The organism is Streptomyces sp. x-19 (assembly GCF_046549115.1).
Lineage (GTDB): Bacteria > Actinomycetota > Actinomycetes > Streptomycetales > Streptomycetaceae > Streptomyces > Streptomyces albulus_C.
This window is the reverse complement of record NZ_JAJPWK010000001.1, coordinates 844126-901796: the sequence shown is the minus strand read 5'-3', so window position 1 is coordinate 901796 and position 57671 is coordinate 844126. Positions and strand designations below refer to the sequence as shown.

General features: G+C 73.3%; 44 protein-coding genes and 1 tRNA gene (2 of these 45 only partly in view). 20 read left to right on the top strand and 25 right to left on the bottom strand.

What is annotated here, in order from left to right; genetic code table 11:
* From ACLJT4_RS04140 to ACLJT4_RS04130, 3 genes are all read left to right on the top strand, one after another.
* Positions 1–1259: the 3' portion of an FAD-dependent oxidoreductase gene (locus ACLJT4_RS04140; RefSeq protein ID WP_411121011.1), read on the top strand. Its footprint begins 295 nt before the window's first position; only the last 1259 of its 1554 coding nucleotides appear in the window; its start codon lies off the left edge, out of view; its stop codon occupies positions 1257–1259.
* Between the two features lie 157 nt (positions 1260–1416).
* A complete protein-coding gene (locus ACLJT4_RS04135; protein WP_411121010.1) occupies positions 1417–2157 on the top strand; it encodes a maleylpyruvate isomerase family mycothiol-dependent enzyme in 741 nt (246 codons plus the stop codon).
* Positions 2158–2167: 10 nt separating this feature from the next.
* Complete coding sequence (locus ACLJT4_RS04130; protein WP_411121009.1) at positions 2168–2824, top strand: MBL fold metallo-hydrolase; 657 nt, start codon at positions 2168–2170, stop codon at positions 2822–2824.
* A gap of 72 nt (positions 2825–2896) precedes the next feature.
* On the opposite strand, the gene ACLJT4_RS04125 is transcribed toward ACLJT4_RS04130, so the two are convergent.
* From ACLJT4_RS04125 to uvrB, 4 genes are all read right to left on the bottom strand, one after another.
* Positions 2897–3898: a TerC family protein gene (locus tag ACLJT4_RS04125; RefSeq protein ID WP_411121008.1), complete on the bottom strand. Its 1002-nt coding sequence runs from the start codon at positions 3896–3898 to the stop codon at positions 2897–2899.
* 162 nt (positions 3899–4060) lie between these two features.
* Positions 4061–6052, bottom strand: coding sequence for a TerD family protein (locus ACLJT4_RS04120; protein ID WP_411121007.1), 1992 nt, complete (start codon positions 6050–6052; stop codon positions 4061–4063).
* Between the two features lie 87 nt (positions 6053–6139).
* Complete coding sequence (locus tag ACLJT4_RS04115) at positions 6140–6466, bottom strand: hypothetical protein (protein ID WP_411121006.1); 327 nt, start codon at positions 6464–6466, stop codon at positions 6140–6142.
* Positions 6467–6661: 195 nt separating this feature from the next.
* Positions 6662–8809, bottom strand: a complete 2148-nt coding sequence (gene uvrB / locus ACLJT4_RS04110; protein ID WP_411121005.1) for an excinuclease ABC subunit UvrB — start codon at positions 8807–8809, stop codon at positions 6662–6664.
* A gap of 485 nt (positions 8810–9294) precedes the next feature.
* Between uvrB and ACLJT4_RS04105 the strand changes: the two genes are divergently transcribed.
* From ACLJT4_RS04105 to ACLJT4_RS04095, 3 genes are all read left to right on the top strand, one after another.
* Positions 9295–10176 (top strand): glycerophosphodiester phosphodiesterase, encoded by an 882-nt coding sequence (locus ACLJT4_RS04105; protein WP_411121004.1) that lies wholly within the window; start codon positions 9295–9297, stop codon positions 10174–10176.
* Between the two features lie 89 nt (positions 10177–10265).
* A complete protein-coding gene (locus ACLJT4_RS04100; RefSeq protein ID WP_411121003.1) occupies positions 10266–10865 on the top strand; it encodes a methylated-DNA--[protein]-cysteine S-methyltransferase in 600 nt (199 codons plus the stop codon).
* 83 nt (positions 10866–10948) lie between these two features.
* A complete protein-coding gene (locus ACLJT4_RS04095) occupies positions 10949–11491 on the top strand; it encodes a DUF1697 domain-containing protein (RefSeq protein WP_411121002.1) in 543 nt (180 codons plus the stop codon).
* Positions 11492–11545: 54 nt separating this feature from the next.
* Here the strand turns inward: ACLJT4_RS04095 and ACLJT4_RS04090 are convergent, their stop codons facing one another.
* The 5 genes from ACLJT4_RS04090 to ACLJT4_RS04070 form a co-directional block, all read right to left on the bottom strand.
* The gene (locus ACLJT4_RS04090) at positions 11546–12007 is read right to left on the bottom strand and encodes a type II toxin-antitoxin system PemK/MazF family toxin (RefSeq protein ID WP_016577353.1); all 462 of its coding nucleotides are present in this window, start codon (positions 12005–12007) and stop codon (positions 11546–11548) included.
* A gap of 281 nt (positions 12008–12288) precedes the next feature.
* Positions 12289–12930, bottom strand: coding sequence for a uridine kinase (locus ACLJT4_RS04085; RefSeq protein WP_411121001.1), 642 nt, complete (start codon positions 12928–12930; stop codon positions 12289–12291).
* Between the two features lie 41 nt (positions 12931–12971).
* Positions 12972–13421, bottom strand: coding sequence for a hypothetical protein (locus ACLJT4_RS04080; RefSeq protein WP_407616182.1), 450 nt, complete (start codon positions 13419–13421; stop codon positions 12972–12974).
* A gap of 106 nt (positions 13422–13527) precedes the next feature.
* Positions 13528–14409 (bottom strand): IclR family transcriptional regulator C-terminal domain-containing protein, encoded by an 882-nt coding sequence (locus tag ACLJT4_RS04075; RefSeq protein WP_411121000.1) that lies wholly within the window; start codon positions 14407–14409, stop codon positions 13528–13530.
* Positions 14410–14496: 87 nt separating this feature from the next.
* Positions 14497–15438, bottom strand: coding sequence for a quinone oxidoreductase family protein (locus ACLJT4_RS04070; protein ID WP_411120999.1), 942 nt, complete (start codon positions 15436–15438; stop codon positions 14497–14499).
* Between the two features lie 723 nt (positions 15439–16161).
* On the opposite strand from ACLJT4_RS04070, the gene ACLJT4_RS04065 reads away from it, so the two are divergent.
* Both ACLJT4_RS04065 and ACLJT4_RS04060 read left to right on the top strand, forming a co-directional pair.
* Positions 16162–17778, top strand: a complete 1617-nt coding sequence (locus ACLJT4_RS04065; RefSeq protein ID WP_411120998.1) for an FAD-dependent monooxygenase — start codon at positions 16162–16164, stop codon at positions 17776–17778.
* A gap of 386 nt (positions 17779–18164) precedes the next feature.
* Entirely contained in the window at positions 18165–20096 is a 1932-nt protein-coding gene (locus tag ACLJT4_RS04060; RefSeq protein WP_411120997.1) for a CDP-glycerol glycerophosphotransferase family protein, read from the top strand.
* A gap of 69 nt (positions 20097–20165) precedes the next feature.
* Here ACLJT4_RS04060 and ACLJT4_RS04055 read toward each other — a convergent pair whose 3' ends face one another.
* A complete protein-coding gene (locus tag ACLJT4_RS04055; protein WP_411120996.1) occupies positions 20166–22358 on the bottom strand; it encodes a tetratricopeptide repeat protein in 2193 nt (730 codons plus the stop codon).
* Positions 22359–22683: 325 nt separating this feature from the next.
* Here ACLJT4_RS04055 and ACLJT4_RS04050 point away from each other — a divergent pair, with 325 nt between their 5' ends.
* Positions 22684–22989, top strand: a complete 306-nt coding sequence (locus ACLJT4_RS04050; protein ID WP_411121078.1) for a hypothetical protein — start codon at positions 22684–22686, stop codon at positions 22987–22989.
* Between the two features lie 50 nt (positions 22990–23039).
* Here ACLJT4_RS04050 and ACLJT4_RS04045 read toward each other — a convergent pair whose 3' ends face one another.
* From ACLJT4_RS04045 to ACLJT4_RS04035, 3 genes are read right to left on the bottom strand one after another with little or no spacing between them, the layout of a single operon-like run.
* On the bottom strand, positions 23040–24974 hold the full coding sequence (locus ACLJT4_RS04045; protein ID WP_411120995.1) for a helicase-associated domain-containing protein: 1935 nt from the start codon (positions 24972–24974) through the stop codon (positions 23040–23042).
* A gap of 14 nt (positions 24975–24988) precedes the next feature.
* Positions 24989–26491, bottom strand: a complete 1503-nt coding sequence (locus tag ACLJT4_RS04040) for a hypothetical protein (protein ID WP_411120994.1) — start codon at positions 26489–26491, stop codon at positions 24989–24991.
* Positions 26488–29502: a DEAD/DEAH box helicase gene (locus ACLJT4_RS04035; RefSeq protein WP_411120993.1), complete on the bottom strand. Its 3015-nt coding sequence runs from the start codon at positions 29500–29502 to the stop codon at positions 26488–26490. The genes ACLJT4_RS04040 and ACLJT4_RS04035 overlap by 4 nt, the downstream gene beginning before the upstream one ends.
* Before the next feature lie 569 nt (positions 29503–30071).
* Between ACLJT4_RS04035 and ACLJT4_RS04030 the strand changes: the two genes are divergently transcribed.
* Positions 30072–31799 (top strand): UvrD-helicase domain-containing protein, encoded by a 1728-nt coding sequence (locus ACLJT4_RS04030; RefSeq protein ID WP_411120992.1) that lies wholly within the window; start codon positions 30072–30074, stop codon positions 31797–31799.
* A gap of 6 nt (positions 31800–31805) precedes the next feature.
* On the top strand, positions 31806–32111 hold the full coding sequence (locus ACLJT4_RS04025; protein WP_078486985.1) for a DUF6343 family protein: 306 nt from the start codon (positions 31806–31808) through the stop codon (positions 32109–32111).
* A gap of 69 nt (positions 32112–32180) precedes the next feature.
* Here ACLJT4_RS04025 and ACLJT4_RS04020 read toward each other — a convergent pair whose 3' ends face one another.
* The 4 genes from ACLJT4_RS04020 to ACLJT4_RS04005 form a co-directional block, all read right to left on the bottom strand.
* The gene (locus ACLJT4_RS04020) at positions 32181–32591 is read right to left on the bottom strand and encodes a tetratricopeptide repeat protein (protein WP_411120991.1); all 411 of its coding nucleotides are present in this window, start codon (positions 32589–32591) and stop codon (positions 32181–32183) included.
* A gap of 209 nt (positions 32592–32800) precedes the next feature.
* The gene (locus tag ACLJT4_RS04015) at positions 32801–33226 is read right to left on the bottom strand and encodes a cupin domain-containing protein (RefSeq protein ID WP_078486987.1); all 426 of its coding nucleotides are present in this window, start codon (positions 33224–33226) and stop codon (positions 32801–32803) included.
* A gap of 23 nt (positions 33227–33249) precedes the next feature.
* Complete coding sequence (gene coaE / locus ACLJT4_RS04010; protein ID WP_411120990.1) at positions 33250–33840, bottom strand: dephospho-CoA kinase; 591 nt, start codon at positions 33838–33840, stop codon at positions 33250–33252.
* A gap of 223 nt (positions 33841–34063) precedes the next feature.
* Positions 34064–35011: a PAC2 family protein gene (locus ACLJT4_RS04005; protein ID WP_016572060.1), complete on the bottom strand. Its 948-nt coding sequence runs from the start codon at positions 35009–35011 to the stop codon at positions 34064–34066.
* A gap of 324 nt (positions 35012–35335) precedes the next feature.
* On the opposite strand from ACLJT4_RS04005, the gene ACLJT4_RS04000 reads away from it, so the two are divergent.
* Entirely contained in the window at positions 35336–36337 is a 1002-nt protein-coding gene (locus tag ACLJT4_RS04000; protein WP_411120989.1) for a right-handed parallel beta-helix repeat-containing protein, read from the top strand.
* Positions 36338–36453: 116 nt separating this feature from the next.
* Here the strand turns inward: ACLJT4_RS04000 and rpsA are convergent, their stop codons facing one another.
* Positions 36454–37965 (bottom strand): 30S ribosomal protein S1, encoded by a 1512-nt coding sequence (gene rpsA / locus ACLJT4_RS03995; protein ID WP_016575406.1) that lies wholly within the window; start codon positions 37963–37965, stop codon positions 36454–36456.
* A 371-nt stretch (positions 37966–38336) separates the two neighbouring features.
* Here rpsA and ACLJT4_RS03990 point away from each other — a divergent pair, with 371 nt between their 5' ends.
* Both ACLJT4_RS03990 and hrpB read left to right on the top strand, forming a co-directional pair.
* A complete protein-coding gene (locus ACLJT4_RS03990) occupies positions 38337–39173 on the top strand; it encodes a methyltransferase domain-containing protein (protein ID WP_411120988.1) in 837 nt (278 codons plus the stop codon).
* 65 nt (positions 39174–39238) lie between these two features.
* A complete protein-coding gene (gene hrpB, locus ACLJT4_RS03985; protein WP_411120987.1) occupies positions 39239–41830 on the top strand; it encodes an ATP-dependent helicase HrpB in 2592 nt (863 codons plus the stop codon).
* 144 nt (positions 41831–41974) lie between these two features.
* On the opposite strand, the gene ACLJT4_RS03980 is transcribed toward hrpB, so the two are convergent.
* From ACLJT4_RS03980 to ACLJT4_RS03970, 3 genes are all read right to left on the bottom strand, one after another.
* A complete protein-coding gene (locus ACLJT4_RS03980) occupies positions 41975–42970 on the bottom strand; it encodes a DUF3068 domain-containing protein (RefSeq protein ID WP_411120986.1) in 996 nt (331 codons plus the stop codon).
* 72 nt (positions 42971–43042) lie between these two features.
* On the bottom strand, positions 43043–43177 hold the full coding sequence (locus tag ACLJT4_RS03975) for an SPW_0924 family protein (protein WP_103377210.1): 135 nt from the start codon (positions 43175–43177) through the stop codon (positions 43043–43045).
* Between the two features lie 165 nt (positions 43178–43342).
* A complete protein-coding gene (locus ACLJT4_RS03970; protein ID WP_411120985.1) occupies positions 43343–45205 on the bottom strand; it encodes a lytic transglycosylase domain-containing protein in 1863 nt (620 codons plus the stop codon).
* Positions 45206–45382: 177 nt separating this feature from the next.
* Between ACLJT4_RS03970 and ACLJT4_RS03965 the strand changes: the two genes are divergently transcribed.
* On the top strand, positions 45383–46264 hold the full coding sequence (locus tag ACLJT4_RS03965) for a DUF4184 family protein (protein WP_411120984.1): 882 nt from the start codon (positions 45383–45385) through the stop codon (positions 46262–46264).
* 55 nt (positions 46265–46319) lie between these two features.
* Here ACLJT4_RS03965 and polA read toward each other — a convergent pair whose 3' ends face one another.
* Complete coding sequence (gene polA, locus ACLJT4_RS03960) at positions 46320–49034, bottom strand: DNA polymerase I (protein ID WP_411120983.1); 2715 nt, start codon at positions 49032–49034, stop codon at positions 46320–46322.
* A gap of 256 nt (positions 49035–49290) precedes the next feature.
* Here polA and ACLJT4_RS03955 point away from each other — a divergent pair, with 256 nt between their 5' ends.
* A complete protein-coding gene (locus ACLJT4_RS03955) occupies positions 49291–51576 on the top strand; it encodes an FdhF/YdeP family oxidoreductase (protein ID WP_411120982.1) in 2286 nt (761 codons plus the stop codon).
* A gap of 135 nt (positions 51577–51711) precedes the next feature.
* The gene (locus ACLJT4_RS03950; RefSeq protein WP_016571173.1) at positions 51712–52185 is read left to right on the top strand and encodes a PaaI family thioesterase; all 474 of its coding nucleotides are present in this window, start codon (positions 51712–51714) and stop codon (positions 52183–52185) included.
* A 117-nt stretch (positions 52186–52302) separates the two neighbouring features.
* On the opposite strand, the gene ACLJT4_RS03945 is transcribed toward ACLJT4_RS03950, so the two are convergent.
* Positions 52303–52980: an ANTAR domain-containing response regulator gene (locus tag ACLJT4_RS03945; protein WP_411120981.1), complete on the bottom strand. Its 678-nt coding sequence runs from the start codon at positions 52978–52980 to the stop codon at positions 52303–52305.
* 90 nt (positions 52981–53070) lie between these two features.
* Here ACLJT4_RS03945 and ACLJT4_RS03940 point away from each other — a divergent pair.
* Positions 53071–53153 (top strand) — tRNA-Leu (locus ACLJT4_RS03940).
* A gap of 86 nt (positions 53154–53239) precedes the next feature.
* Entirely contained in the window at positions 53240–54028 is a 789-nt protein-coding gene (locus ACLJT4_RS03935; RefSeq protein ID WP_411120980.1) for a helix-turn-helix domain-containing protein, read from the top strand.
* A 78-nt stretch (positions 54029–54106) separates the two neighbouring features.
* On the opposite strand, the gene pyk is transcribed toward ACLJT4_RS03935, so the two are convergent.
* Complete coding sequence (gene pyk, locus ACLJT4_RS03930; protein WP_411120979.1) at positions 54107–55549, bottom strand: pyruvate kinase; 1443 nt, start codon at positions 55547–55549, stop codon at positions 54107–54109.
* Positions 55550–55694: 145 nt separating this feature from the next.
* Positions 55695–56414 carry an SIMPL domain-containing protein gene (locus tag ACLJT4_RS03925; protein WP_411120978.1) on the bottom strand — a complete coding sequence of 240 codons (720 nt, stop codon included), beginning with the start codon at positions 56412–56414 and terminating at the stop codon, positions 55695–55697.
* Positions 56415–56643: 229 nt separating this feature from the next.
* Here ACLJT4_RS03925 and ACLJT4_RS03920 point away from each other — a divergent pair, with 229 nt between their 5' ends.
* On the top strand, positions 56644–57671 hold the 5' portion of the coding sequence (locus tag ACLJT4_RS03920; protein ID WP_411120977.1) for a bifunctional metallophosphatase/5'-nucleotidase. It continues 799 nt past the right edge of the window; 1028 of the gene's 1827 nt are visible here — the first part of the coding sequence; it begins with the start codon at positions 56644–56646; its stop codon lies off the right edge, out of view.

Below are 57671 nucleotides of genomic sequence, written 5' to 3'. Positions count from 1 at the left end.
GGCACTTCGCCGGCATCATGCTCCGCGGCGACCTGCTCGACGCCGCGGACCCGGACTTCGCCGGCAGCGGGCCGGCCGGCGACGTCGGCCTGGTCCCCCAGGCGGCACTGGAGCGGATCCTCGCCGGCCGCGCCGTCGAGCTGGGCGTCACCCTGCGCCGGGGCGTGACCCTCACCGGCTTCGACGCCGACGACGAGGGCGTGCACGTCCACACCTCGCACGGGTCGCTGCGCGCCGGCTGGTTGGTGGGCTGCGACGGCGGGCGCAGCACCGTGCGCCAGCTCGCCGGCTTCCCGTTCCCCGGGACCGCCCCGTCGCTCACCGGCCACCAGGCCCTCGTGGAGATGACCGGGGCCGACGGCTTGGGCGCCGGCTGGAACTGGACCGGGACCGGGACCTACGCCCACGGGCCGATGCCCGGCCGGATCCTCACCGTGGAGTTCGACGGACCGCCCGCGGACCGCGAAGCCCCGGTCACCGCCGAGGAGTTGCAGACCGCGCTGCGGCGCGTCTCCGGCGTCGCGGACGTGACGGTCACCAAGGTGCACGCGGCGACCCGGTTCACCGACAACGCCCGGCAGGCGTCCGACTACCGCCGCGGCCGGGTGCTGCTGGCCGGCGACGCGGCCCACGTGCACTCGCCGTTCGGCGGCCAGGGCCTCAACCTCGGGCTCGGCGACGCGGTGAACCTCGGTTGGAAGCTGGCCGCCACGGTGCACGGCTGGGCCCCGGAGGGGCTGTTGGACACCTACACCGCCGAGCGGCACCCGCTCGGCGCGTGGGTGCTGGACTGGACCCGGGCCCAAGTGGCCCTGATGCGGCCGGAACCGCACGCCGCGGCGCTGCGCCGGGTGGTCGCCGAACTGTCCGCGACGCCCGACGCCACCACCTTCTTCGTCAAGAAGATCTCCGGCGTCTGGCAGCGCTACGACCTGCCCGGTTCGCACCCGTTGACCGGCCGCAGCGCCCCCGACCTGGAACTGTCCGACGGCCGCCGGCTCGCGGAGCATCTGCACGACGGCCGGGGCCTGTTGCTCGACCTCGCCGACGATCCGGCGCTGCGCGGGCGCGCCGCCGGCCACCACGACCGGGTGCGGACCCTGACGGTGCGCTGCCCGGACCGGCCCGACCTGGCCGGTCTGCTGCTGCGCCCGGACGGCTGCACCGCCTGGGCGGCCGACGCCCCCGGCTCCTACGGGGAGTTGGACGCGGCGCTGGGCCGGTGGTTCGGGGCGCCCTCGACGGTCCCGGCGCCCTAGGGGCGCGGAGCGGGCGGACGGCGTAGCAGGGGTGGCGACCCCGACCGCCCCTCTCGCGCCGCCGTGCACCATCCGCGCCACCAGCACCACCCCGTGCTCACCGCCGAATGCCTCCGTACGGCTCCCGGACCGGCCCGCCCGGCGCTAGCGTCGGGCCATGACCATCCCTCCTGATTTCCCGCGCCACGTGTCCGCCGTCCACGAGTCGACCGACCGGCTGCTGGTATCCCTGGGCAAGCTCGACGACGCCGCGATCGGCGAGCCGTCGCTGCTGCCCGGGTGGACCCGGGGTCACGTGCTGGCCCACCTGGCCCGCAACGCCGACGCCCTGGTCAATCTCCTCACGTGGGCGCGGACCGGCGTCCGCACCCCGATGTACGCCAGCACCGCGGTCCGGGACGGCGACATCGAGCGCGACGCCGACCGTCCGCTGGCGACCCACCTGGAGGACCTCCAGGAGAGCGCGGCCCGGTTCGAGGCGGCGGCGCACGCCCTGCCGGAGGACCGCAGGGCGTACGAGGTCGAGATGCGCAACGGCGTCGTCGAGCGGGCCGACCGGCTCGCGCTGCGGCGGCTGGCCGAGGTCGAACTGCACCACGTCGACCTGGGCGTCGGGTACGCCGTCGAACAGCTGCCGCCGGCCTTCGTGGACAGCGAGTTGGACTTCCTCACCCAGATCAAGTTCGCCGGACACCCGGAGCTGCCCGCGCTGGAGCTCCGAGCCGACGACGGCCGCCGGTGGCGCACCGGGCGCCGGGACGCCCCCGGCACCGCGCCGGCCCCTGCGGTCGTGGTCAGCGGGGCGCCGGCGGACCTCGTCGGCTGGCTGACCGGCCGGGCCGACGGCGGCCGGCTGGACACCCCCGGCGCTGCGCTGCCGGTCATCCCGCCGCTCTAGAGTTGGTGCCATGACCTACAGCGGAGCAGTGAAGGTCGGCGGACCGGCCGACGTGCACGAGCTGACCGACCTGATGATCTCGAAGGTCGCGGTCGGTCCGACGGACAACAACGCGTACGTGCTGCGGTGCCGCGCGACCGACGAGCAGTTGCTGATCGACGCGGCCGCCGAGCCGCACACGCTCCTGACCCTGATCGGCGACGGCGGTCTGGCCTCCGTGGTCACCACGCACCAGCACGGCGACCACTGGGGCGCGTTGCGCGAGGTCGTCGACGCCACCGGCGCCCGGACGTACGCGGGGCGCCACGACGCCGAGGGCATCCCCGTGCCCACGGACGTCCCGGTCGAGGACGGCGACACGATCACCGTCGGCCGGGTGCAGTTGACCGCGCGTCATCTGGTCGGGCACACCCCGGGCAGCATCGCGCTGGTCTACGACGACCCGCACGGCCACCCGCACGTCTTCACCGGGGACTGCCTCTTCCCGGGCGGGGTCGGCAACACCTGGGGCAGTGCCGAACGGTTCGCCAGCCTGCTGGAAGACGTGCAGACCAAGCTCTTCGACCGGCTGCCGGACGAGACCTGGGTCTATCCGGGACACGGCGGCGACACCACGCTCGGTGCCGAGCGGCCGCACCTCGCCGAGTGGCGGGAGCGCGGCTGGTAGCGGCCGCTCGCCCGGCACCGGGCCCGGTGGGTGGTTCTCCGCCCACCGGGCCCGTGCCGTTCTCCGCGGCGCCTACGGGCGGGGGTGCGCCCCGGCCTCGTCGGCGGCCGCCGTGGCCTCCTCGGCCGCCGCCTGGCGCCGGGAGGCCCGCAGGCTGGTCACCGTCGTGACGGCCAGCACCGCGCAGATCACGCCCAGCGAGACCGGGATGCTGATCTCCGGGACGGGCACCCCGGACTCGTGCAGGGCGTGCAGCACCAGCTTCACGCCGATGAACCCGAGGATCACCGACAGGCCGTACGAGAGGTGGACCAGCTTCTTGAGCAGTCCGCCGATCAGGAAGTACAGCTGCCGCAGGCCCATCAGGGCGAAGGCGTTGGCGGTGAAGACGATGTACGGGTCCTGGGTCAGGCCGAAGATCGCCGGGATCGAGTCCAGGGCGAAGAGGACGTCGGTGGTGCCGATCGCCAGCATGACGATCAGCATCGGGGTCATCAGCCGCCGGCCGTTCTCGACGACGAACAGCTTGGTCCCGTGGTACTGGTCGGTGGACGGGAAGCGCCGCTCGACCGCCTTCAGGAAGCGGTTCTCCTCGAACTCCTCGTCCTCCTGGCCGCCCCGCGCCTCCTGGATGAGCTTCCAGGCGGTCCAGATGAGGAACGCCCCGAAGAGGTAGAAGACCCAGGAGAAGTTGGCGATGATCGCCGCGCCCGCGCCGATGAAGCCGGCCCGCAGCACCAGGGCGATCAGTACTCCCACCAACAGCACCCGCTGCTGGTAGACGGCCGGCACCGCGAACTTGCTCATGATCAGGACGAAGACGAAGAGGTTGTCGACACTGAGCGACTTCTCGGTGATGAAGCCCGCGAAGAACTCGCCGGCCGGCCCGCCCCCGCCGAAGACCAGCAGGCCGAGCCCGAACAGCACGGCCAGCGCCATCCAGACACCGGTCCAGATGCCGGCTTCCTTGAGGGACACCTCGTGGGGCTTGCGCCCGCCGATGAAGAAGTCAACGGCGATCAGGGCGGCCAGACCGAGGATGGTCAGCACCCACAGGTTCAGGGAAACGTCCACTGCTCCTCCGGCAGAGTCGTACGGCACTCACAGCGTCGTTGCTGCCGGGGATTTCTGCACCCCTTCCAAGAAAGAGTAAAGGAAGTTCATGAAATGGCAAAGGAAAGACTAAAAATGCAGGTGAGAGGCGGTTTACGAAACGGTTGACGGGGCTGGTGGGCGTCAGCCCGGCTCCGGATCCGCGGCCGGTCGAGCCGCCGCGACACGGTCCAGCGCCCGGCGGAGCACCTCGCTGCGCCGGGGCACGAGCGGCGGCGCGTACGTCCAGGCGTGGCCGACCCACGGGTCGGCGAGATGGACGTCGGGCACCGGCGTGAGCCGCAACAGGGCCCGCCAGAGCGGATCCAGGACCGGCCCGTACTCCCGCGCCCGGTCCCGGTCGGCGACCATCAGCAGATGGACGCCCACCGCGGGGCCCTCGTCGGCCAGATAGCGCAGTTGGTTCAGCCCGCGGTCGTCGAAGCCGTGCGGGAAGTCGTGGACGATCAGCAGTTGCTCGGCCGGATCCAGCTCCGGTGGCAGGGCCTCCGTCGCACGGTGCCGCACCGCCATCTGGAGGAGATCGACCCGCCGGGTCAGCGCTTCCAGCACCGCGGCCACGCCCGCGGCGCCGGTGGCCGGGGAGACGGGCAGCAGGCCGCTCTCCCGCAGCGGGGCGAGCGCCGGGCCGGCCGCGCCGGCGGGGTCGATGACCTGGACCGCGAACGCACCCGGCGGATGGGCGGCGAGCAGCCGGGCGGCGACCGCGACGGCGGTCTCCAGGGCCAGCCGCCCCAGCGCGGCCTCGTCGGGCACCGCGTCGGTGAGCGCACCGCCCAGCTCCCGGCGGCCGAACTCCCGCTCCGGGTCGTACCCGCCGCGCGGGTACGGACCCGGGCCGCTGTCGATCCACAGTCCGCGCTCCAGCGGGAGCCGGACGAACATCGGGATGCGCAGACCGGGGGCCTCCGGGAGGTGCAGATCACCCAACCGCACCGCCATCGGATGCTGCTGGGGGACCTCGTAGCCCTGCCACACCGGGTTGTCCCAACGGGCCAGGGCCGGCGGCAGCGCCGGCTCCACCACCTCCGACTCGGCGGTCAACTGGGCGAGGTCACGGTCGAGGACGGCGCGGGCCCGGTCGACCAGGTCGGTGTGCCGGTCCCGGGCGGCGGCCCGGGCCGTCTCGGCCGCACCGCCCAACCGGGTGGCAGGGTCGGCGAGCGCCTCGTCGAGCTCCCGCTCCAGGCGGGAGGCGGCGAAACCGGTGGCGCTGCGGTACGCGGCGACCGACCGGGCCAGGTCCTCGAACATGCCGCGGACCTGGTTGTAGAGCCGCTCCTCCATGCTCCAGCCGTTGGCGTCGCCGGCGACCGGTGCGGTCGGGGCGCCGGGGCCGGCGGACGGCGCGGGCGGGCCGGACGCGGACGGGGCGGACGCCGTCCCGCCCCCGGGCGCCGGGGCGGAGGCGGGCGCGGTGGACCGTCGGGGATGGCGGTAGTCGACCCGATCGCCGGAGGGCGGGGTGTCGGGGCCCGTGGCCGGGGCGCCGGGGCTGCTGCCGACCGTCGACTGCCCGGGGTGGTGCAGCGCCACCGGGTCGGGCGGCGCTGGTGCCGGTGTCCGGCCGGGGCCCGCCGCCGCTTCGATCTCGGCGGCCAGCTCCGCGGCGCGCGGCAGCCCCTGGTCGCGCAGCAGCTCCGGCAGTCCGCCGGCGTACCCCTGGCCGACCGCGCGAATCCGCCAGGCGCCCCGGCGCCGGTACAGCTCCAGGGCGACCAGCGCGGATTCGAGGCCGAGGCCGGTGACGACGTACGCCGCGAGGGGGGTGCCGTCGGCCTGCGCGACGACCAACGACGGCGCGGCCGCGGCGCCGAAGGCGTGCGGCGCACCGGGCCCGCCCGGCAGCGCGAGCAGCACGCTCAGCCGGTGCACCGCGGCGGGCAGCGCGTCGAGGTCGACCGCGATGCGCTGCTCGGCCGCCGCCCCGGAGGGCACCTCGACACCGGGCCGACGGGGTGCGCCCGGATGGACCACCGCCTCGGTGCCCGCCAGCCGGCCCTGGTCGTCGCCGAGCGCGACCCCGACCAGGACGGGCCCGTCGGCCGCGATCCGGACCTCCACACGGGTGCCGTCCAGTGGGTGGTTCTGCCCCCGGACCAGCTCCGCCGTCATCGTCGTCCCCTTGTGTGTCGTAGCAGGTCGGGTGGGATGCCGGGTGCGTGTCGGCCCGGTCGCTCATCGGTGCTGCGGCTGCGGCGCCTACGGGTGCGGACGGCTCGCCGGCCGCGGCTCTCGCTCCGGGTCCGTGCGGGTGCGGTCGACGGCGGGGGCGTCGAGGGCGGGGGCGTCGAGGGCGGTCGGCCGGCGCTCGGCGCCCGCACCGTGCGCCGTGCGGATGACCCGCGCGGTGCGGCCGATGTCCGGTGTGGCGCGGGCGGTGTCCTGCGCGCTCCGGTCGGCACTGCCGTTGCCGGTGGGGCGCGCCGGATCCCGGCGCCGTGCCGGACCCGTCAGGCCCCGGAACGGCCTCGCCCCGTCGGAGAGTCGCCGGCCGATGCCCTGCCGCGTGGACGCGTTGACCGACACCCGCCGTCCCCTCCTCGCCCGTCCGTGTCCGCCGCTTCGGCGAACTCTGCCGACCCTACGCACCCGGGCGGGGCGGGGCACGCCGGATCCCGCCGCCTGTGGCGGATCCGCAACACGACCAGGGCACGGCCCTGGGCCGGTCCACCAGCCGCCGTCGCCCCGGTGGGCACGGCGGGCACCGCCGGGCACAGGCCGCTACTGCAGTCCGGCCTCCTTCATCTGCCGCAGCTCCTTCTTCAGCTCGCCGACCTCGTCCCGGAGCCGGGCGGCGACCTCGAACTGCAGCTCCGCCGCGGCGGCCCGCATCCGCTCGGTCAGCTCCTCGATGGTGTCCGCGAGTTCGGCCGCGGGCCGGTCCGTGAGGACCTCCCCACCCTTGCCGCCCTTGCCCTTGGCGGCCTTGCCCGCCTTGCCGGCCTTCCCACCGAGCGCCGGGACCGGCGCCTTGGCCTTGCCGTCCTTGTCGCCGGACTTGCGGTAGCCGCTGCCCAGCAGCTCCTGGGTGTCGATCTCCTCGCGGGCCAGGGTGGCGACGATGTCGCCGATCTTCTTGCGGAGCGGCTGCGGGTCGATGCCGTTCTCCTTGTTGTACGCGAGTTGCTTCTCCCGGCGGCGGTTGGTCTCGTCGATGGCCTTCTCCATCGCCGGGGTGATCTTGTCGGCGTACATGTGCACCTGGCCGGAGACGTTGCGGGCCGCCCGGCCGATGGTCTGGATCAGCGAGGTGCCGGAGCGCAGGAAGCCCTCCTTGTCGGCGTCGAGGATGGCCACCAGGGAGACCTCCGGCAGGTCCAGGCCCTCCCGGAGCAGGTTGATGCCGACCAGCACGTCGTACTCACCCGCCCGCAGCTCGCGCAGCAGCTCCACGCGCCGCAGGGTGTCGACGTCGCTGTGCAGGTAGCGGACCTGGATGCCGAGCTCGAGGAAGTAGTCGGTGAGGTCCTCGGCCATCTTCTTGGTGAGGGTGGTGACCAGGACGCGCTCGTCCTTCTCGGTGCGCTTGCGGATCTCGTGCACCAGATCGTCGATCTGCCCGTCCGTGGGCTTGACCACCACTTCCGGATCGACCAGGCCGGTCGGCCGGATGATCTGCTCGACGAAGCCGTCGCTGCGGGACAGCTCGAACGGACCGGGCGTCGCGGAGAGGTACACGGTCTGGCCGACCCGCTCCAGGAACTCCTCCCACTTCAGCGGCCGGTTGTCCAGCGCGGACGGGAGCCGGAAGCCGTGGTCGACGAGCGTGCGCTTGCGGGAGGCGTCGCCCTCGTACATGGCGCCGATCTGCGGGACGGTGACGTGCGACTCGTCGATGACCAGCAGGAAGTCCTCGGGGAAGTAGTCGAGGAGGGTGTTGGGCGCCGTGCCCGGCTCGCGGTCGTCCATGTGCATCGAGTAGTTCTCGATGCCCGAGCAGGAGCCGATCTGCCGCATCATCTCGATGTCGTACGTGGTGCGCATCCGCAGCCGCTGGGCCTCCAGCAGCTTGCCCTGCTTCTCCAGGGTGGCGAGCCGGTCCGCCAGCTCTGCCTCGATCCCGGCGACGGCCTTCTCCATGCGCTCGGGGCCGGCGACGTAGTGGCTGGCGGGGAAGACGTAGAGCTGCTGGTCGTCGCTGATCACCTCGCCGGTGAGCGGGTGCAGGGTGGACAGCGCCTCGATCTCGTCGCCGAACATCTCGATCCGGACGGCCAACTCCTCGTAGACCGGGAAGATCTCGATGGTGTCGCCGCGGACCCGGAAGGTGCCCCGGGTGAACGCCAGGTCGTTGCGGGTGTACTGAATCTCGACGAAGCGGCGCAGCAGCTGGTCCCGGTCGAGCTCGTCGCCGACCCTGAGCGGCACCATCCGGTCGACGTACTCCTGGGGCGTACCCAGGCCGTAGATGCAGGACACCGAGGCGACGACGACCACGTCCCGCCGGGTGAGCAGGGAGTTCGTCGCGGAGTGGCGCAGCCGTTCGACCTCCTCGTTGATGGAGGAGTCCTTCTCGATGTACGTATCGGACTGCGGGACGTACGCCTCTGGCTGGTAGTAGTCGTAGTACGAGACGAAGTACTCGACGGCGTTGTTGGGCAGCAGTTCGCGGAATTCGTTGGCGAGCTGGGCCGCGAGGGTCTTGTTGGGCGCCATCACCAGCGTCGGGCGCTGCAGCTTCTCGATCATCCACGCGGTGGTCGCCGACTTGCCGGTACCCGTCGCACCCAGCAGGACGACGTCCTTCTCACCGCCGCGGATGCGCCGGTCGAGCTCGGCGATGGCCGCCGGCTGGTCACCGTTGGGCTGGTAGGAGCTGACGACCTCGAAGGGCGCCACCGTGCGTTCGATCTTTGAAACGGGCCGCATGGGATCCACCGTACGACCCGCCACTGACAATCGGTGCCGAACCGGCGCTGACCTGCGGTTTCCCGAGGGGCGCCGGAGCGATGGGGCGACTGGGCCGGTCGCCACCGCGCCGCCGGCGCTCCGCCGGCTCGCACGCGCCCTCCCGGCCGGGGGCCGGGCGCATCGCGGCCAGCCGGAAAGGTATGCCCGGGGCGCGGGCGGCAAAAACGGTCACATATACGAGGGGTGACTCGCCGTCGGCCGAGATGCGCGGACGCCGCAGCTCCGGCAAGTTGGACGACGTCGGGGCGTACGTCTGCTGCAGGGCCGTTCCGGGCATCCTGCAACTGCGACGCTCCGCACGGAACACGGCCATTTCCCGTTCAGCGCCCGGCCACCGCACGTCCGTCTCCCCCTCCGGCCCGGCTGCGAGCCTCCGTCTGACCGTCCTCCCCGTTCACCTCACCTCACGTCAGTCCACTACCACGACGTCACGAGGAGTCCGTATGCGTATTCGCCCCGTCGCTGCCCTCGCCGGTGCGCTCATGGGTCTGTCCGCGCTCGCCCTCCCCGCCAGCGGCGCCCAGGCCGCGGCCCATGGGCGTCCCCCCGTGGTGGTCGGCCACCGCGGCGCCGCGGCGTACGCGCCCGAGAACACGCTCGCGTCCGTCGATGCGGCGCACCGGCTCGGCATCACCTGGGTGGAGAACGACGTCCAGCGCACCAAGGACGGCGAGCTGGTCGTCCTGCACGACACCTCGTTGGCCCGGACGACCAACGTCAAGAAGGTCTTCCCGGACCGCTCCCCGTGGAACGTCGGCGACTTCACGCTCCGGGAGATCGAGAAGCTGGACGCCGGCAGCTGGTACGACGCGAAGTTCAAGGGCGAGCGGGTGCCGACCCTTGAGGACTACCTCGACGAGGTCGAGCACAACGGCCAGCGGCTGCTGATGGAGCTGAAGAACCCCGAGCTCTACCCGGGGGTCGAGCGGCAGGCCCTCCGGGAGCTGCACCACGACGGCTGGCTGAACGGTGCGCACGTCAAGAGCAGGCTGATCGTGCAGAGCTTCAACGCCGACGCGATCAAGAAGGTCCACCGCCTGGAACCGGCGATCAAGACGGGCTTCCTCGGGAACCCCTCGGTCACCGACCTGCCCAAGTACGCCGCCTACTGCGACCAGATCAACCCGCCCCACACGGCCGTCACCCGTGCGTACGTGGACGCCGTGCACGCGCTGCGCGGCCCGCACCACCGGCGGCTGGAGCTCTACACCTGGACCGTCGACGACGCCAAGGCCGCGGTCGGCTCCGCCGGCCTGGGCGTCGACGGCGTCATCAGCAACAAGCCGGACGTGGTGCGCGAGGCCCTGGCCGCCGGGGGCCACTGACCGTCGGGCGCGGCGGGGAGCGGGGCCGGCGGGGGCCGCCCGGTCCGCTCCCCGCCGCGTTGTCGGTGGCCGGACCTACCCTTGGACACGTGACGAACCGAGAGCACGGCCCAGGACCCGCCGCGGCGCCGGACGCCGCCCCGGAGGCGGGCCGTCCGCCCCGCCGCGACTGGGCCTGGACGCGCGTCGGGGCCCCGATCGGCCCGCTGCTGCTCGCCGCGACCCGCGAGGGCCTGGTCCAGGTCGTCTTCCACGCCGACGAGCGGGTGACCCGGCGGGCGCTGACCCGGCTGGAGGGCACCTTCGGCGGGCCGCCGCTGCCGGAGCTGCCGCACCTGGCGACGGCCGCCGACGAGCTCGACCGCTACTTCTCCGGTGAGCTGCACGCCTTCACGGTCCCGCTGGACTGGTCGCTGTCCGGCGGCTTCAACGCTCGGGTGCTGCACATCCTGGCCGACGGCGTGCCGTACGGCAGCGTGGTGGGCTATCAGGACCTCGCGGACCGCGTCGGGGAGCCGGGGGCGGCCCGGGCGGTGGGCGCCGCCATGGGCTCCAATCCTCTCCCGGTGGTCGTGCCCTGCCACCGGGTGGTGGCCAGCGACGGCGGGATCGGCGGTTTCGGCGGCGGCCTGGAGGCCAAGCGGCTGCTGCTGGCCCTGGAGGGCGTGCTCCCCGCTCCCCTGTTCTGAGCCCCGTCGGGCCGCGGCCCGGCCGCCTCCCCGTTTGCCCCTCGTGCCCGCCGCCGGCCGGCACCGTCCTCGAAGGATCGTGCATGCCCCGCCAGATCGCTCTGCTCCGCGGCATCAACGTCGGAGGCCACAACGCCTTCCCCAGGGCCCGTCAGCTGGAGCTGGCCCGCTCTCTGGGGTTCGAGGAGGTCTCCGTCCTGCTGCAGACGGGCAACCTCGTCTTCGCCGACCCGGGGACGGCGCCGGCGGAGACCGCCCGGCGGATCGAGGAGCGGATCGCGGCCGAGCTGGGCCTGTCGGTGCCGGTGATCGTGCGGACGAGGGACGAATGGGCCGCCACCGTCGCCGGGAACCCGTTCCCGCTCGCCGTTCCGGAACCCAAGACCCTGCACGTGACGTTCCTGTCGCAGGTGCCGACCGACACGGCCCGGCTGGACGCGCTCGACCAGGACTCATACGCACCGGACCGGTTCCGGCTGATGGGCCGCGACCTGTACCTGTGGTGTCCGCAGGGCATCGGGCGCTCCAAGCTGGCCGAGGCGGTCGGCCGGGCCCGGCTCGGGGTGACGGCCACCGCGCGCAACTGGAACACGGTCACCAAGCTGCTGGCGCTGGCCGACGCCTGATCCGCCGCCCGCTGCGCCCGGGGCCGACTCCCGGCCCCGGGCGCGCGGTCGGCGTCACCGCCAGCCGTGGAGCTCCCGCAGCCGGTTGGCGACGAGGTTGAAGCGGCCCCGGTCGAGCGCGCACGCCTCGCGCCGCATCCCGTCCGCGTGGACCCGCAGCACCCGGTCCACGGCCACCCAGGAGTCCCGCCCGGCGCGGTCCCAGGGACCCGCGCCGATCGCCACCCAGTCCCGGTCGTCGCTGTGGCGCTTGCTCGACAGTTGCACGGCCAGCAGCGTCCCGGTCGTTTCCCGGGCCACGACCAGCACCGGCCGATCCTTGCCGCGTCCGTCGTTCTCCTCGAACGGCACCCAGGTCCAGACGATCTCGCCGGGGTCGGGGTCGCCGTCCGGGTCGGGGGCGTAGGACATCGCCACGGCTCCGACGGCGCGCGGCGGGACCTCCACGGTCGCGGTGGGCCCCTGGCTGCCGGGCAGGGGCGGTTGCGGTGCTGCTGCGTCGAACGAGGTCGTCATCCCCCGCACGCTACCGGCCGCGGTGAACGCGTCGTCGGGCGGCCCGCGTTCGGCCGTCGCCGGTCGATTGTCAGTGGCCGGCCGTACGGTTTTTCAGAGCGGGGCGGTCGCGGGGGCCGCCCGGGGGAGGGATCGCCATGACCGAGAGCGCGACGCACGGCACGACGCCCCAAGAGGGCCGTCGGGAACGGGAGTTGTCGAGGGGTACGGGCCGGGGCGCCGCGGGCCGGGCCGGCCCCGGCGGGCCCGTTCGCGGGGCGGGCGTCCGGTGGCCCGTCCGCTCAGTCCGTGGTACCGGTCCAGGCCGGTCGGCGGGGATCGTCGGCCCGTACGACGATGTCCGCGGCCTCCTCGGGCCGGGTCTCGGCCTCGTAGCGGGCGAACGCCGGCAGCGTCCAGTGCTGGTCTCGCGGAGTGCGGCGGGCGAGCGCACCCGGCGACAGCTTCAGGTGCACCGCGAGGTCGAACGGGAACCACTGTCCGAGCAGCAGCGGACCGTGCAGCAACAGCACGCAGCCGGGCGGCAGTTCCACGTAGGCGCTGCGGGTCGCCCGGTCCGCCACCGGGTCCCAGAGGTCCGGGAGCACCCGCCCGGTGCCGCCCGGTTCCAGCGGCTGGAACACCTCGCGCCACAGGGCCCGCCGGTCGAACCACTCGTCGTGGTAGGCGTCCGGGTCCTCCCGGCCGTACTCCAGGCGCAGCGAGGCGGGCCGCAGAAAGCCGTGGGCGCCGACCTCGTGCACCGCCCGCCCCCGGAGCCGGAGCGCCTCGGCGAGCCGCCCGGCGAGGTCGCCGGGGGCGGCGGCGGGAGCCCCGTCGACCGCCACCCGCAGCCAGGGGCTCCCGTCGTGCGCCGTCAGCCCGTCGACGCGCCCGGCGAGCGCGTCGGTGAGCCGTTCCCAGGTGATCGCTTCGAGCCGCACCCGGCCATTCTGCCCCGCCGGCCGGTGCGCGGCGCCGGGGGTCAGCGGGGCTGCGGTCCGCCGGGCGGGATGCCGTGGATGCCGCCGGAGATCACGCCGGCCTGCACCACCACCCCGCTCGCACTACCGCTGAGGGTGTTGTGGACGTCCCGCACGGTGGCCTGGGCCTGCTGCTGGGGGGCCACCTCGTCGAGCAGCCGGCGCAGTTCGGCCGCCGCGGCCGGATCCTCGGCCAGCACCCGCCGCAGCCGGGCCTTCCAGACCATGGCCATCCCCTCGGCCACGTCCTCGTCACCGTCCTGCTGGGCGGCGACGACGTCGGCGCGCGCCTGGTCCAGTTCGCGTTCGACCTCCGCCTCCTCCTCCGCGCCGCGGCGCCGGGCGAGCAGGGCCGCCATCCGCCGGCGGACCGCGGCCCAGCCGTCGGTCGCCATCTGCTGCACCAGCGTCGTCGCCCCGGACGCCGCGAGCGCCACCAGTTCCGCTTCCATCGGACCCCCTCGTCTGTCACGCGCGTCGTGTCGCGCCTGGTGCCACGGTAGAGAGGCGTGCCGCCTCGTGCACAGTCACGCGGCCCGGTGGTGCCGGGGTTCCGGATCAGGCGTCCGTGCCCGGCCGGGCCGCCCCGTGACGGCTGAGGACGGCCGCCGCCTCCTTGGTCGCCTCGATGACGCCGTCGGGAGCGTGCGGCATCACGGTCTTCTGCTTGAGCAACAGCACCGCGCCCATGATGGCCCCGTCCCACATGATCGGTGCGGCACAGGAGTTCCAGCCGGCCATGCACTCCTCGTAGCCGAGCGCGTGGCCGAGGTCGCGGACCTCGGCGAGGGAGGCCAGCAGCGCGGCGTTGTCCCGGTAGACGCCGGGCCCGGCCTGGTCGGGGACCGGCTCGGCCAGCACGCGCTGCTGGAGGACCTCCGGGAGGTAGGCGAGGATGGTCCGCCCGGAGGCACCGGTGCGCAGGGAGCGGGTCACGGACAGCACGTCCCGTGGTGTCATGCCGAGTTCGGCCAGGTCGGAGTCGCCGACGGCCATGTCGACGCACTGCCGCTGCGCGCCGGAGAACGGCGCCACCATGTACAGGAACGCCAGCCCGTTCCCGGTCGCCTCGCGCAGATCGCGCAGGACCGTCTGCGCCCCGTCGAGGCGGTGGTCGAGCGCGGTGAAGGCGAGTTGGGCGGCCGAGGTCCGCAGCCGGTAGAGGCCGCGGTCCACCCGTTCGAAGATCCGTTGGTAGATGCCGGACTGCAGGATCCGGTAGACGACCGAGTCGTCCAGGCCGGTGAACTCCGCGATCTCACCGGGCCCGTGGGCGTGCCCGCCCAGCTCGGCGAAGGCCGTCTGGACGAGGAAGACCCGCTCGGCATGGCCGGATCCGGGCGTCCGGGAGCCGGCGGCGGCCGTGCTCCGGCGAGCCTGGTCGGTGCGCTGCGCGGCCTCCGGAGCCGTGGACTGCGACGCTGCGGTGCGATGGCCCATCGTGTGCTCTCCTCCCTGGCGGTGCTCCGCGCCCGAAGGGGCACGGCGTGTGTGGTGCGGGGCGACCGGCCCCCGACGCCTTCGGCGTCAGCGGGTGACGTCGAGGGCGAGCTTGCCGGTCGGGGTGCGGGCGGCGAGGTCGTGGTGCGCCTGCGCCGCCTCCCCGAGCGCGTAGGTGGCGCCGGTCAGCGTGGTCAGGGAGCCGTCGGCGACGGCGTCGAACAACGCCCGCATGGACGTCGGCAGGGCGGTGCGGTCCCCATAGAGCTGGGGCAGCCAGAAGCCCGAGACGGTGAGGGAGCGCTCCATGAGTTCGCGGGTGGGCACGTCCGCCAACTCGCCGCCGGCGAAGCCGTAGACGGCGAGTCGACCGCGCGGTGCGAGGGCCGCCAGGGTCCGGGCGAAGGTGGCGCCGCCGGTCATCTCCAGGGCGGTCTCGACGGGGCCGCCGGCGGCGTCCAGGATGCGCTCCGTGAGGTCCTCGGCGGTGGAGTCGACCACGGCGTGTGCGCCCAGCTCCAGGGCCAGTTGGCGCTTGGCCGCGGAGCCGGCGAGGCCGATGACCTTGGCGCCGGCCCGGACCGCGAGCTGGACGGCCAGCGTGCCGACGCCGCCCGCCGCGGCCGGGACGACGACGGTCTCGCCCTTGGTGAGGCGCAGTGCGGTGAACAGCAGGTGCCAGGCGCTGTTGCCCTGGAGGGCCAGCGCGACCGCCTGCCGGTCGCTGACGGCGTCGGGGACGTCCCAGGTCACGCGGCGGTGCAGCAGCGTCCGTTCGGCGTAACCGCCACCGCGGGTGAGTCCGACGACCCGCCGGCCGTCGAGGGTGCCGACGACTTCGTTGCCGGGTATGTAGGGCAGGTCGACCGGGGCGAGGTAGGTGTCCCCGCGGACGTGTACGTCGGCGTAGTTGACGCCGGCCAGGGTCACCTCGACGAGTGCGTGCCCGGCGCGGGGCGTCGGCTCCGGCGCGTCCTCCAACCGGAGCACGTCCGGGCCGCCGAATTCTCGCATGACGATCGCGCGCACGACTCTCCCTCGGGTTCTCCGGTGCGGTGCCCGCACAGGGTAGGCACGGCACCGACCGGCTCGCCGCCTCCCGATCATTTCGCGCCAACCCTCCGGACGCGCGAGGAGCGGCGCTCTCGCGCACACCCTCGATTCTTGGGGGATTTCTCGCGACGCGAGAAAAGTTCGATGCCATTTCCCACCATTCGCCCCGTTTGGTGGTGGTCTACCGGGCAGTACGGGACGGGTGGCTCCCACGCATCGCTCACTCTCCGTCGGCTACCGGAAGTGATCGACGCCGCCTACGATCCGGACGTGTGTCCGCCGTTGACCCAAGGCGACGGCCACGTCCTCAAGGGCAGCGCACAGCGCGCGAGGCAGCGGTGCCGGCCCGTCCCACCCGGGATTCCGGGCCGGGAGTGGCGGAGGACGGGGTCCGAACCGCGGTCGGGCGGGCACGGCCTGAGGGGGAATCATGATGGGGAAATCGGGGGGCGGCAGGCCGGCGTTCGCGCCGGCCTGCCGGGACCTACAACGCGCTCTGCCTCTTCCGCCGGCACCTCTGCGCATCCTGCGAACCGCGTCTGCTTCCCTGCCGTCGCTGACGGCGCGGGTCACCGCCGCCACCGACGCCGTCATCGCCGCCGCGCGCCGTCACTCCCGGCCCCACACCGCTCCGCCCTTTCTGGACGCGACCGGGCCCCGCCGGGGATCCGCGCGCCACCGCCGAGAAAGGGACCGCTCATGAACGCGTCGAGCAGAACGACCAGCGCCGGGCTCCAGTTCACGCACCCGTACCTCGCCGTGGTGCTCGGCGGCGGCTTCACGGGCATGCTCGCCGCCGCGGCGCTGTCCGCGTACGCCGACGTGATCGTCGTGGAGCGGGAGCGACTGCCGCGGACCCCCGCGCTGCCCAGCGACCTTCCGCAGCCCCGGCACACCCACCTCCTGGCGGCGGACGGCGCCCGGGTCATCGAGGACCTCCTGCCCGGCACCGTCGCACGCTGGCTGGCCGAGGGCGCCCACCGGCTCGTGGTGCCGTCGGAGAACGGTCCGCTGCGCCCCGGCCGTTCGGCCCGCACACAGCACGTGTTCACCTGCTCCCGCGATCTGCTCGACCGGGTGGTCCGCGGCCAGGTGCCGGCGCTCTCCGGGGTGTCGGTCCTCGACGGCACGGAGGCCGAACGGCTGACCGGCACCGCCGAGCACGTCACCGGGGTGTGGGTCAGGGGCACCACCAGCGGTGAGACGTACCGCCTGGACGCCGATCTCGTGGTGGACGCCACCGGCCGTTCCTCCACCACCCCGGACCGGCTGGCGGCGCTGGGGCTGCCCGCCGCGCCGGAGGACGTCCGGGACTACGGGATCGTCTGCGCCACCCGCATCTTCCGCGCGCCGGCCGGGGCCCGGAACTGCCCGGTGATCACCGGCCGTTCGGACTGCCGTCCGGCCGCCGACGCCGCCGCGCACGGTACCCCGCTCCCGCCCGCCCGGACCGCGACGCTGGTCCCGATCGAGGGCGGGCGTTGGCTGGTCACACTCACCGGTGGCGGCAGCGGCGCCGAACCGCCGTCCGAACGCGCCGACCGCTTCGTGCCGTTCGCCCACCGCATCCACCCGGTCATCGGGGACCTCATCGCCGAGGCCGAGCCGCTGAGCGAGGTGCGGCTGACCCGGGACACCTCCAGCCGCCGCCACCGCTACGAGCGGCTCCGCAGCTGGCCCACCGGGTTCCTGGCCCTCGGCGGCGCGGTGGCCTCGGTCAATCCGGACTTCGGCCAGGGACTGTCCCTCGCCGCCCATGGTGCGGCCGAGCTCCGCGCCGCACTGGGGCGGTACGGCCTGGACGAGCCCGCGCTGGCCCGCAGGGTGCAGCGCACCGTCGGCGGTCTCGTGGACGGGCCATGGGCACTGGCCGCCGGCGAGGAGCTTCCGCGGTCCCCGCGCCCGAGCGTCTCCCGGCCGTCGCTGGCCACCCGTTTCGTGCGCGGCGCGCTCGACGGAGTGCGCGACCCGGCCGTCGGCCTGCCTCCGGTCTGCCGCGCCTACGTGGACGTGGTCCGGCCGGCCGTCCCGGTGACCCGGCTGCCGCAGGCGTGGACCCAGCAACCGGCGTCCGCCGCGCCCTCGTCCGCGGTGCGCGCACCCGGCACCGAAGCCCCGGACGCGCCGTCCGCGCTGCCGGCCCGGTACGCCCCTTCGGCCACCGCCGCACTCACCACGGCGCCGGTCCCGGCCGCACCGAGCGCACCCGGCCTCGAGCGGGCGCTCCGTCGGCTGCCGCGCTCGCTCGGTTTCGGTCCCGCGTCGTTGCGGTTGGGGCGGTTCAGCGCCGGCCGGCGAAAGCCCGGGGACGCCTGAGGCCCGGCCCTGGACCGGGCGCGGCATCGCCGTGAAATACGGTGGCTGCCGGGCACACGTCCGATCGCCGGTGGCAGACCGCCGGCGCCGTCACCACCAGGGGGTTGCAAACAACGGTGAGGCGCGCTAGTACCACTCTGGCCGCGAACCGCGAACCGCGAACCGCGAACCGCGAACCGCGAACCGCGAACCGCGAACCGCGAACCGCGAACCGCGAACCGCGAACCGCGAACCGCGAACCGCGAACCGCGAACCGCGAACCGCGAACCGCGAAGGATGGGGACGGGGCAGGGACGGACGGCGTCGGGGGGTGTGCGCCCGCGGGTGCGGCCGGCGCGCCCACGGCTGCGGCGGACAGCACGCACGGGCTGCTCCCCCCGCTACGGGTGCCGTTGGGGACGGACCCCGAGCGGTGGCAGACGTTCCGCGGCGAACGATTGGTGGTCGCCGTCGCCCGCACCGTCACCTCGACCGTGCGGGTCCTCGACGTCCTGCGCCCCGTCCTGCGCGATGACGCACGGGTCCACCTGGTCTTCGCCTTCGACCCCACCTCGGCGTTCAACGACGGCGTACACGCCCTGCTCCGCTCGGTCGGCGCCCGGGTGCTGCCCTGGCACCAGTTCGCCCGGACCGACCCCGACCTGATCGTCACGGCGACCGAGAACGCCGACCTCACGACCGCGCACCACACCTGTCCGGTGCTGGTCCTGCCGCACGGCGTCGGCTTCCACAAGGTCGTCCCGGACTCGCGCAGCGACCGCGACCGGCTGGCCGGCGTCGTCCCGGACGCGCTGCTGCGCAGCGGTCGCGCCCGGCTGGCGATCTCCCATCCGGACCAGGCGGCCCAACTCGCCGCCGCCCATCCCGCCACCGCCGGCCGCACCCTGCTCGTCGGCGACCCCTGCTACGACGCGCTCCTCGGCGGGCGGGCCCTGCGCGCGACGTACCGTGCGGCGCTCGGCATCGCCGACGGGCGCCGGCTGATCATGATCAGCTCGACCTGGCGCGACCGCTCGGTCCTGGGCCGGGACCCCGCCCTGCCGGCCCGCCTGCTCGCCGAACTCCCCCTGGACGACTACGCGGTCGCCCTGGTCACCCACCCCAACATCACCTCCGCGCACGGTGGTTACGCCCTCCGTTCGCACCTCGGCTCCGCGCACGACGCCGGACTGTTGACCATTCCACCGACCGCCGGCTGGCAGGCCACGCTCCTCGCCGCCGACCTGCTGATCGGCGACCACGGATCGGTCACCTTCTACGGCGCGGCGCTCGGCACGCCCCTGCTGCTCGGGGCGTTCAGCGACGACGAGGCCGTCGCCGGCACCCCCATGGCGGAGCTGGGCCGGATCGCCCCGCGGCTACAACGCGACGCACCGCTGCGGCCGCAGGTCGAGCGGGCACTGGGCCTGGGCCGGGGGCCCGCCGACGACACCCCGGAACGGCTGCGCAAGGTCGGGGAAAGCGCCTTCGCCACGCCCGGCCGCGCCCTGGCACGACTGCGCACCGCCGTCTACGACCTCCTGCGCCTCCCGGAACCGGAGAACGGCGCGCCGCTCCCGCTCCACGCCCCGGAGCCGCCGGTCCCAGAGGACCTCCCGGAAGCCACCACGGCCTGTTACGTCCGCACCTCCCTCGTCGAGGATTCCTCGGGTTCCGCTGGGCGTTCGGGTTCGTCCACCGCTTCTTCCACCGCCTCGGTTTCATGGGGTTCCTTGGGTTCAGCGGCTTCGCCGGGCGCTTCGGGCCCTTCGGTTCCTTCGGCTCCTTCGCCCGACGAGAGCTCTCCGGGGTGGTGCGGCTCCTGGGAGACGGAGGGTCCCCGGATAGCCGTGGAACGCACCCCGGCCGCCGTTGTCGCCTTCTCACCCCCTCCCACCACCCCGTCCGCGGTCGACACCGGAACGCCCCTGGGCGACGCCGTCGACGGCCCGTTCCGTCATCTGTCCTGTGCCGATGACGAGGGGGACCGGCGGTGGCCGGAGAGCGCTTCCGTCCTCGTGCGTCGGACCACGGCCGACACCGCCGTGGCCGCCGACCGGTGGATCGACGACACCCTCGCCCGCTATCCCGGCTGCCTCCTCGCCGCGGCGACCGTCACCGGCCGCGGCTGCCGGGTCGGACTGCGGGACGGCCGCACGATCGAGGTGTCGGCCACCGGAACGCAACACGAGACCGCCGTCCTGGCCGCCGTCGTCTACGCCTGTGTACGCGCCCGCCGCCCACTCGTTGGCTCCGCCACCCTCGCGTTGGGCGACCGCACCGAGGACGTGGAGCTCCGTCCCGCCCGCCGGGCGAGCAAACCGCGTCCGACGGGCTGACGGGCACGCACCTCCATGGGGTGTTGCACCCCATGGACAGCACGGGCCCAGGCACGCACCCTGAACCGCCTACGGCTCCCTGGGGCCGTCACCGCCCGCGCAGTCCGGGCCGTCCGGGCCGTCCGGGCCGCCGTTCGGGCCGTGCAGGTCGCCCTCCAGCCTGCGCCGCAGGTGGACGGCGCGCGGGCCGCCGCCCGCTTCGTATATCTCCAGGGCCCGTGCCAGATGGCGCCGCCACTGCTTGTGGTCACCGCGCTCCTCGGCCAGCTCCGCCAACGTCTCGCAGATCTGCGCCTCGTAGTGGACGGCGCCGCGCTCGCGCAGCATGGTCGCGGATTCCTCCAGGGCCGCCACGGCCTCGGCATGGCGCCCGAGAGCCCGGAGGACGCCGCCGATGGCGGCCAGCGCGCGGGCCCCCATCCGCCGGTCGTCGATGGCCATGAACCCGTCGTAGGCGTCCTGCAGGGTGGCTCGGGCCTCCTCCACCCGGCCGACGGCCTGCTGGGCGCACCCCATGAAGTACCGGCCGATGGCGATACCGCGCTCGTCGCCCGCGGCGCGGTAGAAGACCATCGCCTCCTCGTAGGTCGTCACCGCACGGGCCGGGTCGCAGCGATCCCAGTAGCGGCCGTAGAACTCGCGGACGGAGGCCCGCAGCAGGGTGTGGCCGGACTCGTCGGCGCGGGCGACGGCGGTCTCCAACTCGCGTCGGGCGCGCCGGAGTTCGTCGCGGTCCATCAGCGGGCGGGACAGCAGAGTGCGCAGCCGGGCCTCGGCGGCCGGGTTGCCGTCCTCGGCGGCGTGCCGGGCGCCGAGGTCCCCGCTCCTGACCCAGTCGTTGAGGTACCGGCGGTTGAGGAAGAGGGCGGTGAGCGCCTCGGCGAGCTCCCACACTCTGCGGTGCCAGCCGTGCTCGGCGGCGGTCTGTTGGGCGGACAGCAGCTCACCGCGCCAGGCGTCCAACCAATCGAGCGCCTCCTGCCGGTCGGCGAAGGCGGTGGCCCGGTCCGCCTCGCCCAACCGGTCGGTGTGGGACCCGATGCGCATCCGGCGGCCCATGACGGCGAGGTCCGCCTGGGCGGCACGGGTGAGCAGGTGGTCGACGATCCGGGCCACGACTGCCGTGCGCTCGGCCTCGTCGTCCTCGCGGACGGTCTGCTCACGGGCGTGCAGCCGCACCAGGTCGTGGAACTCGTAGCGCCCGTCGGCGGTCATCGCGATCAGGCTCGCGGTCTCCAGGACGTCGAGTTGCTCGGCCGCGTGGGCGGCGGTGGTCCCGGCTGCCGCGGCCGCCGAGGCGACGTCCCAGTGGCGACCGGGATGCAGGCCCAGCAGTCGGTAGAGCCGGGCGGCCAGCGCGGGCAGTCCCGCGTAGGCGACCCCGAAGACAGCGGACACCGTGCGCTCCCCTCCCCGGCGCAGGGCGTCCAGTCGGCGCCGGTCGTCGGCCAATTCATCGGCCAGCGCGGCGACCGTCAAACGCGGATGCATCACCAGTCGTGCGGCGGCGACGTGCAGGGCCACCGGCAGTCCGCCGCAGCCTGCCACGATCCGCCCGGCCGCGTCCGCGCCGCCCGCGTCGATCCGCGCCGGTCCGCACAACCGGCGCAGCAGTTGCAGCCCGTGCTCCGGAGACAGCGGCTCCAGCGGCATCAGACGGGCGCCGTCGTCGAGCAACTCCCCGAGCATCGCCTGGCTGGTCGCCAGGACGACGCTTCCGGGGGCGCCCGGCAGCAGCGCGCGGACCTGCGCGGGCTCCGTCACGTCGTCGAGCACCATCAGCACCCGTTTGTCCGCCGTCAGGGTGCGCAGCAGGCCGGTCAACTCGCCCAGCGTGTCCGGCAGGTAGCGGTCCTCGACGCCGAGCGCCCGCAGGCAACGGCTCACCCCGGCCGAGACGTCGCCGCCGGCCTGCGCCCGCAGTTCGGCGAAGTCGACGTAGAACTCGCCGCCGGGGAACCCGCCGCGCTCCTCCTGTGCCCATCGGCGGACGGTCGCGCTCTTGCCCACCCCCGGCAGTCCGCTGAGCACCGCGAGGCCGCCGCCGTCGCCCATCCAGCCGTCGATCGCCGCCAGGACCGGCTCGCGGTCGACGAACTGCGGTGAACCGGGTGGTACTTGCCGTGGCACCGGCAGCTCCGGCCGCGCCGCCTCGACCCGCACGTCGCCCTGGATCACGCCGGCCTGGACCACCGTCCCGTGCACGGTCCCGCTGACGGCGTTCCGCACGCTCTCGACGCCCGCCTCCCCGTCGTCCCTCACGCCGACTCCCCCCTCGGTCACCATCGATCGATCCCCTCGCACGAAAAACGCTACTCGACGCCACTGACAACGCGGAGCGACGGTCGCCCTCCGCTCCGCCACCCGGTCATATCCGATCCACAGCGATGAAATTCGGTCACCCCGCGACATTGGCTCGATCACAGTGGTGCGGGGCACCGGCCGGAGAGACCCGGCGCGGGCACCACACCACACGGTCGGAAGCGGAACCGGAAACACCGAACGAGGAACGGGGAGCGGGGGAACGGCATGTCGACGCTGCGCGTCACGGTCGAGGAACTGACGGTCCACGAGCAGCCCAACGCCGATGCGCTGCAGCTCGCACAGGTGGGCCTGTACCGGCGTCCAGGACCTCGGGTACGGCACGGACAGCCGGCGCGACGTGCCCGGATACGCGATCTTCGACCTCGCCGTGGAGGTCGGCGGCGAAGTCCGGTGGCTGGATCCGCAGGAGTTGGGCCCGGTGCTGGCCGGACGGCTTCCGGTGGTGCCGACGCTGTTCAGCGGGCCGTACGGGGCGCAGCGGGTGATGGCGCTGGCCGAGGGCCGCGAAACGCTGTCGGTGGTCAGCAGCGCCTACCTGACCCGTAAGGGCGGCGCGGAGTACGCGTGACCGTGCCGGGCCGCGGCGGCCACGCACCGCCCCTGCGGCACGGCAGCCGATCAACTGCCGCCGTGTGCGGGGCTCTCCGCGGGTTCCCCTTGGTGCCCCAGGAGGCGTTGGGCGAGGGCGAGCGTGGCCTGCGGGGCGCGGGTGGGGCCGGGGGCTGCGGTGCGGTGGCTGGGGAGCCGTTCGACGGTGGCTGCGCCGGTGTCGGACTCCAGGGCGGGGGCGTAGCCCGCAGCTCGCAGGGCGTCCAGAGTGGCGGCCGGCGATCGGCCGCTGACCAGGACGGTCGGCGCGATGGCACGCAACGCCAGCTCGCGCAGGGCGCGGTGGGCGGCGAGTTCGGCGAGCAGCGCCTCGTCGTCGGAGCGGATGCAGCAGCCGGTGGGCACGACCCGCATCCGGCCGTGGCTGCGGGCGGTGTCCTGGAGGAGGTAGTCGAGGGGCTGCGGCAGGGGGCCGGCTGCCGAGGCGGCGGCTAGGGCGGTGCGAAGGGTGTCGACGGTGTGGCCGGAGTCCAGCGCGCGGCGGACCGAGCCGGGGGTGAAACGCCAGGTCACGGCGTGCCCCTCGGACTCCCGGTCGGCTGCGGAGGCGAGGAGTCCGGCGAGGGCGGGGGCCGGGCGACCGGGCACGACGGCGGTCAGATCGGCCTGGAAGTGGGCCTGTTCGACGGGTGGCGGCAGGAGGTCGCGCAGCGGCGCGTCGAGGTCCGCCGGGTCGCTGAGCAGGGCCCGGCCGAGGGGAGTGAGGGTGCCGTGGGCGGTGAGGCCGAGGTAGGCCGCCTCGTGGAGGGTGTGGGCGGCGCGCTCGTGCGCCGCCGGCTGTGCGGTGACGGCGAGCGGACGGTGCCAGTCCGCCGCTCGGAGCAGGTGCTGGAGGGACGCAAGGGCGGCCTCGTCCGCCGGCCCGTCCGGCAGCGGCGGGAGCGTCTCGCCGACGCCCGGCGGGACGTCCGCCAGGGCGGCGAGGAGGGCGTGCCGGAGGGCCGGGGCGTACCGGTCGTGACCGCGGACCAGGGCCGTCGGGGTCTCGCCGAACGGGGTGTGGGTGGGGACGTCCCACAGGGCGTACCAGGCGGACAGTACGGGGGCCAGGCGGGCGCCGGGCGGGCGGGCGAGCCAGTCGTCGTAGGCGTGGGTGGGCAGCGCGGTGATCCCCGACGGGCAGCGGGTCAGGGCGATCAGGCCGGCGGCCAGGGCGAGATCGAGCAGGAGGCGGGTGTGCGGCTCGGTGGCGCCGGCCGCCTTCGCCAGGCGTTTGAGCTCGCGCACGGTCAGTCCGCCTGACTTGCGGAGCGTGGCGGGCTCGGTGGCCAGGGCGGCGAGCAGGCGCTCCACCGTAGTGGCCAACTGCGCCGCGGCCGCCTGGGACTCGTCGTGCGGCGAGGTCCGCGGGGCGGGCGCGGCGGAGGCGTCCGGGTGGTCGCCGGGTGGCTCGGCGCCCTCGGGGACGGGCGTCGGCGCGTGCGGGGCGAACGGGCCGAGGTCGTGGGCCGCGAGGAGTTGCGGGATCCGCGGCGGGACGACGACGGCGCCGTCCTCGGTGACCGCGGCGAGGCCGTCGGCGCAGAGCGCGTCCAGCGCCGCTTCGGCGGCGGTCCGCGCGGGTCCGGGAGCGGCGGCGCCCAGCGCGGCGTGCACGTCCGCGGGCGGGACGGGTTCGCTGGCCAGCTGGGGGAAGGACAGCCGGTGGGCCATCAGGGACTGGTAGCCGGCGCCCGCGGCCGGGGCGGCGGGCGCGGCGGCGTCCCTGGCGGCCCGTTCCTGGCTGATGCGCGCCGTGGTGGCGAGCACCTGCAATCCGGGGTGATCGAGGTGCAGCACCACGTGGTGGAGGGTGTCGTAGGACCACAACGCGCCGGCCAGCCCGCGGAGTTCGGTGGGCGCGGGGCGACGGGCGAGCGGCTCGGCGTGGCGGGTGAGCAGTGCGGCGAGTTGCTCGGGGGTGCGCTGCGCGAGGGAGCGGGTGAGTGCGTCGAGACCTTCCACGACGTTGAGGGTAGTCATCGTGCCAACAGGGTGGTCAGGGCGCCTACGGGGTCCGGGTCGGCGGGGCCGGCCGGCCACCACTCCTGGGCGCCGGGCTCGGATTCGTAGGGGTACCAGCGGTTGTCGTGGCCGAACCGCAGTTGGATGCCGCGGTCGGCGTCGGTGAGGCGATTCTGGTGGGGGCGCAGCGCCGGCAGGCCGGCGGCCAGCAGGGCGCTGCGGGCCCGGTCGAAATCGCCGGCCGGAGGGTTCCAGGCGTCTTCCAGGAGGGTGAGCCCCTCGGCACCGCCCTGCCGCCAGGCCGCGACGGAACGTGCGATGTCGGTGGGGTGCCGGCCGGTCGCCGCCGCGACGTCGCGGTAGAGCGCGCGGGTCGTGGCGGTCAGACCGGCCGTCGGATGGGCGGTCGCGGCCAGCCGTACGGCGTCCTCCCACGGCGGCAGCGTCGAGAACGGGCCGGGGGCGGCCGGGCCGTCGGCCCCCGCGGTGCCTGCGGCGGACAGGTGGGCGTGGGCGCGGGCGGCGGCATCGGCCGCGACGATTTCCAGGACGGTGGCGTCGAAGGGCAGCCCGCCGGCGTCCGGGAGGGCCTGCGGCTGGCCGGGCTGCGCCGGCACCGCGGCGGGCGGCGGAAGCGGCGGGCGGGGCCGGTCGACGAGGGCCTCCCGGGCGAGCACCCCGCGGGGCGCGGCCACGATGGACCCGGCGGCCGCGGCCTCTTCGACGGCCAACGGTGCCGGGACCGAGCCGGGGATCCCAAGGGACGCAGCCGGACCGACCCCCGATGCGGACACCGGTCCGGGCACGTCGTCGGCGGCGGGCCCGCTCGCCGAGGTACCGGGGGTCGCGAAGGACCGGCCCCGGCTCTCCCGTGCGCCGTGGTCGGCGTTGCGGCGCGCGAGCTCGTCGAGGAGCTCCCGCTCGCCCCGGCCCCGGATCAGCAGGAGGACGAAGGGGTCGGCGTCCAACAGGCGGGCCACTTGGAAGCAGAGCGCGGAGGCGTGCTTGCAGGGCCGGCCGCTGTCCGGACAGGGGCACCGGGGCGTCAACTCCCCCGGCCCCGGGAGGAGTCGCACCGCCCCTTCGGCCAGTGCCCGGGGCAGCTTCTTGGCCAGCAACGCGGCAAGGCGGTCGGGGTGGGCCGCGACGTCGTCCAGGAGGGCGTCCCACTCCTGCTCGGTGAACGTCGTGATCCGCACCTCGGCGCTGTACGGGCGGGGTCGGCTGCCCCGCACCGTGGCGATCACCCGGCCGGGGGTGACGTTGATCGTGTCGACGCGGCCGTCGCGGGCGTAGGCCCGACCGCGGGCGAGGCGCGCGCCGTCGAGGGCGCTGCCCTCCAGCGCCTCCAGCCAGGCGCCGCCCCACCAGGATCGCGCGCCCGACCCGTCCGGCCCCTCCGTGGTGTCCGGTTCGGGCAGCGGCGGGAAGGTGCGGGAGCGATCGGCGCGGACCAGTCGGTCCGCCGCGGCGGCACGCCCGGGACTGCCGGTCCGGCGCCGGTGTCCCGGGCTCATCCGGTCCTCCTCAGCGAGACGAGATCGGCGAGTTGGGCGTCGGTCAACTCGGTGAGCGCCCCCTCCCCGCCGGAGAGCACCGCGTCCGCGAGGGCTCTTTTGGCGGTGAGGAGTTGGGCGATGTTGTCCTCGACGGTGCCCTCGGTGATCAGTCGGTGGACCTGGACGGGCTGGGTCTGGCCGATGCGGTAGGCCCGGTCGGTGGCCTGCTCCTCCACCGCCGGATTCCACCAGCGGTCGTAGTGGACGACGTGTCCGGCGCGGGTGAGGTTCAGGCCGGTGCCGGCCGCCTTCAGGGACAGCAGGAAGACCGGTGCCCGGCCCGACTGGAAGTCGTCAACCATCCTCTCCCGCTCGGCCACCGGGGTTCCGCCGTGCAGGAGTTGGGTGGGGATCCCTCGGCCCGCGAGGTGGCGTTCGAGCAACCTCGCCATGCTGACGTACTGCGTGAAGACCAGGGTGGCGCCGCCCTCCGCGAGGATGGTGGCGAGGAGTTCGTCGAGTAGCTCCAGCTTCCCGGAGCGCGCGGCGAGGCCGGGGGCGGTCTCCTTCAGGTACTGCGCCGGGTGGTTGCAGATCTGCTTGAGGGCGGTGAGCAGCTTCATCACCAGGCCGCGCCGCGCCATCCCCTCGGCACCCTCGATCCTCGCCAGGGTCTCGCGCACCACTGCTTGGTACAGCGCGGCCTGTTCGCGTCCGAGCGGAACCGGGTGGTCTGTCTCGGTCTTCGGTGGGAGCTCGGGCGCGATCCCCGGGTCGGACTTCTTTCGGCGCAAGACGAACGGACGCACCAGTCTGGCCAGTCGGTCCGCCGCCCGTGGGTCCTCGCCTCCCTCGACCTCCCGGGCGTGCAGCGCCCGGAACGTCTTGAGCGGGCCGAGGAGCCCCGGGGTCGTCCAGTCCAGCAGCGCCCACAGCTCGGACAGGTTGTTCTCCACCGGCGTGCCGGTGAGGGCGATCCGCGCCGGAGCCTTGATGCCGCGCAGCGCCCGCGCCGTCGAGGACCGCGGGTTCTTCACGTGCTGCGCCTCGTCGGCGACGATCCAGGCCCAGGCGCGGTCGGCGAGTTCGGCCGCGCTGCTGCGCATCGTCCCGTAGGTCGTGAGCACGAATCCGGCGTCCACGCCGTCGAGGCTGCGGCCCGCGCCGTGGAAGCGGCGCACGGGCGTGCCGGGGGCGAAGCGTTCGATCTCGCGCTGCCAGTTGCCGAGGAGGGAGGCGGGGCAGACGACGAGGACCGGGTCGGTGGGCAGCCGGTGCAGGTGGAGCGCGATGACGGTGATCGTCTTGCCCAGGCCCATGTCGTCGGCCAGGCAGCCGCCCAGCCCGGTGGAGACCATCGTGTCGAGCCACGCCATGCCGCGCAGTTGGTAGTCGCGCAGGGTCGCGCGGAGGCCGGGTGGTGGGGGCAGCGGACGCGCCCGGCCGGTGAGCCGGCCGCGCAGGGCGGCGAGCGCGCCCAGGGGCACCACCTCGACCTCTTCGCCGTCCACCTCGGTGGTGCCGTCGAGCGTCGTGGCGAGCGCCCGGAGGGGGTCCACGTAGCCCAGTTCGCGCTTGCGCGCCTTGCGGACCATCGCGGGGTCGACCAGGACCCATTGGTCGCGCAGTCGGACCACCGGGCGGTGCGCCTCGGCGAGCATGTCCATCTCCGCCTCGCTGAGCGGCACCCCGTCCATCGCCACCTGCCAGCGGAACTGGGCCAGTTGACCGGTGTCGAAGAAGCCGAAACCGTCCGCCGCCGACCCCGGCGCGGGGCGCAGCACCGCCGTCGCGGTCAGGCCGCGGGTCAGTTCCCTGGGCCAGTGGACGGCCACTCCGGCGGCGGCGAGGCGGGGCGCGGCAGCGCCCAGCAGCTCGGACAGCTCGTCCTCGCTGATCGGGAGCACATCGGGGACGGGGCGCTCCAGGAGGCGGTCGAGCGGAGGCCAGAACCGGGTGGCCCGGCGCAGCGCGAGGAGCGTGTCGGCGAGGGGGCGCGGGCCGAAGGCGTCGGGCGCCTCGCCCTCCCACAGTTGGCGGGCGTCGGCCACCAGGGTCGGATCGGTGAGGCTCTGCACCTGGAGGACGGCCGCCGCCGCCCGGCGCTCCCCCGGGGCTCCGGGGTACGGCGCCGCGCCTTCCCCGACCTCGTCCCCCTGCTCCCCGTCCGTCGCGACGCTCTGTTCCGCTCGTTCTCCCGCGTCGAAGAGCTGGTGCGGGGCGAGGTCGAGGCGGAGCGAGAGCCGCACCCCGGCGTCGACGCCCGCTGCGACCTCGGCCGCCCACTCCCGGGCGGCCGGGAGGTGCTGCGGTGCGGGCGCGGCGAACGGCGCCCCGGCCACCAGTGCCGCCGCCGGGGTGCGGGGCAGGGTGTCGACGACGGCGTCCACGAACTGGCGCACCAGGACGGCCGGATCGGGCAGTTGGAGCGGTCGGCTGCCGGGCAGCGGTACGGCATACGCCTCGCCGGGCATGGCGGCGGCGACGGCCCGCAGGTGCGCGACGTCGTCGGGGTCGAGCGGGCCGGCCCGCCAGGCGTCGACGTCCCCGCCGGTCAGGCCGGGCAGCAGCCTGCCGCGGGCGACGAGGTGCAGGGCGTGCAGGGTGGCCGCGCCCCAGCAGGACGCGGCCGGGTGGGCGTCCGGAGCGTGCCGGGCACGGGTCAGCAGCGGAATGGCCGCGGGGAGCGGGACCACCAGTGCGGGCACCGTGCGGCTCCGTGCCCCGGCGCCATGCCGGCGGGCCACGGTCAGTCGCGTGACCTGGCCGACCGGCGCCGCGTCCCGGCCGCTTCCAGCCTCGGCCTCTCCGGCCACGGCATCGGGGAGCGGCCCGCCGTCCGGTCGCCAGAAGGCGACCTTCCCCGCACGCGGTGGGATGGCGGGGAGGTAAACGGCGGCGCAGCCCTCGACGGCCGCGGCCAGATCCCCGACTCTCCCCTCAAGCGCCGCGGCCACCCTGGGCGCGCTGGCGGCAGGGGCGGTCGACGGCCGGGGCGCACCGGTGGGTGCCTCCTGCCAGCTCGCCATGCCATCCCCTGTCATCGGGTCCTTCCGCGCCGGTCTCGGCGCCCACCGGGCCCGTCGCGCCCGACCTCGTTCTGCTGCTTCCCCGACCTGCGAGTCTACGGTCGCCGTCATGTCGTCCTCCCCCGTCGTCCTGCGGCGGCCGCGACGATCGCAACCGGTTGCGGCGCGCTGCCCTGCCTGGCCGTCCCGCTGCTCCCCTCGCGCGCTCCCGTCGTCCGTCTCGACCGTTCGCGCCGCTTCCGTCGTCGCGGCTCTGCGTGATGTCGAGGAAAGCAGAGACCACTGACAATCCGCCCACCCGCGGCCGTCCGCGAAGCCCGAGCACGCCGCACCGCACTCCCCCTCCAGACCCCGCAGAGCCCGCTCGACCAGCAGATATGCACCTCTGACGACAGCCTGCACAGGGTTCGGAGAAGCTCCCGAAGAAGTTATCCACAGCCCTGACGCACCGCACCCACCGCCAGCGCGATTCGATTACATTCAGTGACGAAGCCGGTCGGTGACTCGCACCGCACGAGCCACCGCCGAGCGCGACTCCATCCGGCAGTTCCCACCCACCAGGAGCCCCCATGCACACCCCGACGCCCGAACAGACCGCCGCCGCCGAAGCCCTTCCGACCGGCGCCCACCTCGTGATCCAGGCCGGCGCCGGCACCGGCAAGACGACGACCCTGGCGATGCTGGCGGACGTCGCCAGGCGACAGCGCCGCAACGGCCGCTACCTCGCCTTCAACCGCGCCGTCGCCCGCCACGCCGCCCGGACCTTCCCCGCCGAGGTGCGCTGCGGAACCGCCCACGCGCTTGCGTTCGGCGCGGTCGGCCGGCACTACCGTTCCCGGCTGAACGCGCCGCGTCGGGCGGGCTGGCGCACCGGCGCCGCCCTCGGGATCGACGACGGGACGCGCTTACGCATCGGCCCCCGCAAGGTCGACAACAAGGCCCTCTCCTACGCCGTCCTGCGCACCGTCGCCCGCTTCTGCCAGTCCGCCGACGCCGAGATCGCCCACCACCACGTCCCGCCACTGCGCGGCGCCGAGTGCGAGCCACTGCACGCCCAACTCGCCGACCACGTCCTGCCGTACGCCCGCAGGGCATGGGCCGATCTACAGCGACCGGACCACGGCGTGGTCCGCTTCGAGCACGACCACTACCTCAAGATCTGGGCCCTGACCGCCCCCGTCATCCCCGCGGACTTCCTCCTCGTCGACGAGGCGCAGGACACCAATCCGGTCGTCGAGCAGGTCCTCACCGCACAGCGTGATCACGCACAGCTGGTCCTGGTCGGGGATTCCGCGCAGGCCATCTACGGCTGGCGCGGCGCCCGCGACGTGATGACCGGCTTCGACGGCACCCACCTCGGCCTCACCCGGTCCTTCCGGTTCGGTCCCGCCCTCGCGGCCGAGGCCAACCGCTGGCTGACGGTCATCGACGCGCCCATCCGCCTCACGGGGTCGGCCCGGCAGAAGACCGAGTTGTGCCGCCTCCCCGCACCCGAAGCGATCTTGTGCCGGACGAACGTGGGCGCCATGGTTGAAGTGATACGCCAGCTGGAGACGAACCTGCGGGTCGCGCTCGCCGGGGGCGGAGAGGCGCTGAGCGCCCTGGCCCGCGCCGCACACGACCTCAGCTCGGGGCGCCGCACCGCACACCCCGAGCTGGTGCTCTTCGAGACCTGGTCCGAACTCCGCGAGTACGCGGAGTTCGATCCAGCCGGCCGCGATCTGCTGCCCCTGGTGGAGCTCGTCGACGACCACGGGTCGGACGCGGTGCTCCGCGCCGTGGAGCAGCTCTCGCCCGAGCGGTCCGCGCAGGTCACGGTGTCCACGGCGCACCGGGCAAAGGGCCGCGAGTGGGCGAGCGTGCGCATCGCGGACGACTTCACCGCGCCCGAAGACCTCGACGAGTGCGACGAGGACGGCTCTCCCCTGCCCGGCCCGGTCGATCTCGACGAGGCCCGCCTGGCCTACGTCGCGGTGACCCGGGCCCGCTCACAGCTCGACATCGGTGGACTCACGTGGATCAACACCCATCCGGCGGGCGATCCACGCCCCGGAAGCCCCCCAGCGCTGCGACGACCGACGTCCCCTCCCCCGACGAGCCGGAAAGCCCCGACGCGGGAGCCCGTGCGCGTCCGAGCCGGGCACGACGATGACCACGCACCGGAGGAGGAACCGCCCGAACCGCGCCCCCAGGGGTCTGCCAGACCCACGAGAGTCGTCACACCCATCAGACCCACCAGGGGCGCTCAGGCACGTGACGGACGTAGCGATCAGGAGGATGCTGGAGGGAGGAGATGAATGGCGATGCGCTCGGGTGATGAGCCGCTGCACGCACGCAGTCCGCTGCGGATGCGGTGCGGGCTGGCACTGTGGGGGCTGCTGTGGGCCGTCGCCGGCACCGTGGCCTTCGTCATGGCCGGCCGGCCCCAGTGGGCGGCCGCGTGCGCCGCATTGGCCGCAGTGGCGCTGACCGACCTCGGCATGGTGATCCGACACATCCATCAGGGGCCGCACTACCAACCCGGCAGGAACATCCCACCCTACGAACCCGACCACGGCCGCAACGAGATACGTAGGCCGGCCGGGCGGCGACGCGACTCCAGACCGTAGCCACAGCCACAGTCACCGTCACCGCCCTTGCCGTCACCGCCCGTCGGACGCCCCACACGCCGACGAGGACTACCCGACGACGTCGTCCGGACCGACCGCGCGACCGCCGTCGACCTGCTCCTGGGCGAACCGGGCGGCACGGAGGAAGTCCGGGCGCGGTTCCAGGGCGGCAGCCAGGCGGAAATGGCGCAGGGCCTCGTCGGGACGGCTGGCGCGCTCCAAGGTGCGGCCGAGGGCGAAGTGGGCGAAGGCGTTGTCCGGTTCGCGTTCCAGCACGATCTGGAACTCCAGCTCGGCGGGCCGGAGTTGGGCGGAGAGGAAGAAGGCGCGGGCGCGCAGCAGTCGTGCTGCGGTGTTCTCGGGGTGTGCGGTGATGACGGAATCCAGCAACCGGATCGCGCCGCGCGGGTCGCGGGCGGACAGCAGTTGTTCCGCGGCACGGTAGTCAATGACGTTCGTCTCGGGACTGCGCTGGTGCACGGGCCGTCTCCTCTCCGGGTGGCGCCGGGCTGGCCTCGAAGGACCATGCTCCGTACGGCGTTCTGTGCGGTGCAACAACGACGGCGTTAACACTTGGGTCCGTTGCCGCATTCCCCGGTCCGGCGGACTGGCCCCGCCGAGGCGCCCAGCCATCGGGGGCGCGTCCCGCACCGACGTCAGCCCCTCACGCTGACGTCGATGCACCACCGCTAGAGGCTGATGTGGTAGGCCTTGCGCAACGTCTCGTGCACCGTCCACCGCGTGCGGTCGCCCTCGCGCAGGACGCAGGCGTCGCCCGGTCCCACCTCCAGGACCTGGCCGCCCTCGACCTCGATGGTCGCCCGTCCGCTGACGACCACGAACAGTTCGTTCGCCTCGGTGTCCGTCACCACACCGGGGGTGATCTGCCAGATGCCCCGGATCTGGCTGCCATCCGGTGATTCCCACAGCACCTTGCCCGTCACCACCGGGTCTCCGGAGACGATCTGTTCGGGGTCGAGGGGCTCCGGCTCCAGGTCGGCGTCGGCGAGGCCGGGAACGTTCACCACGAACGACGCGGGAGCGGGGTCAACGGCCCCGGCACTCGATTCGGGGCCGGTGGCCGGGGACTTGGGATCAAGCTCGGTAGTTGTCATGGCGGTGAGGCTATCGTCCGACCTCAGGCACCCCGCAGGCGCTCCCACACCTCACGGACCTGCGGCTCCAGCGCCTCCAGCGGTCCGTCGTTGTCGATCACCAGGTCGGCGACGGCCAGCCGTTCCTTGCGGCTGGCCTGCGCGGCCATCCGCTGTGCCGCCTCGTCCGGGGTCATGCCGCGCAGCCGCACCAGCCGGTCCACCTGCGTCTCGGGCGTCGCGTCGACGACCACCACCAGGTCGTAGAGCGGCGCCAGGCCGTTCTCCGTCAGCAGTGGCACGTCGTGCACCACCACGGCGTCCGTCCCGGCGGACGCTTCGAGTTCGGCGGACCTCGCGCCGACCAGCGGGTGCACGATCGCGTTGAGCGCCTTCAACTTCTCGGGGTCGGAGAAGACCAGCGCACCCAGCTTGGGCCGGTCCAGGGTGCCGTCCGGCGCGAGGACGTCCGCCCCGAACTCCGCGACCACCGCGGCGAGTCCGGGCGTGCCCGGCTCGACGACCTCGCGTGCGATCTTGTCCGCATCCACGATCACCGCGCCGTACGACGCCAGCAACCGCGACACTGCACTCTTGCCGGCACCGATCCCGCCGGTCAGCCCCACCTTCACCATGGCCCCACGCTATACGGCCGGCACCACGAGCAGGACCTCCGGGCGGCGCACCGCGCACGAGGGAAACCTCGCCTCCGCTGCCAGGACCGACGCCCACCACATACGAGGAGCGGAGAACCACCGACGGCTCGGGGCGAAGGACACCAACCGGCATCCGCTGAGCGACAGTTACCGCCTCACGACCGACCGCGCCCCCGAACCGCCCCTCGGCATCCGCCTCAGCTCACGCCCCGCCGCCCTCGGCCTCGCGTTCCGCCAAGAAGCGTTCGAACTCGCGCCCGATCTCGTCGGCCGACGGAAGCTCCACAGGCTCAGCCACGAGACTCCCCCGGGTCTCGGCCCCGGCCACCGCGTCGTACTGGTGCTCAAGGCCACTGACCAGGGCGACCAGTTCCTCGTCGCCCTCGGAGATCTGTCGCTCGATCTCCTCCTGCGTGCGCAGCGCTTCCGTGCGCAGTGCGTGCGCGGCGTTCGGCAGCACCAGGCCGGTGGCGGCCGTCACCGCCTCCAGGGCGGTGAGCGCGGCGTCCGGGTACGCGGACCGTGCGATGTAGTGCGGGACGTGCGCCGCCACGCCCAGTACGTCGTGCCCCGCCTCTTCCAACCGGAATTCGATGAGGGACTCGGCGCTGCCGGGCACCTGGGCCTCGTCGAAGAAGCTGCTGTGCCCGGGCATCAGGTCCGTGCGGTTGCCGTGCGGGGTCAGACCCACGGGCCGGGTGTGTGGGACGCCCATCGGAATGCCGTGGAAGTTGACCGACAGCCGGACGCCCAGCCGCTCCACCATCTGCCGGACCGCCGCCGCGAACCGCTCCCACTCCACGTCCGGTTCGGGCCCGGACAGCAGCAGGAAGGGCGCACCGGTGGCGTCCTCGACCAGGTGGAGTTCGATGCGCGGCGTCTCGTACGCGGTCCAACGGTGCCGTTCGAAGGTGAGCAGCGGGCGGCGCGCCCGGTAGTCGACCAACCGGTCGTGGTCGAAGCGGGCCACGACCCGGTGCGGCAGGCCGTCGAGCAGCCTCTCCACGATCTGGTCGCCGGTCTCACCGGCGTCGATGTAGCCGTCGAAGTGGTACAGCAGCACCAGGCCGGCGGAATCCCTGGCAGTGATCGCCTCGACCGCCGCGAGCCCGCTCGGCTCCCATTCGTACAACCCCTGGGGATCCAACACAGTGACCGCTCCTCCTCGTGTCCATGAGCAAGAACACCCCGGACACCCCCGGGCATTCCCACCCCGGCCTTCCGCTCTCCGGTTCCGAACGTGCGGTCCGGCCCGACGCCCCCAGCCACGCCACCAAGCCCCCCGCCCGGCGCTCAGCCCCGCGCTTCCACTCAACACCACCCGTTCACATCACTGAACCCCACCCCGTCTCCGGCCCCCAACCTGCGCATCCCGGCGCGACCCCTTGACGCCCCTTGGTCCGGACCTCTAGCTTCACCACCGCTCCAGTGATTCACATTGCCGCCCAACGTTCATATACGGAAAGGCAGTTGCATGCGCACCGGCCCCCTCGCCGCCCTTGCCACCGCCGCGCTCCTGGCCGCCACCGGCGCCGCCACCACCGCCCAGGGCGCGCCCGCCCACCCCCGCGGCACCGTCTCCTCGGCCCCCTCCCCCGCCCGCGTGGTCGACGTCTCGACCGCCGCACAGCTCAAGAGCGCGCTGGCCGCCGCCCGCCCCGGAGACACCATCCAACTCGCCGACGGCGCCTACCGCGGCAACTTCGCGGCCGCCACGGCCGGCGACGCCGCCTCCCGGATCACGCTCACCGGCTCGTCGAAGGCCGTGCTCACGGCGAGCGGCGGCTACGGACTCCACCTGGACGGGGCCTCGCACTGGACCGTGAAGGGGCTCACGGTCACCGGCGGCCAGAAGGGCATCGTGATGGACGCCGCGAACGGCGTGGTGATCGACGCCGTCACCGTCCACGACCTGGCCATGGAGGGCGTGCACTTCCGCTCGTCCAGCAAGGACGGAATCATCCGGAACTCCACCATCCGTGACACCGGCAAGGACGGTCGGGGGATGGGCGAGGGCGTCTACGTGGGCAGTGCGGGCGGCACGGACGACAAGAGCGACAACGTGCAGGTCCTGCACAACACCATCGGCCCGGGCATCGGCGGCGAGAACGTCGACGTGAAGGAGGGCACGACCGGTGCCAAGCTCATCGGGAACACCTTCGACGGCAGCGGACTGACCGGCGCCAACTTCGACGACTCCTGGGTCGACATCAAGGGCAACGGGGTCCTCGTCCAGGACAACACCGGCATCCACACCACGAACAACGGCTACGAGACCCACTCCCCACAACCGGGCTGGGGATGCGGCGCGGTCTTCCGCGGCAACCGGTCCGATCTGAGCGGCGCCACCGGCTCGGGCCGATACGGCTTCAACATCACCAACTACCGCGCGGCCGACTGCCCGGTCACCATCGCGGGCGACAACACGATCACCGGCGGCCGGGCCACCGCCAACCCCGGAATCCCCGTCGGCTGACGAGCGCCGCGGCGCAACGCCGCCGCCCCCACGGCATGACGAAGGCCCGCCCCCGAAGGGAGCGGGCCTCGCGTCTTCAGCTACCTCAACCGGCTAGCGCTGACGGTCGGAACCGTTCAGCTCTGGCCGCCGGCCAGCTTCTCGCGGAGCGCGGCGAGGGCCTCGTCCGACGCCAGGGCGCCGGAGTTGTCCGCCGACTCCGAGGAGTACGAGCCACCGGAGACGTTGCCGCCGCCGCCCTGGCCGCCGGCCGCCGGAGCGGCAGCGCCCTCGGCCGCAGCCTGCTCGTCGGCCTCGCGGGACTTGATGACCTGGGCCTGGTGCTGCTCGAAGCGCTGCTGCGCCTCGGCGTACTGGTTCTCCCAGGCCTCGCGCTGCGTCTCGTAGCCCTCGAGCCAGTCGTTGGTCTCGGGGTCGAAGCCCTCGGGGTAGATGTAGTTGCCCTGGTCGTCGTAGGACGCGGCCATGCCGTACAGGGTCGGGTCGAACTCGACCGCCGACGGGTCGGCACCGAAGGACTCGTTGGCCTGCTTCAGCGAGAGGCTGATGCGACGACGCTCGAGGTCGATGTCGATGACCTTGACGAAGATCTCGTCGTTGACCTGGACGACCTGCTCCGGGATCTCCACGTGGCGCTCGGCCAGCTCGGAGATGTGGACCAGACCCTCGATGCCCTCGTCCACGCGGACGAACGCACCGAACGGCACCAGCTTCGTGACCTTGCCGGGCACGACCTGGCCGATCTGGTGGGTGCGGGCGAACTGCTGCCACGGGTCTTCCTGGGTCGCCTTGAGCGACAGGGAGACGCGCTCGCGGTCCATGTCGACGTCCAGGACCTCGACCGTGACCTCCTGGCCGACCTCGACGACCTCGGAGGGGTGGTCGATGTGCTTCCAGGACAGCTCGGAGACGTGGACGAGACCGTCGACGCCACCCAGGTCCACGAAGGCACCGAAGTTGACGATGGAGGAGACGACGCCGGAGCGCACCTGACCCTTCTGGAGGGTGGTGAGGAAGGTCTGACGGACCTCGCTCTGGGTCTGCTCCAGCCAGGCGCGGCGGGACAGGACCACGTTGTTGCGGTTCTTGTCCAGCTCGATGATCTTGGCCTCGAGCTCCTTGCCCACGTAGGGCTGAAGGTCGCGGACACGGCGCATCTCGACCAGGGAGGCCGGGAGGAAGCCGCGGAGGCCGATGTCGAGGATGAGACCACCCTTGACGACCTCGATGACGGTACCGGTGACGATCCCGTCCTCTTCCTTGATCTTCTCGATGGTGCCCCAGGCACGCTCGTACTGGGCGCGCTTCTTCGAGAGGATCAGGCGGCCTTCCTTGTCCTCCTTCTGGAGGACGAGGGCCTCGATCTCGTCACCGACGGCGACGACCTCGTTGGGGTCGACGTCGTGCTTGATCGAGAGCTCACGGCTCGGGATGACGCCTTCGGTCTTGTAACCGATGTCGAGCAGGACCTCGTCCCGGTCGACCTTCACGATGACGCCGTCGACGATGTCGCCGTCGTTGAAGTACTTGATCGTCTCGTCGATCGCGGCGAGGAAAGCTTCCTCGTTACCGATGTCGTTGACCGCAACCTGCGGGGTGGTGGCGGTGGTCTCGGTGCTGCTCGTCATGTGGGAAAGGGCTCCGGTACGGACATTGAAGTCGTAGGTACTGCTACGCCGAGAGCCCGTATCGCCTCTGCATCAGACCGGACAGCGTCTAAGGCGCATCCTCCGGAGGCCCCGCAAACCGGAGCAACCCGAAACGCCTCAAAACCGAGGGGACATTCATACAGATGCAAGCGCGGCCTACTCCGTCCGAGGCACGCAGGCCCGCAGCGCAACTTGTAGCATACGGGGGCAGCCGGACAGGGTCAATGCGCGAAAGGCGCACACCGGGGACAGAGCGCCCCATAACCGGCGCACGCGATGTTCCGCGAGGTCGTACGACCTCCCAGTCCCCCGCTGCGACAAGCACAGCGAAGACTACGACGACGGGCGCGATGAGCCAATACGCGAAGGACGACGAGCCGGAGGCGACCCGCCGTGACGCCTCGGACGCCGAGAGCAGCCGGGCCAGCCGAGGCTGGTGGGACCGCAATGCGGACGACTACCAACGGGAACACGGCGGCTTCCTCGGGGACGACCGTTTCGTGTGGGGCCCGGAGGGGCTCGACGAAGCGGACGCCGCGCTGCTGGGGCCGGCCGCGGAGCTGAAGGGCCGGCGGGTCCTGGAGATCGGCGCCGGGGCGGCGCAGTGCTCGCGCTGGTTGGCGGCGCAGGGCGCACTGCCGGTGGCGCTGGACCTCTCCCACCGGCAGCTCCAGCACGCACTGCGGATCGCCGGCGACGACACCGGTGGCGGCCCGCTCGACCTCGTGCAGGCGGACGCGGGCGCGCTGCCGTTCCACGACGGCAGCTTCGACCTGGCGTGCTCCGCCTACGGGGCGCTGCCCTTCGTCGCCGATCCGGTGCGGGTGCTGCGCGAGGTCCGGCGGGTGCTGCGGCCGGGCGGGCGGTTCGTGTTCTCGGTGACCCATCCGATCCGCTGGGCGTTCCCCGACGAGCCGGGGCCGGAGGGCCTGTCGGTGGCGGCCTCCTACTTCGACCGCACGCCCTACGTCGAGCAGGGCGACGACGGGCGGGCGGTGTACGTGGAGCACCACCGCACGGTCGGTGACCGGGTGCGGGACGTGGTGGCCGCCGGCTTCCGGCTGGTGGACCTCGTCGAACCGGAGTGGCCGGACTGGAACGCCCAGGAGTGGGGCGGCTGGTCGCCGCTGCGCGGGCACCTGATTCCGGGGACGGCGATCTTCGTCTGCACGGCGGACGGGGCGTAGGGCCCGGGGCGGAGCGCGGTGGGGCGGGCGGCCGGCGCGGTCCGGCCGGGCGGCAGACTGGAGCGGTGAGCCTCCCCCCTTCTCCGGCCGCGGGCACGCCCGGTGCCGCCCTCGCCCAGCTGCCCGTCCGCAGTGCGCTGCCCGCGCTGCGCAGCGCCCTCGACACCGCCGGTGCCGCGGTGCTGTGCGCGCCGCCCGGCACCGGCAAGACGACCCTGGTGCCGCTGGAGCTCGCGGGGCTGACCGGTGCGGGGCCGCGGCGGCGGGTCCTCGTCGCCGAGCCGCGCCGGATCGCGGCCCGTGCCGCGGCCCGGCGGATGGCGTGGCTGCTGGGCGAGCGGGTGGGCGACCGCGTCGGTTTCACGGTGCGCGGGGAGCGGCGGGTCGGGCCCCGCACGGCGGTGGAAGTGGTGACCACCGGGGTGCTGCTGCAACGGCTGCAGCGCGATCCGGAGCTGGCCGGGGTGGACGTCGTGGTGTTGGACGAGTGTCACGAGCGGCATCTGGACGCCGACACCTGTGCGGCCTTCCTCCTCGACGTCCGGGCGACGCTGCGTCCGGAGTTGCAGCTGCTGGCCGCCTCCGCGACGACCGACGCCCAGGGATGGGCGCGGCTGCTGGGCGGCGACGGGGAGCCGGCTCCCGTGATAGCGGCTGACGGGGTCTCGTACCCGGTGGACGTCGTGTGGGCGCCGCCGGAGCGGCCGGTCGCGCCGGCGCACGGGATGCGGGTGGATCCGGCGCTGCTGGCGCACGTCGCCGCCGTGGTGCGGCGGGCGCTGCGCGAGCAGACCGGTGACGTGCTGTGCTTCCTGCCCGGCGTCGGGGAGATCGCGCGGGTCGCGGGGCAGCTGGCCGGGGTGGACGCCGAGGTGCTGCAGGTGCACGGGCGGGCGCCGGCCGAGGTGCAGGACGCGGTGCTGGCCGGTGGGGAGGGGGTGCGTCGGGTGGTGCTGGCGACCTCCGTGGCGGAGTCGAGCCTGACCGTGCCGGGGGTCCGGACCGTGGTGGACAGCGGGCTGGCCCGGGTGCCGCGGCGGGACCACGCGCGCGGGCTCAGCGCGCTGGCGACCGTACGGGCCTCGCGGGCGGCCGGGCGGCAGCGGGCCGGACGGGCCGGGCGGCAGGGGCCCGGGGTGGTCTACCGCTGCTGGGCCGAGGCGGAGGACGGGCGGCTGCCGCGCTTCCCGGACCCCGAGATCAAGGTCGCCGACCTGACGGCGTTCGCCCTCCAGGTGGCCTGTTGGGGCGATCCGACGGCGAGCGGGCTGGCGCTGCTCGACGCGCCGCCGGGCGGGGCGCTGGCCGCGGCCCAGGAGGTGCTGGCGGCGATCGGCGCGGTGGACGGCGCGGGCCGGTCGACCGGACGGGGCGTGCGGATGGCGCGGCTCGGGCTGCACCCGCGGTTGGCCCGCGCCCTGGTGGACGGCGGGGCCGAGGTCGGCACACGGCGCGCGGCGGAGGTGGTGGCGCTGCTCAGCGAGGAACCGCCGCGGTCCTACGGGGACGACTTGGCCGCCGCGTGGCGCACCGCGCGCCGGGGCGGCGACGCCTACGCGGCGCGCTGGCGGCAGGAGGCGCGGCGGCTCGCGACGACGGACGGTCCTCCCGCGCGGGAGGACGGCGGGCGTCCGCAGCCGGCCGCCGGGGGCACCGGGTCCGACGACGCCGTGGCGGGGCTGATCGCGGCGCTGGCCTTCCCCGAGCGGGTGGCCCGGGCGCGCGGCGCCGGAGGCTATCTGATGGCGTCCGGGACCGGCGCCGATCTGGCCGAGGGCCGGGACGGGGACGGGTCGCGGCTGCGGGACGCGCCGTGGCTGGCGGTCGCGGTGGCGGACCGGCCGGTCACCGCGGCGGCCGCGCGGATCCGGCTCGCGGCGGTGATCGACGAGGAGACCGCCCGCAGCGCGGCGGGGGCGCTGTACGCCGCCGGGGAGGAAGTGCACTGGGCGGACGGGGAGGTGGTGGCCCGGCGGGTGTCCCGGCTGGGCGCGATCGAGTTGACGGCCCGGCCGCTGACCGCGCCGGATCCGGCGCTGTTGCGGGACGCGGTCGTCGACGGCCTGCGGCGGGAGGGGCTCGGGCTGCTGCGGTGGACGGCCGGGGCGACCGCGGTGCGGCAGCGGATGGCCTTCCTGCACCGGGAGTTGGGCGCGCCGTGGCCGGACGTGTCGGACGCGGCACTGCTGGAGCGCGTCGAGGACTGGTTGGGGCCGGAGTTGGGGCGGGCGCGGCGGCGGGCCGACCTGGGACGGGTGGACGCGGGCCAGGCGCTGCCCCGGCTGCTGCCGTGGGCGACCGGGGAGGCGGTGCGCTTCGAGGAGCTGGCGCCGGAGCGGATCGAGGTGCCGAGCGGGTCCCGGGTCCGCGTGGACTACGAGGGCGAGCAGCCCGTACTGGCCGTCAAGTTGCAGGAGTTGTTCGGACTGCGGGAGTCGCCGCGGGTGGCGGGCGGGCGGGTGCCGGTGTTGGTACACCTGCTCTCCCCTGCCGGTCGGGCGGCGGCGGTCACTGCGGACCTGGCCTCCTTCTGGCGAGACGGTTACCGGTCCGTCCGGGCGGAGTTGCGCGGCCGCTACCCCAAGCACCCCTGGCCGGAGGACCCGTCGACGGCCGAGGCGACCCGGCACACCTCGGCGCGGCTGCGGCGGGGGTGACGGCCCGCCGGGCGGGGCGGTCCCGCTGCGCGGCGGACGGTCTCGCGCGGCGCGCCCTCCCAGGGCCGCGGGGCGCGTCAACTCCCGTGCGCGGCACGGCGTTCGGGGGCGGTGCGGTCGGTTCGTCGGCGTCATGTCTCCACGCTACGGCGCACCACTGACAACGCCCTCGGTCGCCGGTGGCGCGGGGTCGGGGCGGGGCCGTCGACCGCGGGACTCCAGGTACAGGCTGAGGGCGAGGAGGATCGCGCCGAGGCCCAGGAAGCCCCAGGGGAGGTAGCTGGTGAGCAGCAGGACGAGGGTGCGTTGGGACGTGACGAGGGCCAGCGTGGAGTCGACGTAGTCGGCGCGCATCTTGACGTGACCGGCGAAGGCGGTGACCTTGCCGCCGCCGGGCAGCAGTTGGCCGCCGCGCAGCTCCTCCTTGTGGATCTCCTCGCCGTTGACCGGGGCTCCGGTGACCGGGTCGACCCAGAACATCCGCGTGGTGGAGTACCAGCGGGTGGTGCCCATCTTCTCGACGGCCTGCGGGGTGATGCCCTTGACCGGCATCTTCTTGGGGAGTGGGACCTTGGTCCAGGGGATGGTCTGCTCGAAGTAGTAGACCTCCAGGCCGTGGAAGGTCCGGGTCCCCTTGTAGTGGATGGGGGCGGAGGTGCGGGTCTGCGGGTCGAAGTAGGAGTAGTCGCGCTTCTCGGTGAGGAACGGCCACTTGTACTCGATGCCGGAACGCCGCACGGGGTCGCCGTCGACCATCTCGCCGGCGGCGTGGACCGGATCCTGGGAGTGCGCGTCGAAGATGTAGCGCTCGGGGATCTCGGAGACCATCTTGCCGTCGGGGCCGGCCACGTAGGAGAGCGCGTTCCAGACCACGACGTCGCGGCCGGTGCCGCGTTCGATCCGGTGGGCCTCGGCGACGTCGCCCTTGAGGGTCTGCACGATGGTGACCTTGGGAACCTGTCGGGCCTTCATGGTGCCGTAGTCGAGGAGGGTGGCGGGCCGGGCCTCCAGCACCATGTCCTGGTACTGGCTGGGCGGGATCTTGGCGAGGCGGGGGAAGGCGTACCACCGCATCAGCGGGGACAGGGCGGTGAAGAAGGCGGCGAGGCCGAGCAGGACGAGGCTCGCGGTGCGGCGCATCCCTCTCGGCGGCTTTGACGGGTGCGCCCCTTTGCCGGGCGGGGTTCGGCGCATGGTGGTGGCGGCCCTCCCTCAGGGGTGTGCAGGGACGGTGGTCAACAGCGGTTTGGGGGAGGTGCGGCCCTCGGGGGCGCCGATCGCGGTGACGGTGAAGATGAGGGCGAGCGCCGCGGCCAGGCCGACCGCGGCTGCTATCAGGGCGCGCATGGCCGTCCTCCCGGAGAACTGAACTGATGCAGCGTCAGGGCGGGGGCACGGTAGCAACGGGCGGTCGAGATGAGAACACGTTTCACCGCCACCGCCGCCCCGCCCGGTGAACGGGCGCGGCGGCGGTGGCGGCGGTGGTGGTGGTGGTGCGGTCGGGCCGGTCCGTCAGGAGGCGGCGGCCGGTGCCGTGACGGTGAGGGTGACGGTCAACACGGCACCGTCCGCGGTGGTCAGCCGGAGCCGGAAGGTGCCGGCGTGGGCGTCGGTGTAGATCTTCGGGAGGGTGAGCAGGCCGTCCGCGTCGGTGGTGAGGCCGGTGAGGGTGCGGACCGGCTTGTCCTTGTCGGCGCCGGTGGCCTTGGGGTCCTTGAAGTAGGGGCCGCGGTCGTTCTCCACCGGCTTCTTCGGGTCGTCGGTGATCAGCGTCGCGGTGACCGCGGCCCCGGCCGCGGCCTTGCCCCGGTAGGTGGCCTTGATCCGGACGGCATCGTCGGCGTACGCCCCGCCGGCCGCGGTGGTGAGCGCCTCGTCGGAGGTCCGGGCGAGCGCGTCGGCCTTCGGCGCGGGCTTGGCGGTGACAGTGCCGGCAAAGTCGACGGGGCGCACGGTGCGGTCGACGGCGGTGGCGCGGACGGTGAACGGGCCGGCCGTGTCACCGGCGCGCAGCGTCGGGGCGGTGGCCAGGCCGTCCTTGTCGGTGGTCACGGTGACCTCGGTGGTGCCGCCGGGGAGGGGGGCACCACCGGCCCGAACGAAGCCGAGACCCCGCGGGAGGGCGCCGGCGAGGGCGAAGCGGATCTTCGCGCCGACCATCGGCTTGCCGTCGGCGTCCTTGGCGCGGATCCGGGGCGCGGTGGCGAAGTCGGTGCCCACGGTGGCGGTGAGGGCCTTGCCGTCCTTGTCGGCGACGGCCTCGAGGGCGGTGAGCGGGGCGGGCTTCGTGGGCGGCTTCGGGGTGGGCGTCGGCTTCGGGTCCGGGGCCGGCTTCGGGGCGGGCGCGGGGGTGCCGGTGTCGTCGCCGTGGGTGGGGCCGGTGGAGCCGTGGGGTGCGGACGGACCGCCCGGGACGGCCGGCTCGTCGGGCTTCGTCCGGCCGGCCGTGCCGCCCGGGGCGGTCGGGGCGTCCTTCGCGCCGCCGCGGTCGCCCTTCGCCGTGCCGCCACCGGCGTGGGTGGTGCCGCCGCCACGGTGTGCGGGCAGCGGGCCCTTGCCGTCCGGGACCTCGAAGGTGCCCTTCTGGTAGAAGCCGTACCAGGACAGCACCAGTTGCAGGTACTCGCGGGAGTTGTTGTAGCCGAGGACGGCTCGGTCCAGGTCGGCCTGGACCGACAGGTCGCGGCCGTTGGCGCAGAGGTAGCGGCCGGCGGCGAGGGTTGCGTCGAAGACGTTGTTGGGGTCCTTGACGCCGTCGCCGTTGCCGTCGGCGCCCCAGCCCGTGCCGCCCGGGCCCCCTTGGGACCAGGTGGAGGGGATGAACTGCATCGGCCCGACGGCCCGGTCGTGGGTGGTGTCACCGTCGTAGCGACCGTGGTCGGTGTCGGGTATCAGGGCGAAGCCGTTGCCGTCGAGCTGGGGGCCGAGGATCGGCTGGAGCGTGGTGCCCGCTGCGTCGACGGCGCCGCCCCGGGCGTGGCCGGACTCCACCTCGCCGATGCCGGCGAGCAGTTGCCAGGGCAGTCGGCAGCCGGGGGCGGAGGCGCGGAGGTCGGCCTCGGCCTTCTTGTAGGCGGCCAGGACGGTGGCCGGAATGCCGGCCTGGGACGGCCCGTGCACGGGAGTGCCGGTGCCCCCGGGCTGGCCGGAACTGTGTGGTGGGGTGGGGGTCTTACGGGGTGGCGCGTCGGTGAAGAACGACGAGCCGCCGTCGATGGGGGTGCCCGCGGGCGGCGCGGGGCTGCGGTCGGCGCGACCGGCCGGGCGGTCCGCGGCACCGGGCGCCTGGGAGGCGGTCAGCGCGGCCAGCGCCGCCGCTGCCACCGCCGTCGAGGCCGCTCCCCTGTGAAGCCGCCGCCGGAATGTGGCTGCCATACCTGGTATCCCCTCCGTCTCGACTGCCGCGCGCGGCGCCGGTTTCCCGGCTCTTCGTGCGTGCCGCCGCAGGGCGCTCCCCAGCGCCTCAACTGCGGCGACACTACGGCAACTCGGGCCTCACAGCCACTACTCCCATCGGCCACATAATGAACCGAATCGATCGAGGAGAGGCAGATGCCGTTCACCCTGAGCCATGCCGCCGCGGTCCTGCCGCTCGTCCGTCGAACCGGCGCGGCGCGCGGTCCCCTGATCACCTCGGCGCTGGTCGCCGGCTCGTTCGCACCGGACGTGACGTACTACGCCGGCACCGTGGTACCGGGTGGTATGGCGTTCGGCGCGGTCACCCACGCCCCGGTCGGTGTGGTGACGGTGGACGTGCTGCTCACCGCGGTGTTGGTCGGCGGCTGGCTGCTGGTGCGCGCGCCGCTGCTGGCGCTGTTGCCGCCGGGCGGGCGGGAGCGGCTCGGGGCGTTCGTCCGGGGCGGGGTGCGGCGGCGGACGCTGCGCGAACGGGCGGCGCTGGTGGGGTGGTTCGCGGTGTCGGCGGTGCTCGGCTCGGCGTCCCACGTGGTGTGGGACGCGTTCACCCATCCCGGCAGCTGGGGCACCCGGCTGGTTCCCGCGCTCAACACGGTGGTGGGCGACCGTCCGCTGGCCATGCATGTGCAGTACGGGACCTCGGCGCTGGCGCTGGTGGGGATCGGGTGGTTCCTGTGGACGGCGCTGCGGCGGCGCCCCGCGGCGGGCAAGGGCGGCGCGGGGCGCGCGGCTCCCGAACTGTCGCTGCGACTGCGGCTGTTGCTCGCCGCCCCGGTCGTCCTGGGAGTACTGCTGGGCGCCGGCTACCGCACGGAGCGGGCGTACGCCGTCCACGGGGCGGCGGTGGGGTGGTTCGACTATCTGCCGGACCTGCTCTTCGGGGCGGGCGCCGGGCTCGTACCAGGGCTGCTGGCCTGTGCGGCGGCGTTCCGGCTGGTGGACCGCAGGGCCCGGCTACGCGGCGCCGCGGCGGACGGGACCGCGCCCGGGCGTCCGGCGGGCGCCGGGGCCGCCTGACGCGGCGGCCCGGGACGGAGCGTACGGCGCGGGCACCGTACGCCCCGGGCGCCGGTCAGTGCGCCGCCGACTCCCAGTCCTCGCCGGAGCCGACCGAGACGTCGAGCGGGGCGCGGAGTTCGACGGCGGCGGCCATCTCCCTGCGGACCAGCTCCTCGACCGCGGCGCGCTCGCCGGGAGCCACCTCGACCACGATTTCGTCGTGGACCTGGAGCAGCATCCGGGAGGACAGCTCCGCCGCGCGCAGCGCGACGTCGACCCGCAGCATCGCGATCTTGACGATGTCGGCTGCGGTGCCCTGGATCGGGGCGTTCAGCGCCATCCGCTCGGCCATCTCGCGACGCTGGCGGTTGTCGCTGTTGAGGTCGGGCAGGTAGCGGCGGCGGCCCAGGATCGTCTCGGTGTAGCCGGTGGCGCGGGCCTCCTCGACGACCCGCTGGAGGTACTCGCGCACCCCGCCGAACCGCTCGAAGAAGGTGTCCATCAGCTTGCGGGCCTCGTCGGGCTGGATGCCCAGCTGCTGGGAGAGCCCGAACGCGGAGAGCCCGTAGGCCAGGCCGTACGACATCGCCTTGATCTTGCGGCGCATCTCCGGGTCGACCGCGGTCTTGTCGACCGAGAAGACCTGCGAGGCGACGGTGGTGTGGAGGTCCTCGCCGGAGGTGAACGCCTCGATCAGGCCCTCGTCCTCGGAGAGGTGCGCCATCACCCGCAGCTCGATCTGGCTGTAGTCGGCGGTCAGCAGCGACTCGAAGCCCTCGCCGACGACGAAGCCGCGGCGGATCGCCCGACCCTCGTCCGTCCGCACCGGGATGTTCTGCAGGTTGGGGTCGGTGGAGGACAGGCGGCCGGTGGCGGCGACGGTCTGGTTGAAGGTGGTGTGGATCCGGCCGTCCGCGGCGATGGTCTTGATCAGGCCCTCGACCGTGGTGCGCAGCTTGGCCTGCTCCCGGTGCCGGAGCATGATCACCGGGAGTTCGTTGTCCGTCTGGCCGGCCAGCCAGGCCAGTGCGTCGGCGTCGGTGGTGTAGCCGGTCTTGGTCTTCTTGGTCTTGGGCAGGGCCAACTCGCCGAAGAGGACCTCCTGGAGCTGCTTGGGCGAGCCGAGGTTGAACTCGTGGCCGGCGGCGGCGTGCGCCTCCTTGACGGCCTGCTGCACGGCGCCCGCGAACTGCTGCTCCATGCGCTCCAGCCAGCCGCGGTCGGCGGCGATGCCGGCCCGCTCCATCCGGGCGAGCAGCTCACTGGTGGGCAGCTCGACGTCGCGCAGCAGGTCGGTGGCGCCGACCTCGGCCAGCTTCGCGCCGAAGGCCGTCCCGAGGTCCAGGACCGTGCGGGCCTGCGCCATCAGGGCCTCCGCCTCGGCCTGCTCGTCCGCGCCGAACGCCAACTGCCCGTCGCCGGCGGCGGCCGGGGCGAGGTCGCGACCGAGGTACTCGATGGAGAGGGCGTCCAGCGCGAAGGAGCGGCGGCCGGGCGTGACCAGGTAGGCGGCGAGTGCGGTGTCCATGGCGACGCCGTCGATGCGCCAGCCGTGCTCGCCGAAGACCCGCATCAGGCCCTTGGCGTTGTGCATCACCTTGGGGCGGGCCGCATCGGCACTCCAGGCGGCGAAGGCCCGCTCGTCGGCCTCGTCCAGCTGGGACGGGTCGAACCAGGCGGCCGGGCCGTGCCCGGTGGCCAGCGCCACCTCGGCGACGCTGCCGCTGCCCAGCGTCCACACGTCGACGGTGGCCACGCCCAGCGGTCCGGTGCCGTGCTCGGCCAGCCACGGGGCGAGCTGGCCGGTGCCGAGGACCGTGCCGTCCACCTCGACGCCGGCGGCCGGCTCGACCGGCTCGGCGCTCTCGGCGGCGCCCGGGTCCACGGCCAGGAGGCGGTCCCGCAGGCCCTGGTTGCGGATCTCCAGGGCGTTGAGGAAGACCTTGAGGGCCTCGCGGTCGTAGGGCGCGCGGGTCAGCTCGGCCGGGCCGCAGGACAGCTCGACGTCGCGGACCATCTCGGTCAGCCGGCGGTTGAGCTTGACCGACTCCAGGTGGTCGCGGAGGTTCTGCCCGGCCTTGCCCTTGACCTCGTCGACGCGCGCCACCAGCTCGGCGAACGAACCGAACTGGTTGATCCACTTCGTGGCGGTCTTCTCGCCGACGCCCGGGATGCCCGGGAGGTTGTCCGACGGGTCGCCACGCAGGGCCGCGAAGTCCGGGTACTGGGCGGGGGTCAGGCCGTACTTCTCGGCGACCTTCTCCGGGGTGAAGCGCGTCAGCTCGGAGACGCCCTTGGTCGGATAGAGGACCGTGACGTCCTCGGAGACCAGCTGGAAGGAGTCGCGGTCGCCGGTGACGATGGCGACCTCGAAGCCCTGGGCGGTGGCCTGGGTGGCCAGCGTGGCGATCACGTCGTCGGCCTCGAAGCCGTCCACCGCGAAGCGCTTGACGTGCATCGCGTCGAGGAGCTCGCCGATCAGCTCGACCTGGCCCTTGAACTCGTCGGGCGTCTTGGAGCGGTTCGCCTTGTACTCGGGGAACTCCTCGGAGCGCCAGGTCTTGCGCGAGACGTCGAACGCCACCGCGAAGTGCGTGGGCGCCTCGTCACGCAGGGTGTTCGCGAGCATCGACGCGAAGCCGTAGATCGCGTTGGTCGGTTGCCCGGTCGCGGTGGTGAAATTCTCCACGGGCAGGGCGAAGAACGCCCGGTACGCCATGGAATGCCCGTCCATCAGGAGCAGGCGTGGACGGCTGCCCGCCGCCTCGGTGCCGGTCGCTTCGCTCATCTTCGCTGCCTTTCCTGCCACGCCCCCGATCCTGCCACGGTCCACTGACAATCCCCGCCGCGGCGGGATCCGCCGGGCCGACGGACCGCCCCGCAGAGCGCCCAGGGCCCCTTGCCGCGCCGCGCCCACCGCCGCCCGGTCCCCTTACTCGCCCCGGCCCGTCCATGACAGGATCGGAGGCCCACGAACCAGATGTGTACGGCAACGATCCGCCGCGACCCGGCGGCCCCCGGCACACGACCCCAGGGAGAGCGCCATGGCAGGCAAGCCGCCCGCTTCGGACCCGGTCCAGGACGCGCCCGAGGTCAGCGCGCCCCAGCACTCGGCGGTCGGCATCCCGGCCATCACCCACGCGCTGAAGATCTCCCAGCAGCAGATGGGCGTGCGCCGCACCGCCCTCACCCTGCTGCGGGTCAACCAGAAGAACGGCTTCGACTGCCCCGGCTGCGCCTGGCCCGAGGGCGACAAGCGGCACGCCGCCGAATTCTGTGAGAACGGCGCCAAGGCCGTCGCCGAGGAAGCCACCCTGCGGCGGGTCACCCCCGACTTCTTCGCCGCCCACCCGGTCGCGGACCTCGCCACCCGCAGCGGCTACTGGCTCGGCCAGCAGGGCCGCCTCACCCACCCCATGTACCTCCCCGAGGGCGCCGAGCGCTACGAGCCGGTCACGTGGGAGCGCGCCTTCGACCTCATCGCCGAGGAGCTCACCGCCCTCGACTCCCCCGACGAGGCCGTCTTCTACACCTCCGGCCGGACCAGCAACGAAGCCGCCTTCCTCTACCAGCTCTTCGCCCGCGAGTTCGGCACCAACAACCTCCCCGACTGCTCCAACATGTGCCACGAGTCCTCGGGCTCGGCACTGACCGACACCCTCGGCGTCGGCAAGGGAAGCGTCCTGCTGGAGGACCTGTACAAGGCCGACCTGATCATCGTCGCCGGCCAGAACCCGGGCACCAACCACCCGCGGATGCTCAGCGCGCTGGAGAAGGCCAAGGCCGGCGGCGCCAAGATCATCTCGATCAACCCGCTGCCCGAGGCCGGCCTGGAGCGGTTCAAGAACCCCCAGACCCCGCGCGGCCTGGCCGGCGGCGGCACCGCCCTGACCGACCTCTTCCTCCAGGTACGGCTCGGCGGCGACCAGGCCCTCTTCCGCGCCCTCAACCGGCGCATCCTGGAGACGGACGGCGCCCTCGACGAGGACTTCCTGCGCGAACACACCCACGGCTTCGAGGAGTTCGCGACCCTGGCCCGCGCCGGCGAGGACGCCGACGACACGCTGCGCGCCACCGGCCTCACCCACGACGAGATCGAGCGCGCCCTCGCCATGGTCCTCGCCTCCGAACGCACCATCGTGTGCTGGGCGATGGGCCTGACCCAGCACAAGCACTCCGTCCCCACCATCCAGGAAGTCGTCAACTTCCTCCTGCTGCGCGGCAACATCGGCCGTCCCGGAGCCGGCGTCTGCCCCGTACGGGGCCACAGCAACGTCCAGGGCGACCGCACCATGGGCATCTTCGAACGGCCCGCCCCGGCCTTCCTCGACGCCCTGGAGGAGGAGTTCGGCTTCGCCCCGCCCCGCGAGCACGGCTACGACGTCGTCCGCGCCATCCGCGCCCTGCGCGACGGACACGCCAAGGTCTTCTTCGCCATGGGCGGCAACTTCGTCTCCGCCACCCCCGACACGGACGTCACCGAGGCCGCCGTCCGCCGCGCCCGCCTCACCGTGCACGTCTCCACCAAGCTCAACCGCTCCCACGCGGTGACCGGCGCCCGCGCCCTGATCCTGCCGACCCTGGGCCGCACCGAACGCGACCGCCAGGCGAGCGGCGACCAGTTCGTGACCGTCGAGGACTCCATGGGCATGGTGCACGCCTCCCGCGGCCGCCTGGAGCCCGCCGGCCCCCGACTGCTCTCCGAGCCGGCCATCGCCGCCCGCCTCGCCCGCCGCGTCCTGGGCGACAGCAGCAGCACCCCCTGGGAGGACTTCGAGCAGGACTACGCCACGATCCGCGACCGGATCGCCCGCGTCATCCCCGGCTTCGAGGACTTCAACGCCAAGGTCGCCCACCCCGGAGGCTTCGCCCTGCCGCACGCCCCCCGGGACAGCCGCAGCTTCCCCACCGCCACCGGGAAGGCCAACTTCACCGCCGCCCCCGTGGAGTTCCCCACCGCCCCCGAAGGCCGGCTGCTCCTGCAGACGCTGCGCTCGCACGACCAGTACAACACCACCATCTACGGCCTCGACGACCGCTACCGCGGCATCAAGAACGGCCGCCGGGTCGTCCTCGTCAACCCCGACGACGCCGACCGACTGGGCTTCGCCGACGGCGCCTACGCCGACCTGATCAGCGAGTGGACCGACGGCAGCGAACGGCGCGCCCCCGGCTTCCGGGTGGTGTACTACCCCACCGCCCGCGGCTGCGCGGCCGCCTACTACCCGGAGACCAACGTCCTGGTCCCGCTGGACCACACCGCGGACACCAGCAACACCCCGGCCTCGAAGTCGGTGGTCGTCCGGCTGGAGGCCGCACGGGAGGGCTGAGCGCCGGGGACGGCACGCGGCCCCGGCCGCCAACGGGCACCCCGCCACGGGCACCCGCCCGAAGACCTGATAGGAACGGGCCCAGATCCGCGACGATCAAGGGCACGTTCGAGGGCGAGCGAAACGGAGCAGTCCATGGGTGAGCAGAGCACGACCACGTTCCCGCAGGAGATCCTCGACCAGTGGGCCGGCATCGGGGTCGACCTGCCCGCCCTGTTCTCCGCCGGACACCTGGGCGAGCGGATGAGCATCCGGGTCACCGAGGCCGGCCCCGAGCGCGTCGTCGGCACCATGCCCGTCGAGGGCAACACCCAGCCCTACGGGCTGCTGCACGGCGGCGCCTCCGCGGTGCTGGCCGAGACCCTCGGCTCGGTGGGCGCGATGTTGCACGGCGGCCCGACCAAGGCGGCCGTCGGCGTCGACCTCAACTGCACCCACCACCGCGGCGTCCGCTCGGGACTGATCACCGGTGTGGCCACGCCCGTGCACCGCGGCCGGTCCACCACCACCTACGAGGTCACCCTCACCGACGAAGCCGGCAAGCGGGTCTGCAGTGCCCGCCTGACCTGCCTGCTGCGCGACGCCGACCCCGGCATGTACCGCGCCTGACGTCGGATACCGGCCAACCGGCCGGCGCCCCGGCGCCGGCCGTCACGGCCCCGCACACGCGAAATCGCCGGCGGCGTCCCTGAGGACACCGCCGGCGACCGACGAACCGAACCGGGCCTACTCGCCCTTGTCCTGCTCCTTCGGCTGCTCCTTGGACTGCTGGCGCTCCGCCGCGTCCTGGATGACCGCCTCGGCCACCTGCTGCATCGACAGCCGACGGTCCATCGACGTCTTCTGGATCCACCGGAACGCGGCCGGCTCCGTCAGCCCGTACTGGGTCTGGAGGATGCTCTTCGCCCGGTCCACCAGCTTCCGCGTCTCCAGCCGCTGGGTGAGGTCGACGACCTCCTTCTCCAGCGCCCGCAGCTCGGTGAACCGCGACACCGCCATCTCGATGGCCGGCACGACGTCGCTCTTGCTGAACGGCTTGACCAGGTACGCCATGGCCCCGGCGTCCCGGGCCCGCTCCACCAGCTCGCGCTGCGAGAAGGCGGTCAGCATCAGGACCGGCGCGATGCTCTCCTCGGCGATCTTCTCGGCCGCCGAGATGCCGTCCAGGACCGGCATCTTCACATCCAGGATCACCAGATCGGGGCGGTGCTCCCGGGCCAGTTCCACGGCCGTCTGACCGTCTCCGGCTTCACCGACGACGGAGTAGCCCTCTTCCTCCAGCATCTCCTTGAGGTCGAGGCGGATCAGCGCCTCGTCCTCGGCGATCACGACGCGCGTGGTCAGCGGCGGGACGTGCGACTGGTCGTCATCGGCGACGGGCTGCTGGGGCTCGGCGGCGCTCAAGGGGACTCCTCGTTCCAGGCAGGTGGTGCCATTGCAGCCTACCTAGAGGCGGTCGGCGTTACTCACACGGTATGGTGTCTCGTGCCGCCGGCCGGGTTGGTGGAATGGCATACACGGATGTCTCAAACACATCTGCCCGAAAGGGCTTGCGGGTTCGAATCCCGCACCCGGCACTCACAGACCGAGCGGAATTTCACCTTCTCGTGAAGTTCTCTCTGAATCATTCCTTCCGCACGCCCCCGTCACGCACAGTGACGGTATGCGATTCCACGACACACACGTACGCCAGCAGGCAGTCGCCGAGCTCCGCGCGGGGGCGAGCAACGCAGACGTCGCCCGCGCCCTGGACGTCCCTCTCGGCACCATCGGCTATTGGCGACATATGGACCGCGCCAAACGCGGCGAGTGCCCAGGGCGCCATGACCCGTCGTGCCCTCGCTGTGACGGCCGCGAGGTCGACGGAGCGGCCTACTCCTACCTCCTGGCGCTCTACCTCGGCGACGGCCACATCATCCAGTACTCGGGGCACCGCGTGCCGAGCCTCATGATCACGTGCGCCGACAACTGGCCCGGGCTCATGGACGACTGCGAGACCGCACTGCGGACGGTCTTCCCGGACAACTCGGTGTGCCGGGTGCGCAAGCAGGGCTGCCACAACGTGAAGGTCTACTCCAAGCACTTACCGTGCATGTTTCCTCAGCACGGCCCCGGCAAGAAGCACGAGCGGCCGATCGTCCTCGAAGGGTGGCAGCAGGGAATCGTTCACGACCATCCCTGGGAGTTCATCCGAGGGCTCGTCCACTCTGACGGATGCCGCATCACCAACTGGACGACGCGGACGGTCCGCGGCGAGCGCAAACGCTACGAGTACCCGAGGTACTTCTTCACCAATACGTCCACCGACATATTGCGGCTCTACACCGACGCCCTGGACAGGACCGGAGTCGCCTGGAAGCACACCCGTCAGTCCCGCGCGGCGAAGACCGTCTCCGTCGCCAAGCGCGACTCCGTGGCCCTCATGGACCAACACATCGGGCCGAAGTACTGACAGGGACGGCAGTCAGGTACCTCGGCCCAGCTCTTCGTGGTGCGGTGGTGCGGTGGTGCGGGGTGTGCGGCGGGACGGTTACCGCGCCGGGTGGATGTCGTCCTCGCCGATGTGGTGGACGCGGACGAGGTTGGTGGAGCCCGGGACGCCGGGCGGGGAGCCGGCGGTGATGATGACGACGTCGCCCTTCTTGCAGCGCCCGATCTTCAGCAGCTGCTCGTCGACCTGGGCGACCATCTCGTCGGTGGAGTTGACGGTGGGACCGAGGAAGGTCTCCACGCCCCAGGTGAGGTTGAGCTGGGAGCGGGTGGCGGGGTCGGGGGTGAAGGCGAGGAGGGGGATGGGCGAGCGGTAGCGGGAGAGGCGGCGGACGGTGTCGCCGGACTGGGTGAAGGCGACGAGGAACTTCGCGCCGAGGAAGTCGCCCATCTCGGCGGCGGCGCGGGCGACGGCGCCGCCCTGGGTGCGCGGCTTGCTGCGTTCGGTCAGCGGCGGGAGCCCCTTGGCGAGGATGTCCTCCTCGGCGGCCTCGACGATGCGGCTCATGGTGCGGACCGTCTCGGTGGGGTACTTGCCGACACTGGTCTCGCCGGAGAGCATCACGGCGTCGGTGCCGTCGATGATCGCGTTGGCCACGTCGCTCGCTTCGGCCCTCGTGGGGCGGGAGTTGTCGATCATCGAGTCGAGCATCTGGGTGGCGACGATGACCGGCTTGGCGTTGCGTCGGGCGAGTTTGACGGCGCGCTTCTGGACGATCGGGACCGTTTCCAGGGGCATTTCGACGCCGAGGTCGCCGCGGGCGACCATGATGCCGTCGAAGGCGGCGACGATGTCGTCGATGTTCTCGACGGCCTGGGGCTTCTCGACCTTGGCGATGACGGGGAGGAAGCGGTTCTCCTCGCGCATGATGCGGTGGACGTCCTGGATGTCGCGGCCGCTGCGGACGAAGGAGAGGGCGATGACGTCGGCGCCGTAGCGCAGGGCCCAGCGGAGGTCGTCCTGGTCCTTCTCCGAGAGGGCGGGGACGGAGACGGCCACGCCGGGGAGGTTGAGCCCCTTGTGGTCGGAGACCATGCCGCCTTCGATGACCTTGGTGTGGACGCGGGGTCCTTCGACGGCGGTCACTTCGAGGGTGACCTTGCCGTCGTCGACGAGGATCCGCTCGCCGGGGGTGACGTCGCCGGCGAGGCCGGGGTAGGTGGTGCCGCAGGTGTGCCGGTCGCCCTCGATGCCGTCCTCGACGGTGATGGTGAAGACGTCGTCGCGTTCAAGGAGTACGGGACCTTCGCGGAATCGGCCCAGGCGGATCTTCGGGCCTTGAAGGTCGGCGAGGATTCCGACGCTGCGGTGGGATTCTTCGGATGCTTTGCGGACCCGGTCGAACCGCGCTTCGTGGTCGGCGTAGGTGCCGTGGCTGAGGTTGAAGCGGGCGATGTCCATTCCGGCGTCGACGAGGGCTTTGATCTGCTCGTACGAGTCGGTGGCGGGTCCTAGTGTGCAGACGATCTTTGCTCGGCGCATGTTTCGACCCTATGACTTACCCGGCGGTAGGGAACTGTGGGGACATGACTGCTCAACGACCGCTTGGTGAAAGGCTGTTGACAAGTAATGGAATGGGCGCTCAGCCGCTCCGATGAGCAGAATTACGGCTTCGCGCGGGGTGGTCTCACAGTGCGGGACGGGTCATGGTGAAGCGTGCGTTGACGCTGGCGTAGACGGTCTGGCGCTGGGGTTCGAGGTCGAGGGCGGGGGTGGCGTCGAGGCCGGCGCCGCGGGCGCCGCCGGGGGCCGCGAAGCCGTAGCCCTGTTGCTGCGGGTGGCCTTCGGCGCCGAGGTCGGCGATTTCGAGGACGGCGTCGAGGTGGGCGCCGAGGGCTTCGGCGTATTCGCGGGCGCGTTGGACGGCTTCGTGGACGGCCTGGGTGCGGGCGCTGCGGTGGGCGGGCGAGTCGGGGCGGAGGGCCCACCAGGGGCCGTCGACGCGGGTGAGTTCGAGGTCGGCGAGGCGGGTGGCGAGTTCGCCGAGGGCGGTGAAGTCGTTGAGGGTGGCGGTGACGGTGACGCGGCCCTGGTAGGCGCGGATGCGTTCGTGGCGGCCCTTGTCGGTGAGTTGGGGGGTGAGGGTGAAGCTGCCGGTTTCCAGTTTCTCGACGGCGTCGCCGTAGCTCTTGATGAGGGTGAGGGCGTGTTCGTTGCGGCGGGTGAGGTCGGTGAGGGCGGTTTTGCGGTCGGTGCCGCGGGCGGTGACGGTGACGGTGATGCGGGCGGTTTCGGGGTCGACTTCGAGGCGGGCTTCGCCACGGACGGCGAGACGGGGGGCGTCGGGGGTGCCGTAGGGCAGGGCCGGGTTGGTGGGGGTGGTGGGGGTGGTGAAGTCGTCGGTCATGGGGGTGGGTGCCCTTCTGGTGCGGGGGTCGGGGGTCTGGAGTTGCAGGGTTGCACAGTGGGGGCGGGGTGCGGTTGGTCATCGGATCGCAACCTGTGGGGGGTGTTGCGCCGGGGGCGGCTGCGCCAGAATCTACGCGCGTTGCCCGGGTCGTTGCGTCCGGGCTTGCCGTGCGGTGCCGGGCGTGCACCGCGGGCTGTCAGGCACCGTGTTCTTTCTGGGAGTTGCGATGACGTTCGACCGGAGGAAGTTCCTGGGTGGTTCCGTGGTGACGGGGGCGGGGGTGGTGCTCGCGGGGGCGGGCGCGCCGGCTGCCGCCGCGGCGCCGGTCGGGACGGCCGGCGGGGGCGGTGCGCACGGTCCGGGCGGCGGGCGGGACCGCTACGCGTTCACGGTGATGGGGACGACGGACCTGCACGGGAACGTCTTCAACTGGGACTACGCCACCGACGCGGAGTTCGACGACAAGGACCACAACGACGTCGGCCTGGCGAAGATCTCCACGCTGGTGCACGACGTCCGCCGCGCGAAGGGGCGGGAGAACACCCTGCTGATCGATGCGGGCGACACCATCCAGGGCACGCAGTTGGCGTACTACTACGCGAAGGTGGATCCGATCACGGGTCCGCGCGGTCCGGTGCATCCGATGGCGCGGGCGATGAATGCGATCGGCTACGACGCGGCGGCGCTGGGGAATCACGAATTCAATTACGGGATTCCGGTGTTGCGGAAGTTCGAGGAGAGTTGCCGCTTTCCGCTGTTGGGGGCGAATGCGGTGGACGCGAAGACGCTGCGGCCGGCGTTCCGGCCGTATGTCATCAAGCGGATGCGGACGGCGCGCGGCCGGGACGTGCGGGTGGCGGTGCTGGGGCTGACGAATCCGGGCATCGCGATCTGGGACAAGGCGAACGTGCAGGGGAAGCTGGCGTTCCCGGGGCTGGTGGAGCAGGCCGCGAAGTGGGTGCCCAAGCTGCGGTCGATGGGTGCCGACGTGGTGGTCGTGGCGGCGCATTCGGGGACCAGCGGCACGTCGTCGTACGGGGACCAGTTGCCGTACGTGGAGAACGCGGCGGTATTGGTGGCGGAGCAGGTGCCGGGGATCGACGCGATCCTGGTGGGGCACGCGCATGTGGAGATCCCGGAGCGGCGAGTGGTGAACAAGGCGACGGGCCGGGAGGTGGTGCTGTCGGAGCCGTTGAAGTGGGGGCAGCGGCTGACGTGCTTCGACGTGGAGGTGGAGTGGCGTCGGGGGCGTTG

Bases quoted from the DNA above. Each gene is read 5' to 3' on its own strand.
- polA (WP_411120983.1), bottom strand. From the start codon at position 49,034: ATGAGCGAAGCGACCGGCACCGAGGCGGCGGGCAGCCGTCCACGCCTG.
- coaE (WP_411120990.1), bottom strand. From the start codon at position 33,840: ATGGTGAAGGTGGGGCTGACCGGCGGGATCGGTGCCGGCAAGAGTGCA.
- ACLJT4_RS03975 (WP_103377210.1), bottom strand. From the start codon at position 43,177: ATGCGCGCCCTGATAGCAGCCGCGGTCGGCCTGGCCGCGGCGCTCGCC.
- ACLJT4_RS04025 (WP_078486985.1), top strand. From the start codon at position 31,806: ATGCGCTCGGGTGATGAGCCGCTGCACGCACGCAGTCCGCTGCGGATG.
- ACLJT4_RS04075 (WP_411121000.1), bottom strand. From the start codon at position 14,409: ATGGGCCATCGCACCGCAGCGTCGCAGTCCACGGCTCCGGAGGCCGCG.
- ACLJT4_RS04105 (WP_411121004.1), top strand. From the start codon at position 9,295: ATGCGTATTCGCCCCGTCGCTGCCCTCGCCGGTGCGCTCATGGGTCTG.
- rpsA (WP_016575406.1), bottom strand. From the start codon at position 37,965: ATGACGAGCAGCACCGAGACCACCGCCACCACCCCGCAGGTTGCGGTC.
- ACLJT4_RS03980 (WP_411120986.1), bottom strand. From the start codon at position 42,970: ATGCGCCGCACCGCGAGCCTCGTCCTGCTCGGCCTCGCCGCCTTCTTC.
- ACLJT4_RS03950 (WP_016571173.1), top strand. From the start codon at position 51,712: ATGGGTGAGCAGAGCACGACCACGTTCCCGCAGGAGATCCTCGACCAG.
- ACLJT4_RS04035 (WP_411120993.1), bottom strand. From the start codon at position 29,502: ATGGCGAGCTGGCAGGAGGCACCCACCGGTGCGCCCCGGCCGTCGACC.
- ACLJT4_RS04030 (WP_411120992.1), top strand. From the start codon at position 30,072: ATGCACACCCCGACGCCCGAACAGACCGCCGCCGCCGAAGCCCTTCCG.
- uvrB (WP_411121005.1), bottom strand. From the start codon at position 8,809: ATGCGGCCCGTTTCAAAGATCGAACGCACGGTGGCGCCCTTCGAGGTC.
- ACLJT4_RS04000 (WP_411120989.1), top strand. From the start codon at position 35,336: ATGCGCACCGGCCCCCTCGCCGCCCTTGCCACCGCCGCGCTCCTGGCC.
- ACLJT4_RS04050 (WP_411121078.1), top strand. From the start codon at position 22,684: ATGCGCTGCAGCTCGCACAGGTGGGCCTGTACCGGCGTCCAGGACCTC.
- ACLJT4_RS04095 (WP_411121002.1), top strand. From the start codon at position 10,949: ATGCCCCGCCAGATCGCTCTGCTCCGCGGCATCAACGTCGGAGGCCAC.
- ACLJT4_RS04080 (WP_407616182.1), bottom strand. From the start codon at position 13,421: ATGGAAGCGGAACTGGTGGCGCTCGCGGCGTCCGGGGCGACGACGCTG.
- ACLJT4_RS04120 (WP_411121007.1), bottom strand. From the start codon at position 6,052: ATGACGGCGGAGCTGGTCCGGGGGCAGAACCACCCACTGGACGGCACC.
- ACLJT4_RS03925 (WP_411120978.1), bottom strand. From the start codon at position 56,414: ATGACCGACGACTTCACCACCCCCACCACCCCCACCAACCCGGCCCTG.
- ACLJT4_RS04040 (WP_411120994.1), bottom strand. From the start codon at position 26,491: ATGAGCCCGGGACACCGGCGCCGGACCGGCAGTCCCGGGCGTGCCGCC.
- pyk (WP_411120979.1), bottom strand. From the start codon at position 55,549: ATGCGCCGAGCAAAGATCGTCTGCACACTAGGACCCGCCACCGACTCG.
- ACLJT4_RS04130 (WP_411121009.1), top strand. From the start codon at position 2,168: ATGACCTACAGCGGAGCAGTGAAGGTCGGCGGACCGGCCGACGTGCAC.
- ACLJT4_RS03970 (WP_411120985.1), bottom strand. From the start codon at position 45,205: ATGGCAGCCACATTCCGGCGGCGGCTTCACAGGGGAGCGGCCTCGACG.
- ACLJT4_RS04065 (WP_411120998.1), top strand. From the start codon at position 16,162: ATGAACGCGTCGAGCAGAACGACCAGCGCCGGGCTCCAGTTCACGCAC.
- ACLJT4_RS03935 (WP_411120980.1), top strand. From the start codon at position 53,240: ATGCGATTCCACGACACACACGTACGCCAGCAGGCAGTCGCCGAGCTC.
- ACLJT4_RS04015 (WP_078486987.1), bottom strand. From the start codon at position 33,226: ATGACAACTACCGAGCTTGATCCCAAGTCCCCGGCCACCGGCCCCGAA.
- ACLJT4_RS04090 (WP_016577353.1), bottom strand. From the start codon at position 12,007: ATGACGACCTCGTTCGACGCAGCAGCACCGCAACCGCCCCTGCCCGGC.
- ACLJT4_RS04135 (WP_411121010.1), top strand. From the start codon at position 1,417: ATGACCATCCCTCCTGATTTCCCGCGCCACGTGTCCGCCGTCCACGAG.
- ACLJT4_RS03955 (WP_411120982.1), top strand. From the start codon at position 49,291: ATGGCAGGCAAGCCGCCCGCTTCGGACCCGGTCCAGGACGCGCCCGAG.
- ACLJT4_RS03965 (WP_411120984.1), top strand. From the start codon at position 45,383: ATGCCGTTCACCCTGAGCCATGCCGCCGCGGTCCTGCCGCTCGTCCGT.
- ACLJT4_RS03990 (WP_411120988.1), top strand. From the start codon at position 38,337: ATGAGCCAATACGCGAAGGACGACGAGCCGGAGGCGACCCGCCGTGAC.